At 66.8% G+C, this 56,794-nt stretch carries 49 protein-coding genes, 1 tRNA gene and 1 pseudogene (1 of these 51 cut by a window edge); 31 read left to right on the top strand and 20 right to left on the bottom strand.

All coding sequences use genetic code 11. The features are described 5' to 3' along the window. Together FEF27_RS06180 and FEF27_RS06175 are read left to right on the top strand one after the other, a co-directional pair. On the top strand, positions 1-739 hold the 3' portion of the coding sequence (locus tag FEF27_RS06180) for an SURF1 family protein (protein WP_166429929.1). It extends 98 nt beyond the left edge of the window; the window shows 739 of its 837 coding nt (coding positions 99-837); its start codon lies beyond the left edge, outside the window; the stop codon is at positions 737-739. After that, positions 736-1,263, top strand: coding sequence for a DUF3817 domain-containing protein (locus tag FEF27_RS06175; protein ID WP_138169977.1), 528 nt, complete (start codon positions 736-738; stop codon positions 1,261-1,263). The genes FEF27_RS06180 and FEF27_RS06175 overlap by 4 nt, the downstream gene beginning before the upstream one ends. A 25-nt stretch (positions 1,264-1,288) precedes the next feature. Here the strand turns inward: FEF27_RS06175 and FEF27_RS06170 are convergent, their stop codons facing one another. Together FEF27_RS06170 and FEF27_RS06165 are read right to left on the bottom strand one after the other, a co-directional pair. Further along, complete coding sequence (locus FEF27_RS06170; RefSeq protein WP_138169976.1) at positions 1,289-1,666, bottom strand: cytochrome b5 domain-containing protein; 378 nt, start codon at positions 1,664-1,666, stop codon at positions 1,289-1,291. Then, positions 1,663-2,049: a hypothetical protein gene (locus FEF27_RS06165; protein ID WP_138169975.1), complete on the bottom strand. Its 387-nt coding sequence runs from the start codon at positions 2,047-2,049 to the stop codon at positions 1,663-1,665. Before FEF27_RS06165 ends, FEF27_RS06170 begins: the two co-directional genes overlap by 4 nt. A 123-nt stretch (positions 2,050-2,172) precedes the next feature. On the opposite strand from FEF27_RS06165, the gene guaA reads away from it, so the two are divergent. The 4 genes from guaA to cpaB all read left to right on the top strand — a co-directional run bounded on the left by guaA (position 2,173) and on the right by cpaB (position 8,876). Then, positions 2,173-3,723 carry a glutamine-hydrolyzing GMP synthase gene (guaA, locus tag FEF27_RS06160; RefSeq protein WP_138170077.1) on the top strand — a complete coding sequence of 517 codons (1,551 nt, stop codon included), beginning with the start codon at positions 2,173-2,175 and terminating at the stop codon, positions 3,721-3,723. 44 nt (positions 3,724-3,767) lie between these two features. Next, positions 3,768-7,685, top strand: coding sequence for a DUF4011 domain-containing protein (locus tag FEF27_RS06155; protein ID WP_138169974.1), 3,918 nt, complete (start codon positions 3,768-3,770; stop codon positions 7,683-7,685). Beyond that, positions 7,682-7,894 carry a hypothetical protein gene (locus FEF27_RS06150; RefSeq protein ID WP_138169973.1) on the top strand — a complete coding sequence of 71 codons (213 nt, stop codon included), beginning with the start codon at positions 7,682-7,684 and terminating at the stop codon, positions 7,892-7,894. Before FEF27_RS06155 ends, FEF27_RS06150 begins: the two co-directional genes overlap by 4 nt. A gap of 154 nt (positions 7,895-8,048) precedes the next feature. Beyond that, on the top strand, positions 8,049-8,876 hold the full coding sequence (gene cpaB, locus FEF27_RS06145) for a Flp pilus assembly protein CpaB (protein ID WP_138169972.1): 828 nt from the start codon (positions 8,049-8,051) through the stop codon (positions 8,874-8,876). 17 nt (positions 8,877-8,893) lie between these two features. On the opposite strand, the gene FEF27_RS06140 is transcribed toward cpaB, so the two are convergent. The 3 genes from FEF27_RS06140 to FEF27_RS06130 are packed head-to-tail and all read right to left on the bottom strand — an operon-like array spanning position 8,894 to position 11,543. After that, complete coding sequence (locus FEF27_RS06140) at positions 8,894-9,223, bottom strand: FmdB family zinc ribbon protein (protein ID WP_341805694.1); 330 nt, start codon at positions 9,221-9,223, stop codon at positions 8,894-8,896. A gap of 39 nt (positions 9,224-9,262) precedes the next feature. Continuing rightward, complete coding sequence (locus FEF27_RS06135; RefSeq protein ID WP_166429928.1) at positions 9,263-9,895, bottom strand: 5-formyltetrahydrofolate cyclo-ligase; 633 nt, start codon at positions 9,893-9,895, stop codon at positions 9,263-9,265. A 1-nt stretch (position 9,896) separates the two neighbouring features. After that, positions 9,897-11,543 carry a dolichyl-phosphate-mannose--protein mannosyltransferase gene (locus FEF27_RS06130; RefSeq protein WP_243729117.1) on the bottom strand — a complete coding sequence of 549 codons (1,647 nt, stop codon included), beginning with the start codon at positions 11,541-11,543 and terminating at the stop codon, positions 9,897-9,899. A gap of 51 nt (positions 11,544-11,594) precedes the next feature. On the opposite strand from FEF27_RS06130, the gene rsmI reads away from it, so the two are divergent. Then, positions 11,595-12,485 carry a 16S rRNA (cytidine(1402)-2'-O)-methyltransferase gene (gene rsmI / locus FEF27_RS06125; protein WP_208009704.1) on the top strand — a complete coding sequence of 297 codons (891 nt, stop codon included), beginning with the start codon at positions 11,595-11,597 and terminating at the stop codon, positions 12,483-12,485. Positions 12,486-12,553: 68 nt separating this feature from the next. Beyond that, positions 12,554-14,410, top strand: coding sequence for an AMP-dependent synthetase/ligase (locus FEF27_RS06120; protein WP_243729116.1), 1,857 nt, complete (start codon positions 12,554-12,556; stop codon positions 14,408-14,410). On the opposite strand, the gene rsmA is transcribed toward FEF27_RS06120, so the two are convergent. Then, positions 14,398-15,255, bottom strand: coding sequence for a 16S rRNA (adenine(1518)-N(6)/adenine(1519)-N(6))-dimethyltransferase RsmA (gene rsmA, locus FEF27_RS06115; protein WP_138169970.1), 858 nt, complete (start codon positions 15,253-15,255; stop codon positions 14,398-14,400). The two genes, FEF27_RS06120 and rsmA, sit on opposite strands and share 13 nt — an antisense overlap. After that, complete coding sequence (locus tag FEF27_RS06110) at positions 15,252-16,208, bottom strand: TatD family hydrolase (protein WP_138170072.1); 957 nt, start codon at positions 16,206-16,208, stop codon at positions 15,252-15,254. Before FEF27_RS06110 ends, rsmA begins: the two co-directional genes overlap by 4 nt. A gap of 90 nt (positions 16,209-16,298) precedes the next feature. Here FEF27_RS06110 and FEF27_RS06105 point away from each other — a divergent pair, with 90 nt between their 5' ends. The 8 genes from FEF27_RS06105 (at position 16,299) to pth (ending at position 24,201) form a co-directional block, all read left to right on the top strand. Beyond that, positions 16,299-17,312: a 4-(cytidine 5'-diphospho)-2-C-methyl-D-erythritol kinase gene (locus FEF27_RS06105; protein WP_138169969.1), complete on the top strand. Its 1,014-nt coding sequence runs from the start codon at positions 16,299-16,301 to the stop codon at positions 17,310-17,312. 3 nt (positions 17,313-17,315) lie between these two features. Beyond that, a complete protein-coding gene (locus FEF27_RS06100) occupies positions 17,316-18,077 on the top strand; it encodes a TSUP family transporter (RefSeq protein WP_138169968.1) in 762 nt (253 codons plus the stop codon). Between the two features lie 47 nt (positions 18,078-18,124). Continuing rightward, the gene (locus FEF27_RS06095) at positions 18,125-19,921 is read left to right on the top strand and encodes an ABC-F family ATP-binding cassette domain-containing protein (RefSeq protein WP_138169967.1); all 1,797 of its coding nucleotides are present in this window, start codon (positions 18,125-18,127) and stop codon (positions 19,919-19,921) included. Positions 19,922-20,196: 275 nt separating this feature from the next. Next, positions 20,197-20,267 (top strand) — tRNA-Gln (locus FEF27_RS06090). Between the two features lie 30 nt (positions 20,268-20,297). Beyond that, complete coding sequence (gene glmU / locus FEF27_RS06085) at positions 20,298-21,791, top strand: bifunctional UDP-N-acetylglucosamine diphosphorylase/glucosamine-1-phosphate N-acetyltransferase GlmU (RefSeq protein WP_138169966.1); 1,494 nt, start codon at positions 20,298-20,300, stop codon at positions 21,789-21,791. A gap of 18 nt (positions 21,792-21,809) precedes the next feature. Next, positions 21,810-22,790 carry a ribose-phosphate diphosphokinase gene (locus FEF27_RS06080; protein ID WP_138169965.1) on the top strand — a complete coding sequence of 327 codons (981 nt, stop codon included), beginning with the start codon at positions 21,810-21,812 and terminating at the stop codon, positions 22,788-22,790. Positions 22,791-22,951: 161 nt separating this feature from the next. Beyond that, entirely contained in the window at positions 22,952-23,590 is a 639-nt protein-coding gene (locus tag FEF27_RS06075) for a 50S ribosomal protein L25/general stress protein Ctc (protein ID WP_138169964.1), read from the top strand. Between the two features lie 32 nt (positions 23,591-23,622). Further along, positions 23,623-24,201: an aminoacyl-tRNA hydrolase gene (gene pth / locus FEF27_RS06070; protein ID WP_138169963.1), complete on the top strand. Its 579-nt coding sequence runs from the start codon at positions 23,623-23,625 to the stop codon at positions 24,199-24,201. Positions 24,202-24,221: 20 nt separating this feature from the next. Here the strand turns inward: pth and FEF27_RS06065 are convergent, their stop codons facing one another. Continuing rightward, on the bottom strand, positions 24,222-24,725 hold the full coding sequence (locus FEF27_RS06065; protein ID WP_138169962.1) for a DUF2505 domain-containing protein: 504 nt from the start codon (positions 24,723-24,725) through the stop codon (positions 24,222-24,224). A 118-nt stretch (positions 24,726-24,843) separates the two neighbouring features. On the opposite strand from FEF27_RS06065, the gene FEF27_RS06060 reads away from it, so the two are divergent. Together FEF27_RS06060 and FEF27_RS06055 are read left to right on the top strand one after the other, a co-directional pair. Next, positions 24,844-26,001, top strand: a complete 1,158-nt coding sequence (locus FEF27_RS06060; protein WP_138169961.1) for a calcium/sodium antiporter — start codon at positions 24,844-24,846, stop codon at positions 25,999-26,001. After that, the gene (locus tag FEF27_RS06055) at positions 25,937-27,340 is read left to right on the top strand and encodes a serpin family protein (protein ID WP_138169960.1); all 1,404 of its coding nucleotides are present in this window, start codon (positions 25,937-25,939) and stop codon (positions 27,338-27,340) included. Before FEF27_RS06060 ends, FEF27_RS06055 begins: the two co-directional genes overlap by 65 nt. Positions 27,341-27,382: 42 nt before the next feature. Here FEF27_RS06055 and FEF27_RS06050 read toward each other — a convergent pair whose 3' ends face one another. Next, complete coding sequence (locus FEF27_RS06050; RefSeq protein ID WP_138169959.1) at positions 27,383-28,111, bottom strand: PIG-L deacetylase family protein; 729 nt, start codon at positions 28,109-28,111, stop codon at positions 27,383-27,385. Positions 28,112-28,190: 79 nt separating this feature from the next. Between FEF27_RS06050 and FEF27_RS06045 the strand changes: the two genes are divergently transcribed. After that, positions 28,191-28,499 (top strand): MTH1187 family thiamine-binding protein, encoded by a 309-nt coding sequence (locus FEF27_RS06045; protein ID WP_138169958.1) that lies wholly within the window; start codon positions 28,191-28,193, stop codon positions 28,497-28,499. Positions 28,500-28,546: 47 nt separating this feature from the next. On the opposite strand, the gene FEF27_RS06040 is transcribed toward FEF27_RS06045, so the two are convergent. Both FEF27_RS06040 and FEF27_RS06035 read right to left on the bottom strand, forming a co-directional pair. After that, a complete protein-coding gene (locus FEF27_RS06040) occupies positions 28,547-29,590 on the bottom strand; it encodes an NAD(P)H-dependent flavin oxidoreductase (protein WP_138169957.1) in 1,044 nt (347 codons plus the stop codon). Between the two features lie 41 nt (positions 29,591-29,631). Further along, a complete protein-coding gene (locus FEF27_RS06035; RefSeq protein ID WP_138169956.1) occupies positions 29,632-30,345 on the bottom strand; it encodes a maleylpyruvate isomerase family mycothiol-dependent enzyme in 714 nt (237 codons plus the stop codon). 89 nt (positions 30,346-30,434) lie between these two features. Here FEF27_RS06035 and mfd point away from each other — a divergent pair, with 89 nt between their 5' ends. Further along, positions 30,435-34,070: a transcription-repair coupling factor gene (mfd, locus tag FEF27_RS06030; protein WP_138169955.1), complete on the top strand. Its 3,636-nt coding sequence runs from the start codon at positions 30,435-30,437 to the stop codon at positions 34,068-34,070. Positions 34,071-34,120: 50 nt separating this feature from the next. On the opposite strand, the gene FEF27_RS06025 is transcribed toward mfd, so the two are convergent. From FEF27_RS06025 to FEF27_RS06005, 5 genes are all read right to left on the bottom strand, one after another. Next, positions 34,121-34,453: a hypothetical protein gene (locus FEF27_RS06025; protein WP_138169954.1), complete on the bottom strand. Its 333-nt coding sequence runs from the start codon at positions 34,451-34,453 to the stop codon at positions 34,121-34,123. Between the two features lie 61 nt (positions 34,454-34,514). After that, positions 34,515-35,210 (bottom strand): deoxyribose-phosphate aldolase, encoded by a 696-nt coding sequence (deoC, locus tag FEF27_RS06020; protein WP_138169953.1) that lies wholly within the window; start codon positions 35,208-35,210, stop codon positions 34,515-34,517. 4 nt (positions 35,211-35,214) lie between these two features. Further along, positions 35,215-37,035, bottom strand: a complete 1,821-nt coding sequence (locus tag FEF27_RS06015; protein WP_138169952.1) for a phospho-sugar mutase — start codon at positions 37,033-37,035, stop codon at positions 35,215-35,217. Continuing rightward, positions 37,035-37,970, bottom strand: coding sequence for a purine-nucleoside phosphorylase (locus FEF27_RS06010; protein ID WP_138169951.1), 936 nt, complete (start codon positions 37,968-37,970; stop codon positions 37,035-37,037). Before FEF27_RS06010 ends, FEF27_RS06015 begins: the two co-directional genes overlap by 1 nt. Positions 37,971-37,995: 25 nt before the next feature. Next, positions 37,996-39,444 (bottom strand): NAD(P)H-quinone dehydrogenase, encoded by a 1,449-nt coding sequence (locus FEF27_RS06005; RefSeq protein ID WP_138169950.1) that lies wholly within the window; start codon positions 39,442-39,444, stop codon positions 37,996-37,998. Positions 39,445-39,596: 152 nt separating this feature from the next. Between FEF27_RS06005 and FEF27_RS06000 the strand changes: the two genes are divergently transcribed. After that, positions 39,597-40,640 carry a hypothetical protein gene (locus FEF27_RS06000; protein ID WP_138169949.1) on the top strand — a complete coding sequence of 348 codons (1,044 nt, stop codon included), beginning with the start codon at positions 39,597-39,599 and terminating at the stop codon, positions 40,638-40,640. 24 nt (positions 40,641-40,664) lie between these two features. Then, positions 40,665-41,930, top strand: a complete 1,266-nt coding sequence (locus tag FEF27_RS05995) for a phosphotransferase (RefSeq protein WP_138169948.1) — start codon at positions 40,665-40,667, stop codon at positions 41,928-41,930. Here FEF27_RS05995 and FEF27_RS05990 read toward each other — a convergent pair. Further along, complete coding sequence (locus FEF27_RS05990) at positions 41,884-43,674, bottom strand: tetratricopeptide repeat protein (RefSeq protein ID WP_138169947.1); 1,791 nt, start codon at positions 43,672-43,674, stop codon at positions 41,884-41,886. The two genes, FEF27_RS05995 and FEF27_RS05990, sit on opposite strands and share 47 nt — an antisense overlap. Before the next feature lie 46 nt (positions 43,675-43,720). Here FEF27_RS05990 and FEF27_RS05985 point away from each other — a divergent pair, with 46 nt between their 5' ends. The 3 genes and pseudogenes from FEF27_RS05985 (at position 43,721) to FEF27_RS05975 (ending at position 47,284) form a co-directional block, all read left to right on the top strand. Then, complete coding sequence (locus FEF27_RS05985; RefSeq protein ID WP_166429927.1) at positions 43,721-44,779, top strand: glycine betaine ABC transporter substrate-binding protein; 1,059 nt, start codon at positions 43,721-43,723, stop codon at positions 44,777-44,779. Positions 44,780-44,832: 53 nt separating this feature from the next. Further along, entirely contained in the window at positions 44,833-46,095 is a 1,263-nt protein-coding gene (locus tag FEF27_RS05980) for a pyridoxal phosphate-dependent aminotransferase (RefSeq protein ID WP_138169945.1), read from the top strand. A 56-nt stretch (positions 46,096-46,151) separates the two neighbouring features. Then, a pseudogene (locus FEF27_RS05975) lies at positions 46,152-47,284 on the top strand (pyridoxal phosphate-dependent aminotransferase). 57 nt (positions 47,285-47,341) lie between these two features. Here FEF27_RS05975 and FEF27_RS05970 read toward each other — a convergent pair. Both FEF27_RS05970 and xseA read right to left on the bottom strand, forming a co-directional pair. Then, positions 47,342-47,599 carry an exodeoxyribonuclease VII small subunit gene (locus FEF27_RS05970; protein ID WP_138169944.1) on the bottom strand — a complete coding sequence of 86 codons (258 nt, stop codon included), beginning with the start codon at positions 47,597-47,599 and terminating at the stop codon, positions 47,342-47,344. Further along, positions 47,596-48,879: an exodeoxyribonuclease VII large subunit gene (gene xseA, locus FEF27_RS05965; RefSeq protein ID WP_138169943.1), complete on the bottom strand. Its 1,284-nt coding sequence runs from the start codon at positions 48,877-48,879 to the stop codon at positions 47,596-47,598. The genes FEF27_RS05970 and xseA overlap by 4 nt, the downstream gene beginning before the upstream one ends. A gap of 66 nt (positions 48,880-48,945) precedes the next feature. Here xseA and FEF27_RS05960 point away from each other — a divergent pair, with 66 nt between their 5' ends. Genes FEF27_RS05960 through FEF27_RS05940 form a run of 5 tightly spaced genes read left to right on the top strand, consistent with a single transcriptional unit; the run spans position 48,946 to position 54,705 of the window. Beyond that, positions 48,946-49,857: a hypothetical protein gene (locus FEF27_RS05960; RefSeq protein WP_138169942.1), complete on the top strand. Its 912-nt coding sequence runs from the start codon at positions 48,946-48,948 to the stop codon at positions 49,855-49,857. Positions 49,858-49,881: 24 nt separating this feature from the next. Next, entirely contained in the window at positions 49,882-51,006 is a 1,125-nt protein-coding gene (locus FEF27_RS05955; RefSeq protein ID WP_138169941.1) for a 4-hydroxy-3-methylbut-2-enyl diphosphate reductase, read from the top strand. A 12-nt stretch (positions 51,007-51,018) separates the two neighbouring features. Beyond that, on the top strand, positions 51,019-51,780 hold the full coding sequence (locus FEF27_RS05950) for a sulfite exporter TauE/SafE family protein (RefSeq protein ID WP_138169940.1): 762 nt from the start codon (positions 51,019-51,021) through the stop codon (positions 51,778-51,780). Further along, the gene (locus FEF27_RS05945) at positions 51,770-52,954 is read left to right on the top strand and encodes an MFS transporter (protein WP_138169939.1); all 1,185 of its coding nucleotides are present in this window, start codon (positions 51,770-51,772) and stop codon (positions 52,952-52,954) included. The genes FEF27_RS05950 and FEF27_RS05945 overlap by 11 nt, the downstream gene beginning before the upstream one ends. Positions 52,955-53,013: 59 nt before the next feature. Continuing rightward, on the top strand, positions 53,014-54,705 hold the full coding sequence (locus tag FEF27_RS05940; protein ID WP_138169938.1) for an SLC13 family permease: 1,692 nt from the start codon (positions 53,014-53,016) through the stop codon (positions 54,703-54,705). Here the strand turns inward: FEF27_RS05940 and FEF27_RS05935 are convergent. After that, positions 54,695-55,840 carry a DNA recombination protein RmuC gene (locus FEF27_RS05935; RefSeq protein ID WP_138169937.1) on the bottom strand — a complete coding sequence of 382 codons (1,146 nt, stop codon included), beginning with the start codon at positions 55,838-55,840 and terminating at the stop codon, positions 54,695-54,697. The two genes, FEF27_RS05940 and FEF27_RS05935, sit on opposite strands and share 11 nt — an antisense overlap. Before the next feature lie 121 nt (positions 55,841-55,961). Here FEF27_RS05935 and FEF27_RS05930 point away from each other — a divergent pair, with 121 nt between their 5' ends. Then, a complete protein-coding gene (locus tag FEF27_RS05930) occupies positions 55,962-56,633 on the top strand; it encodes a hypothetical protein (RefSeq protein ID WP_243729115.1) in 672 nt (223 codons plus the stop codon). Positions 56,634-56,794: the final 161 nt, after the last annotated feature.

The following is a 56,794-nucleotide window of genomic DNA, read 5'->3' as shown; positions in this document are numbered from 1 at the left end:
GGCGTGGCAGTTCGATCAGTCACGCACGGAGCGCAGCTACGCCCAGGACACGGAGATACCCGTGGAGCTGACAGACATCTACGCCCCGGAGCGCCCGATTGGGGTCGATGAAGCCGACAGGATTGTCAACCTCTCAGGTGAGTTCGTTCCGCAGACTGAGGTGTTGATCGCCAACCGGATGCGGGACGGCGAGGAAGGTTATTGGGCGGTGGCGGCCTTCGCGGTAGAAGGCGCCCCCGATGATCAGGTGATTCCCGTGGTGCGCGGATGGACCGCTGAGGCAGAGACCACCGTCGAGGCCGCACCCACCGGGGAGATCACTCTCCAAGGCCGGCTGCTGCCGACCGAGGCCCCCGGCCCCGGACCGCGCGAGCTGCCATATCCGGTGCTGCCGAGTCTCTCGGTGGCGGAACTGATCAATTTATGGGGCGAGGACTCTTACTCCGGGTTCGTGGTGGACTTCAGTGAGGAGGCTGCCGGGAGCGCGTCATCGCTTCAGCCGGTGTGGGTAGGGCCTCAGCCTGAAGGTCGGGATATCAATTGGCTCAATCTCTTCTATGCCGTGGAGTGGGTGGTCTTCGCCGGGTTCGCCTTCTACCTGTGGTGGCGCCTGGTCAAAGACGCCCACGAACGGCAGCTGGAAGAGGAACGGCTGGACCGTGAATGGGAGCAGCAGTGGCGCGCTGAGCAGGCGGCGAAGCAGAGACAGGATGAGAAGCACGTGGAGGAAAGCACATGACCGATCAGCAGACCACCGCAGACCCGACGGCCCTGGGTGACCCTCCGCCACGCCCAGCCAAGGGTGTCCGGCGCCTTTACGGAACGCATGCGCAGATCCGCAGCGGCCTGCGGTTCTACCGCGTGATGGCCATCATCACCGGCATCTTCCTGCTGATCATGGTGGCCAAGATCCTGATCAGCGGCTCGCTGTTCGGGTGGACATTCTGGGACGGCTACGAGCTCTACCTCGGCGGCACCACAGTAGGCGGAGCCTCCAACATCGTCGGATTCTACCCCGCCGATTCCCTGCAGGACGCCCGGTCTGCCTCAACACTGATCGCCCAAGCTCACGGGGTGGCCTACGTGGTGTACCTGGTGGCCGGTTTCCGGCTGTGGTACATGCTCCGGTGGGGGGCCGGCCGCCTGGCCCTGATCATCAGCGGAGGCCTGGTGCCGTTCTTCAGCTTCTTCGTGGAGCGCAAGGTCGTCGGCTTCGTCGCCCGCGACCTCAGCAGCACTGCCACCGCCGCGCCCCGGTACTGACCACAGCGGACACCGGGGCTGAGCCCTAGTCCTGGAGGGTGCCGATCTCCATCTCGGCGAGCTGGTCCTGCGGCCGGGACTGCCCACTGTGCTGGTCCGCGAAGGCCTCGGTGGCGTCCGTGCCGCACAACTGCTCAATCCGTTCCGGCCCGCCGGGGTGCTCAGCGATCCACCCAGTCAGGTCATAGACCGTCTCGTCCAGCACTGCCCAGCATGACTCCGGCGTGTTGTTCTCCTCGACGTCCTGGAACGTGAAAACTTCCGCCCCGGCGGTATCCGGGTCTGGCTGCCCGGTCTGCGGATCCTCACCACCGCCACAGCCGGCGGTGAGCACAAGCGAACCCAGTGCCGCGGGGGCGATCCATGCGCGCCGGCAGTGGTGCCGGACGGTGACCACGTTCATGGGGTGCTCCTGACCGGGCGGCGGAGCCCAAAAGTCCAGGCGGTCAGCCAGGCCGCCAGCAGCGTCAGCACCAGCGAACCGGAGATGTGCAGGGTCATGGTGGCATAGCTTCCTGCAGCGGCCTGGGGGAACGTGAGCACGAACAGCAGCCCGGCCAGGACCGCCGGGATCACCCCGGTCCTGGTCAGCCAGGTGCGGACCCCCAACGCCACCGCCAGAAGACCGGAAAAGACGTGGATCACGATGCCGGAGAAACCGTGGACCCCCAGCCAGCTGGCCCGCTCCACCACCACTCCTGCGGAGACGAACAGCACCGCAATATTGGCCAGGGTCAGCAGAGCCAGCACCCGGGCCGCGAGGAGAAGCTTCTGTGCAGAGGTCACACCGGCAGTATACGAAGCGCAGCCGCCGGCGAGCGATGCCGGAGCAGGATACGCACCGACTACGATAGTCAGGTGACTTCCGATACTCCTGCCGCAGAACGCCCTGACCACACCGCGCAGACCGTGCTGGTGGTGGACTACGGGGCGCAGTACGCCCAACTCATCGCCCGGCGGGTCCGTGAGGCGCGAGTGTACTCCGAGGTCGTGCCCCACACCCTGCCAGCCGCCGAGATCATCGGCCGCCGTCCGGCTGCGGTGATCCTCTCCGGCGGTCCCTCCAGCGTCTATGCCGAAGGTGCCCCGGCGGTGGAGCGAGAGCTGTTCGAAGCCGGGATACCGGTGCTGGGCATCTGTTACGGGTTCCAGGCGATGGCGCACACCCTTGGCGGTGAAGTGACCCGCACCGGTCAGCGCGAATACGGCAAGACGGAAGTCCGCTCCACCACCGCCCCGCACGGACTGCTGGACGGAACGGATCCGGTCCAGACCACCTGGATGAGCCACGGCGATGCGGTCACCGCCGCGCCAGAAGGGTTCGAGGTCCTCGCCTCTTCGGAGGCCGCCCCTGTGGCCTGCTTCGCCGATGAGGAGCGCAAACTCTACGGCGTGCAGTGGCACCCGGAGGTGAAACATTCCCCCCAGGGTCAGCGGGTGATCGAGAACTTCCTGTACAGCGGTGCCGGGCTCACTCCGGAATGGACCACCGGCAGCATCGTCGAGGAGCAGGTCGCGGCCATCCGTGCGCAGGTGGGCGACGCTCAGGCCATCTGCGGCCTCTCCGGGGGCGTGGACTCCGCCGTGGCTGCGGCATTGGTGCAGAAAGCCATCGGCGACCAGCTGACCTGTGTCTTCGTGGACCACGGTCTGATGCGCGAAGGGGAAGCCGAGCAGGTCGAGCGCGACTTCGTCGCCGCCACCGGGGCCAAGCTGTACGTCGCGGATGAGAAGAAACGGTTCCTCTCCGCCCTGGCCGGGGTCACGGATCCCGAGGAGAAGCGGAAGATCATCGGCCGTGAGTTCATCCGCGCGTTCGAAGAAGCCGAGCGCAACATCTTGGAGGAGGCGCAGGCCGAGGGGGCCACCGTGGAATTCCTCGTCCAGGGCACGCTCTACCCCGACGTCGTCGAATCCGGCGGTGGTGAAGGTGCGGCAAACATCAAGTCCCACCACAATGTGGGTGGACTCCCCGAAGACCTGGATTTCAAACTGGTGGAGCCGCTGCGCGCCCTGTTCAAGGACGAAGTCCGCGCAGTCGGAGCGGAACTGGGGCTGCCGGCCGAGATCGTCCAGCGCCACCCGTTCCCGGGCCCGGGACTGGGCATCCGCATCATCGGTGAGGTCACCGAACGCAATCTGGACATTCTCCGTGCAGCCGATGCCATTGCCCGCGAGGAACTGACCCGCTCCGGCCGGGACGCCGAAGTCTGGCAGATGCCGGTGGTGCTGCTGGCCGATGTGCGCAGCGTGGGGGTCCAGGGTGACGGCCGCACCTACGGGCACCCGGTGGTGCTGCGGCCGGTGAGCTCCGAGGATGCCATGACAGCGGACTGGTCGCGGCTGCCCTATGAGCTGCTCGCCACCATCTCCAACCGGATCACCAATGAAGTCGAAGAGATCAACCGGGTAACCCTCGATGTGACCTCGAAACCACCGGGGACGATCGAGTGGGAGTAGCGGTAACCTGCCTTCCAGACCTGTAAGTGTTGTGGAGGGAACCGGTGCCAGAGAATACGTCAGCCTCTTCCGCTGAGACCCACACCCATCAGACTGCCCCGATACTCAGCTGGATCGAGTCCCAGGGGACAGGTGCGGAGAATGACACGATGCTGCGCTTCACGCCCAGCCAGCACAATGCCATCGACCTCACCGAAGCCAACGCCTCCGGCCTGATGCAGCTGTTCGGAGGCCGGCGCACCCGGCTGTCCACCCTGCTCAACGATCCCAGCATTCTGGAACCTGGCCTGAAAGCTGCCACGAACATCCGCAGCAAGATCCGGGAGCTCTCCGAAGAGCGCGGCATCGAGGTCGGGTACCTCGCCGCCGGCATCGCCTCCTGGACCGAGACCACCCCCGCCGGGGTCGAATCGTTCACCGCACCGGTGATGCTGGTGCCGATCAGCCTGCGCAGCAGGGCGGAGACGCACACCGGGGCCACCGACTATGAGGTGCAGTTCACCGCGCCCGCGAGCCTGAACCCGGCGCTGCGCCGCCACTTTGCGGAAGTTCACGGGCTCGCACTTGAACCGGAAGCCTTCCAGCAGGCCGGTTACGTCACCGCACGTTTCGACCCCTCGCGCACTGCCGACCTGCTGACGAAAGTGGCTGCCGCCGCGGCGGAGAACTCTCCGGAGGCACTGGAGAGCTTCCAGGTGTGGAAGCAGCTCTACGTCTCCACCTTCGCCGACCTCGCCGACCTCGGCAATCCCTCGGCGCTGAACCTGGAGCACCCGCTGCTGAAGCACCTGGCTGAGGGTCAGGCGCTGCCCCAAGAGGCCGCACTGGCCGCAGCGGCCGAACTTGACCCGATCGACGAGCGGGAACCGGATGCCGAACGGCTGATCTGCGATGCTGATCAGGATCAGCAGCACGCACTTGACGCGGTGCTCTCCGGGGTCTCGACGGTGATCTCCGCCCCTCCCGGCACGGGCCAGACGCAGACTGCGATCAACGCCGTCGCCGGCCTGGCGTGGTCCGGCAAGCGTGTGCTGGTGATCGCGGAGCGTTCCGACACCCTCAGTGAGTTCACCGAACGGCTCTCCGCTGCCAAGGCGGGTACGCTGGCAGTCAATGTGACCGCGGCGTCGTCTGGGGAGGGTATCCGCCCCCAGATCATCCGCGCGATCAAGCGTGCCGAACGGGCAGAACCGCCTCGCCTGGGGGAGCTGCACCGGCGGCTTGCCCAGCGGCGGCACGAACTGCGCGACCATGTGACCAGTCTGCACAAAGTCCGTAAGCGGTGGAGCTGCTCGCCCTACCAGGCCATGCAGGCGCTGGCCGCGCTGATCTGCCTCAACCCCGCTCCGAGCACTGCGGTGCGGCTCAAACGCTCAGTGTTGGACAACACTGTGGATCGTTCGGGCGTCGCGGTGAAGCTCAAACGGATCGCGGAGCTGGGCGAGTTCTCCGCCGAGCTGCGCAACAGCCCCTGGTTCGGTGCCAAACTCTCCAACCGGCAGGAGACCCGCGACGCCCAGGTGCTGGTGAGTCAGCTCCACGCTGAGCTGCCGGACCTCTGGGAGAAGATCGAAGCGGCGTGCCGGTCTGCGCAGGTCACCCCGGGGCAGAACTTCGCGCAGTGGCACTCCCAGGTCCTGCTCTTCCAACGCGTCCAGGAGTCCCTGGGCCGTTTCAGCAGCGATATCTACGCCCGCGACGTCGACGATCTGATCGCTGCCACCGCACCGGGCTGGTGGCGACGGCAGAACAATGTGGAAATGAGCTCGATGGCGCGGTCCCGGCTGCGCCGCGTCGCCAAGGAGTACATCAGGCCCGGGGTCTCCATCAATGACCTGCACGGTTCCCTGGTCGACGTCCAGTCCGAGCGGGAGGAGTGGGCCACCTGGGCCTCTGCCGACTCGCGCAGCGACGCCTCCCTGCCCCAAGTGCCGAAAAACCTGGACGCACTGGTGGACCGCGTGGGCCAGGTGCAGACCAGGCTGGAGAAGCTGGTCTCAGTGCTGGTCCCGGTGGACGATGACGGCACCACCCTGTTCGATGTGCCGGTGGAGACGCTCTTCTCCACCGCGAAAGCATTGGCCGAGGATGAACGTTCCCTGCAGACGCTGCCGGAACGCACCCTTCTGGCCGAGCAGCTGCGGGAGCAGGGGTTCGATGAGCTGCTGCAGGACCTGGCGGAGCGTGAGGTTCCCCCCGCCCGAGTCGCTGACGAGCTGGAGCTGGCATGGTGGCAGTCGGCACTGGAGGCGATGATCTCCGGGGACGAATACCTGGCGATGACCTCCGGTGAGAACCTGCGCACCATCGAGTCCGAGTTCCGCTCCGCGGACTCAGCGCATATCGCGTCCGGAGCGCAGCGGCTGAACCACGCCTTGGCGGTGCAGTGGAAATCCGCAGTCGAGGCTCACCCTGAGGCGGCGGCGCACCTGCGCAGTCTGCTGCGCGAGGCAGGACCCACTGTGGCGGATATGGAGTCTGTGGCAGCCGACCTCACACAGCCCCTGGTGCCGGTCTGGGTCAGCTCGCCGCTGGGATTGGCCGCCCATTTCCCGCCTGCGGGAACGGAGCCAAGTTTTGACACCGTCGTGCTGCTCGACGCCGAGACCCTGTCGGTTCCCGCTGCGCTGGGTGCGATCTGCCGCGCCCGGCAAGTGGTGGCCTTCGGCGATCCGGCCAGTGGAGCGCCGAAGCCGATGATCGTCTCGGCAGACCCGATCGCTCGTGAGGCGGAGTCTCAGGTCCCCGATTCCAGCTACGCAGAGCTGGCGCGGATCCTGCCGGAGCACTCGCTGCGGCATGTGCACCGCGGTGTGGACCAGGAGCTGACGCAGCTGCTCTCGGAGAAGCTCTACGACGGCAGGCTGGTGCGGCTGCCGGACGCCTCGCAGCTGACCGGACAGGACGAACGGCTGCGGATGGAACAGGTCCAAGCCACCGGTGCACGGGAGCCGGTGGAGTCCCCCACTGCAGAGGTCAACCGCGTGGTGGACCTGGTCTTCGAACATGTGCGTGCTCACCGAAACCGGTCGCTGGCGGTGGTGACCGGGTCAGAGTGGCACGCGAAGCGCGTCGCAGACGCCATCCGGCTGCACCTGGCCAACCACCCCTGGGCTGCGCCCTTCTTCGAACACGGTGCAGCCGGGGTGCCAGGCGGCTCCGGTGCCGGTGCCGCCGGAGCGGGTACCGGAGAGAAGTTCGTGGTCGCACCGGTGGAACGAGCCCACGGCATTGTCCGCGACGATGTCATCTTCTCCCTCGGCTTCGGCCGCAGCACCAAGGGTGACCCTGCCCATGAGTTCGGTGAGCTCTCCGGCCCCCGCGGCCTGGAGTACTTCACTCAGGCGGTCACGCGGGCCCGGGGCCGGATGACGGTGGTCAGCTCCATCGCAGCGGAGGACTTGGACCGCGGCCGGCTCAGCCAGGCCGGGGTGCTGGTCCAGGACCTGCTGCGGCTGGGTGCCGCCGAGGGGTCCAACCCTTCCAGTTCGGCGGAGCTGGAGGACCCGCTGGTGCTGGACCTGGTGGATCGGATCAGGGCGCGCGGAGGACGTGTGGAAGACGGTTTCCGCGGCACCCTGGACCTTGCTGCCTGCCCCCGCCGCATCGCATCCGAAACCCCCGTGACCCCAGTGGCCATGGTCTCCGACGGCACCCAGCGTTACGCCGAGCTCTCGGTGCGGGAGCGCTCGCGGCTGCGTCCCGAACGGTTCGCCGATCTGGGGTGGCACTATATGGTGCTGTGGACGATCGAAGTCTTCAGCGACCCAGGAGCCACCACTGAGATGGTGGCCCAGAAGGTGGGACTGGGCTCCGGACCGGAGTTTGCCCAGCACGGGCGGGGGGTGCTCTCCCACACCACGGGCCCGGTGCGGTTCGGAGGCGCCGCCGATGCCGAGGACGAAGAGTCGCACCGGCGCATTAAGCTCTGGCCGGCCCCTCAGGACCGCAGGCGATCGTGACAAGCAGATCCGAGGGCCCCTCAGGGGCGCAGCGGCCGGCCCGACGCGGACACCGGCGAGTGACGGCGCCCGGCACCTCCGGGCAGCCGGAGGAGACCGAAGCGCAGGCATATGACCCCCTGCACCACCAGCGGGCTGAGGGGGAGAACAGCAGTGAGCAGCGTGCGGAATGGCTGAAATCTCAAAAACCCCCGCACTGGGACCACTGACCGTCGCAGACGCTGCGGTGCCGGGTGGGGCACAGCGCGTCCTCGGTGCAGCATTGTCCACACCATTGCGGTCAGGGTCTGCGCCGCGCCGATTTCTCCACACGTAGCCCAGCGGGAGGCCAGCTGAGCCACCGTGGGGGTCAGGCTGGGTCTCATGAGCCGCGATGAGCCCCTGCCCGCCCCACGCCGGGCGCGCCGCGGATCCCCGGCGACGTCGTCCCCGCCGGCAGGGCCCGGGGAGAGTTCAGTGCAATTCCTGCCGGTGAGACCCCCCAGCGGCCGGGCACAGCGGCGCCTCCCGAAGCCCAAGCAGCACAAACTCCCCAAGGTCCGCCGGAGGCTGTACCGCGGGGGAGTATTGCGCCTGATGCGCCGGTTCCGTGTGGTGGTGGCCCTGCTGCTGGGCCTTGGCGCAGCCGCCGGGGCACTGTTGGCAGGGGAGCGGTCAGCCACGGAGACGGTGACGGTGGTGCGGGTCACCCAGGATGTGGTGGCCGGCGACGTTCTGCACGCCGGGGTGCTGGAACAAGTGCAGGTGGATGCGGCTGCCGTTCCGCCGGAGCACGAGGCCCGGTGGCAGCAGACGCTGGGGCAGACCGCCGCAGTGGCGCTGCCGGCCGGAGCGGTGGTCCACGCCACCCAGCTGGTGGGCCCTGGCCTGCTCTCAGGGCAACCTCCGGGGACGGTCGCTGTTCCAGTGCGCCCGGCTGACACTGCCATCATCGGGCTGCTGTCTCCGGGCCAGCGCGTAGACGTCCTGGCCTCTGCAGAGGCTCCGGAAGTCGCAGGAGGATCTCATCGCATCGCAGAGGCAGTCCCGGTGATATGGATTCCGCAGGATGAGACGGAGAACTGGCTCGGTGCCACCAGCGACTCGAAGAACGTGGTCATACTGGCCGTAGACACCGCGACCGCATCAGAGCTCGCCGAGGCCACCAGTACCGGGCGGCTGCACCTGACGATGGTCGGGGCAGCTGACTGACCTCAGCGTCAGTTGACTCAACTGGAGGCGGCCGCCGGAGTCTTGGCTGCGGAGCTGCCCGAGTCAGCGGAGCTGGAGCTGCTCGACGATGCGGACTTCTCCGCCCCGGCACCCGTGCTCCCGCTGGAGGAGCCACCGTCTCCGGCGGAGCTGGAGCTGCGTGAATCTGTCCGGTAGAAGCCTGATCCTTTGAACGTGACGCCGATATTGCCGAACTTCTTGCGGAGCCGCCCGGCGCATTGCGGGCACTCCGTCAGGGAGCTCTCGGAAAAGGACTGCACGGTGTCGAAGGCGTAGTGGCAATCTTTGCACGCGTAGGCGTAGGTGGGCATGACAGCGTCCTTCACGTTCTTGGCACTCTACCGGTTCGAGTGCCAATTATAGGGCTAAAAGTCAATTATGCGGCATTCGGTCACCGCCCGGGTTGCGCGCAGGTCGTGCGGCTCGACCGGAAAGGCCCCGGCGGTCATGAGCTCCTCGGAATGCACCACGGCAATGAGTTCGCAGGTCAGCTGAGGATGTTGTGGCAGGATCACGTTCAGCTGCGCGGTGGTGGTGTCGTAGTACCCGCCTCCTTGACCCAGCCGCGCGCCAGTGGCGTCCAAGGCCAGTGTGGGGACCAGCACCACAAGGGGGATGGGGCAGGTCAGGGTCGATGCACGTGCCACCAGCTCCTGCGGGGTGAGGGGGCAGCTGTGCTCAGGCTCACTGATCGGCATTCTGTGGTGGCGTCGCATGGGGGTCTGCGGGTACCACGGCGCCCACCCCAGAATGCGCCCGGCTGCCGGAATGATCGGCAGATACACTGACCCCCCGCGTGCGGTATGGCGCTCCAGAAAGGGCATCACGTCAGGCTCTCCGGGCATCGGGACATAGCCGGCCACCACAGCCTCCGGGTGAATGTGACGCTGCAACGCCGCGGCCATCGCCTCCCCCCGCTCCGCGGTGGTCTCAGCAGGCAGCTGCACCCGGGCGGTGCGGACCCTGCGCCGCATCTCAGCTTTAGTCTGGGTGCTCATATCAGATCCATGATTGCACCCACATCCGCATCTGCCACTGTTCATACGGAATCAGCTCCGCCGTCCAGACCGGCCAGAAGAACACTGAGACGGCCACCGCCAGGAGCGTGAAGCACAGGACGAAGACCGTATTGCGCTGCTGCGCGGAAACAATGGCGGCCCGTGGCCGCGGGGTGCCCTGCCTATCCACCGGACCGGTCCCCGCTCGCAGGAGCAGGGCAGCGACCACCGTGATGGCCAGAATGAGGAACGGGTGGTAGCTGATGGTGTAGAAGAAGAACATGGTGCGGCCGGGGAACAGCAGCCACACCGCCCCTCCGGCGAGGACACCGGAGAGGATGGCACCGTAGCGCCAGTCCCGGCGACCCAACCACAGCCCCAGCACCACCACCAGTGCCACGGCCCCAGTCCACCAGATCAGCGGATTGGCCAAGTCCACAATGGCTGAGGAGCAGGCCTCGGCCTGGCAGACCTGCCCAGTGTGCTCATACTCCTCGCCCTGGCTCAGGCTCTGGTAATGCATGGACACCGGCCGGCCCATGAACAGCCAGGTCAGCGGGTGTGAGGCGTATTCGTGTCCGGACTCCAGGCCGGTGTGGAACTCTGTGGCGGAGGCGTGATAGTTCCACAGAGCCCGCAGCGCCCCGGGAACCAGACCAGCCAGGCCTTCCGGAGCGGGGTCAAAGGCTGAGCGGCCCCAACCCTCGGCGCTGAGCAGCCACCCGATCCAGGAACCCAGATAGGTCAGGGCGGCCAGCGGCAGCACAGTCACCACCGCAGGGAGCGCGTCATGGCGCAGCCCCGCGCGCACCCACCGGCGCACACCCAGGGCTCGTCGGGCCTGCAGATCCCACAGCACCGCCAGGATCCCGAACACCGCCACGAAGGACAGGGCCGAGAGCTTCACCGCGACGGCACAGCCCAGCAGCACGCCGGCGGCGAGGCGCCAGGGACGGAACATCAGTCCAGGTCCATACTCCCATCCGGTGGACTCTCCAGGTGTCTGGGCAGCCCACTGAGCCAGACGACGTCGTGCGCTGTACCGGTCAGCCAGCAGCGCACCGAACGCGGCGAGCACAAACAGCGTCAGAAAAATGTCCAGCAGCGCCACCCGGGACATCACCAGGTGGTGGCCCTCCACCGCGGTTAGTGTTCCAGCGAAACCGCCGAGGAACACCGAACGGAACATCCGCTGGGCGATGAACGCGATCAGCAGTGCCCCCAGTGCTCCGGCGACGGCGGAGGAGAACCTCCAGCCCAGCGGCTCCGCCATTCCGAACGGGAGGATCCCCAGCGCGATCAGCCACTTGCCCAGCGGCGGGTGCACCACGTAGGAGCCTTGGCCGGTCGGCTGGGGGTCCCCGGCGAGCCAGTCGGCATCGGCACCGCTGGGCCATTCCAACTCGTAACCGGTCTGCAGCAGTGCGTAGGCATCCTTGGCGTAATAGGTCTCGTCGAAAATCAGGGTGTGCGGGTTGTTGAGTCCGTCAAGCCGCAGTGCCAGAGCGAAGACGAAGATGATGACCGGCACCAGCCAGCCCCAGAGCCCGGGGACGAACCGCTCGGCGCCCAGGCGCGCCGCGTATCGCTGCGCAGCAGCGGACCCGGCGGCGGATCCGCGCTCAGTGGGGGAGGCGGCGCGGTTCACCCTGGATATGCTACTTGGCAGAAGTCCCGACCCGGTGGACCGAAGGAGACGATGTTGGAACCCTCCGAAGAGTGGCTGTGGGAGGCCCCGGTGGTCCTCGCGGCCACTCCGATCGGCAATCTCGCTGACGCCACTGAGCGGCTTCGGCTGCTGATTCGCAGCGCGGACGTCATTGCCTGCGAGGACACCCGCAGCACCCGCCATCTGATCAGCGCGCTGGGGGAGCGGACCGATGCCCGGCTGGTGAGCCTGCATGAGCACAATGAGGCGGCCCGCTCGGCCGAACTGGTCGGGCAGGCACGGGAAGGCACCCGGGTGCTGGTGGTCTCCGACGCCGGCATGCCTGCGGTCTCTGACCCCGGACGGCGACTGGTCAGCGCCGCCATCGCCGCTGATCTCCCAGTGACTGCTGCGCCCGGTGCCTCGGCGGTACCCACCGCGCTGGCGCTGTCGGGCCTGGCCACAGACCGGTTCACGTTCGCCGGCTTTGTCCCCCGGAAGCAGGCCGAGCGCCGGGCGCTGCTGAAGCGGCTGCAGCGGGAGGAGTGGACCACCGTTCTGTTCGAATCTCCTCACCGGATCGCCTCCACGGTGACGGAGTTCTCCGAAGCGTTGGGACCGACGCGGCGGGCCGCGGTGGCCCGGGAGCTGACCAAGAAGTATGAGGAGGTGCTGCGCGGGGAACTGGGCGAACTGGCGGAGCTGCTCACCGAGCGGCACCGGGAGAGAGGGATCCGAGGGGAAATCGTGCTGGTGATCGACCACGCAGCCGACGACGCCGAGCCCAGTCTCACCCTGGAGCAGGCCGCCAGTGCCGTGGTCCAGTCAGCAGCAGGTGGTGAGCGGCTCAAAGATGCCTCGAAGCGGGTCGCCCGGGAGAACAGGCTCCATGCCAGTGACCTCTACGACGCCGCAAATCGGCTCCGGGGTGGCAGCGGTTGAGTCCTGATGCCCCTGATCAGCCGCAGATTCTCCGGATTCGCCCAGGCTGGGATGGTTAGACTGGCGGGGTGACTACTGCTGAGCCCATACGTGAAGCCACCACAGAGCCGATCGCCCGGGTCGAAGACCACGTCAATGTCACCCACGGCCTCGTGGCATTGGCGGAGGCGGAGCCGGGTCGCCCGGTCTATGCGGTCCGCAACGGGTCCGGCGGGTGGCTCGATGTCACCGTCGCCAGTTTCCTCACCCAAGTCCGGAAAGTGGCCAAGGGCCTGATGGGCCTGGGTCTGCGGCCCGGTGACACGGTGGCCGTCATGGCGGGCACCAGCTACTCGTGGGCAGTGGTGGACCAAGCCATCTGGTTCGCCGGCGGCGTCTCAGTGCCGATCTACGAGACCAGCTCAGCCCACCAGATCGCTCACCTGCTGGCGAGCTCTGAGGCCCGGCTGGTGCTCATCGGCAGCGAGGAGCTGCGCAGCACCGTGCAGTCCGGGGCGAATATGGTCGGTGGGAAGAACTCCGGGGTCGAAATCTACTCCATCGAGTCACACGCGGACCTGGAGGAGATCGCGGCGAACTCGACCACTGTCACCTCCACCCAGCTGGAGACTGCCCGGAAGACCGCTGGAGCCGACGACGTCGCCACCATCGTGTACACCTCAGGAACCACGGGCAAGCCCAAAGGGGTGAGAATCACTCACCGCAATCTGGTGGAGGGTGCGGCCAATATTGTGCCGTTTGCCTCCGAGATCTTAGGTGGGGCCGAATCCCGCACCCTGCTGTTCCTGCCGTTGGCGCACGTACTGGCCCGGGCCGTGCAGCTGATCTGCCTGCACCGCGGAGTCCAAGTCGCGCACGCTGCAGATACGTCCACGCTGCTCGAAGACCTCGGAAGCTTCCGACCCACGTGGCTGCTGGTGGTCCCGCGGGTGCTGGAGAAGGTCTACCACTCGGCTGCGGCGCAGGCTGGGCAGGGCCGCAAGGGCGACATCTTCGAACAGGCCCGCCAGGCGGCGATCAGTTACTCCCAGGCGCAGCAGGCAGCCGCAGACGGCACCGGTCCGGGTCCGTCATGGGCACTGCGAGGCAGACACAAGCTGTTCTCCCCTCTGGTGTACTCCACCCTGCGCGCCAAGCTCGGCGGCGAAGTTCAGCACCTGGTCTCCGGAGCGTCACCGTTGAACCCGGAGATTGCGCACTTCTTCTGCGGTGCGGGTCTGCCCGTCCAAGAGGGGTACGGGCTGACTGAATCGACCGCACCCGTCACGCTCAACATCCCCGGGGCGACGCGCATCGGTACAGTGGGCCTGCCAGTGCCGGGAAACACCGTCAAAATCGCTGAAGACGGTGAGATCCTGCTCAAGGGCCCGGTCATCTTCGACGGGTACCACGGCAGAGCCGAGGACACCCAGGAAGCCTTCGACGAACAGGGCTACTTCCGCACCGGTGACCTGGGGTCCCTCGACGCCGACGGGTTCCTGACGGTGACCGGGCGCAAGAAGGAGCTCATTGTGACAGCGGGGGGCAAGAACGTCAGCCCCACCCCGCTGGAAGAGGCGGTGCGGGCCCACCCCTTGGTGGCACAGGCGGTGGCGGTAGGTGAAGGCCGAGCGTTCGTGGCCGCCCTGGTGTTCTGCGAACCCGACCAGGTGCGCACCTGGGCCAGCCAGGAAGGCCTCGGGGAGCTGACCGTGACTGAGGTCTTGGCCGACCAGGCTGCCTCCGCGGCACTCCACGCGGCAGTGCAGCAGGCGGTGGATAAGGCGAACGAGCGGGTCTCCCAGGCCGAGTCCATCCGACAGTTCCGGATTGTGGATGCTGAGCTCACCGAGAACTCAGGCCACCTCACGCCCTCGCAGAAGCTCATTCGCACCGCGGTCACTGAGGACTTCTCCGAGGTGGTCGAAGATATCTACTCGGCGTAGCGCCGAGCCTCCGCGATCCGGGCGAAGGCGTGAATGTCCAACGTCTCTCCCCGGGCCTGCGGGTCCACCCCAGCCGCGCGCAACACCTGCTCGGCGCGGTCACCGGATCCGATCAGGCCGCTTAAGGCAGCGCGCAGGGTCTTGCGCCGTTGCGCGAATGCGGCCTCGACCACCGAGAAGACCTCCCGACGGCTGAGCTCGGAAGATACCGGCGCGCCCCGGTCCAGACGCACCAGCCCGGAGGAGATCCGGGGTTCGGGCCAGAAGACCTTCTTCCCGACCACGCCGACTTTCCGGGCCTGCGTATCCCAGGCGATCTTGACACTGGGCACACCATAGATCTTCGAACCGGGGGCGGCGGCGAGCCGGTCAGCCACTTCTTCCTGAACCATCACCAGGCCGGTGCTCAGGCTCGGCAGGACCTCCAGCAGGTGAAGCACCACCGGCACAGCCACGTTGTACGGCAGGTTGGCCACCACCACACTGGGGTCACCCAGCTCTTCCGGGTCCGCTCGCAGGGCGTCATCGCAGACCACGGTGAGGCGCGAGGCTCGCTGGGGGCGCATCCGCGCCGCGGTGACCGGAAGCTCAGCGGCGAGGGCGGGGTCAATCTCCACTGCGGTGACCTTCTCGGCCCGGTCCAGCAGCCCCAGCGTCAGCGAACCCAGGCCGGGGCCCACCTCCAGGACATGCTCGGTACCGCTGAGTCCAGCTAAGTCAACGATCCGGCGGATCGTATTGGGGTCGATGACGAAGTTCTGGCCCCACCGCTTGGTGGGCCGGATATTCAGCTGCTGGGCCAAGCGGCGGATGTCCGCGGCGGAGAGCAGGCTCGTGCCGGTCATCCTGCTGCAGTCCACTGCCCGTAGGCCTGGTGGGTGTTCAGCATGACCTGCTGACACAGTTGGCTGAGCCGCGCCCCACGCACCTGGGCCATCACGCGCATAGTCTGCGGCACCATATACGGCGCGTTCGGCTGCCCCCGGTACGGATGGGGAGTCAGGAACGGTGAATCGGTCTCCACCAGGATCAGGTGCGGGTCTGCCACTTCCAGAGCCTGCCGCAGATCGTGGGAGTTCTTGAACGTCACGCTGCCGGAGAAGCTCATGTACCACCCGTGACGGTTACATATCGCCGCCAACTCCGCATCGCCGGAGAAGCAGTGGAAGACCACCGAACCGGGCAGCGCCGGAGCGTCATCGAGCACAGCGACCACATCCCCGTGGGCATCTCGATCATGGACCTGCACCGCAAGGTCGCGTTCCACCGCCAGCGCCACGTGGTCGAAGAAGCTCCGCTGCTGCGCGCTGCGCCCGTCTTCGCCGGTGCGGAAGTAATCCAGTCCTGTCTCACCCACGGCCACCACCGAGGGCTGCTCGGCGAGGCGGACAATCTCGGCGAAGGCATCATCGTAGGAACCGTTTGCCGTCAACTGCGGGGCTTCATTGGGATGCAGGGCCACCGCGGCCCGCGCGCGCTGATCAGCCTGCGCGGCGCGCACGCCGAACTGACTGCTGGCGACGTCGTAGCCCACCAGCACCGCCCCGCTGACACCCACACTCTCGGCAGCATCCAGGTGCTCGGCCACGCTCACCTGCACCATGCCGTCCCTGAAGTCCAGGTGCGCGTGGTTGTCCACCACCGGCACCGGAAGCGGCTCAGGGGCCGGGGGATAGTGCAGCCGACGCTTCTTCTGAGACTTCTCCTCGCGCTGGCTGCGGACCGGGCCGGCAGCCCCATCCGCGGCGGGGCTGACCTCCGGCCGGTACGCCGCAGGAGTCTCACCGGGGTTCGCCATCGCCTTGCTCACAGCAGTCCAGTGTATCCGCCGCTGCGCCGGGGCCTGCGGTCCCCGGGGAGATCCGTGGTCACGGCTAGAGTTGAGGCAATGAGAGACAGCGAACTGTTCGGCCACGTCACAGCGGTGGCCCCGGGCAAGGTGAATCTGAGCCTGCGGGTCGGGCCGCTGCGCCCCGACGGGTACCACGAGGTCGCCACCCTGTACTACGCGGTCTCCCTCTACGAGGAGGTGATCGCCAGTCCGCGCTCCGACGAGGTGATTACGGTCTCACTCTCGGAGCGATCCTCCTTCACCGGCGTGGAGCACCGGGATCCGCTCTCCGGCGGTACGGTGCCGGCTCAGATCCCGCTTGATGAGCAGAACCTCGCCTATCAGGCAGCGGCACTGCTGCGGGAGCATCTGAGGTCCCGCGATGCGGCCACGCTGAGCTTTCCCGGCACTGAGCGGCCCAGCTATGGGGTGGATCTGACCATCATCAAGAACGTCCCGATCGCCGGAGGGATGGGCGGAGGCTCCGCCGACGCGGCAGCTACCTTGGTGGCGTGCTCCGCGCTGTGGGAGGCCGGTCTCACCAAGGAGCAGCTGGCAGACCTGGGTGCCCGGCTGGGAGCGGATGTACCGTTCGCGATCGTCGGCGGCGCCGCCGTCGGGCAGGGCCTGGGGGAGACGCTCTCGCCACTGCTGACGCGGGGAGAGCTGCACCTGGTGATGGTCCCCTCCAGCACCGGGCTCTCCACGCCGGAGGTGTATCAGAAGCTCGACTCCATGCGCGCATCCGTGAGCCTCACGGTGGATCCCCCAGAGCTCGACCATGACCTGATCCGCGCCGCCTGCGCCGCAGACGCCGAAATGATCACCACGCTGATGACCAATGATCTGCAGGCCCCGGCAGTGGCAATGCTGCCTGCACTCGATGACATGATGGACGCCGGCATGGCGGAGGGCGCGATGCAGGGCATGGTCTCCGGCTCCGGCCCCACCGTGATGTTCCTCGCCAGGGACGCCGCAGCGGCCCATCAGCTCGCCACTAGCCTGCAGGAGCGGCTCGACGTCTGGGCCATCCCCGTCTCCGGACCCGCTGCCGGTGCGCGGCTGCTGTAGCGCATGGGTGACGAAGCCGTACTCCTGACGGCCGTGTTCGGTCTGATCTTGGTCGCAGCAGTGCTGCAGCGGATGACTGGGCTGGGCTTCGCCATGATGCTGGCACCGTTTCTGGTGGTCATCCTGGGGCCGCACACCGGGGTGATGCTGACCAATATGCTCGCCTTCGTGGCGCCGCTGCTGATGCTCGGGATGGTCTGGCGGCAGATCGAATGGCGCCGGCTGGTGATCATCGCACCGGTGGCGCTGCTGGTGATGCCGGTCTTCGGCTGGATCGCAGCGGTCTCCCCACCAGGGCCGCTCTACATTGTGGTCGCTTCCCTGGTGCTGCTGGGCCTGACGCTGTCACTGGTGGTCAGCAGAATCCATGCCCGCGCCGACGGACCCGTCACCAGAATCCTTACCGGCATCGGGGCCGGCGGTGGTGTGGTCCTCGCCGGAGTGGGCGGACCCGCGCTGACTGTCTACGCGGTGGTCTCGCGCTGGAATGTGCGAGCATTCGCCGCCACCCTTCAACCACTGTGGATTGTCTTCTCCGCTGCCGGGTTCCTCACCAAATGGACTTTCAGCGGTGATGAGATTCCCGTATTCCCCTGGTGGTTCTGGGCAGGCAGTCTGGCTGTCATCGTGGTGGGTCTCGGTGTGGGCACGCTGCTGAGTCGTAAGGTGCGCGACTCCGCGGTCCGCAGACTCGTCATCGCCCTGGCCTTCGTGGGAGCGCTGCTGTCGTTGGCCACCGGCATCCGGGAAACCCTGGGCCTCTGAAGTCTGAGGCAATTGGCCGCAGCGGGCAGGGTCACTACCCTAGACAGGTGGCACATCTACTGGGCGCTGAGGCGCTGCACATCGAGTACCCCACGCACACTGTCTTCGAATCCGTCACTCTCGGGGTGAACGAGGGTGACCGGATCGGCATCGTGGGCAGCAACGGTGGGGGCAAATCCACGCTGCTGGGCATGCTCTCCGGCAGGGTGGCGCCGGATTCCGGCCGAGTGACCCGGCGCAGCGGCGTGCGCTTCGGAGTCTTGGACCAGTCTGATGACCTGCGCTCGGACCAGACGGTGGGGTACTCGATCGTCGGAGACCAGGCCGACCACGAGTGGGCCTCGGATCCCAAGATCAGGGAAGTCATCGCTGGGCTGGTCTCTGACCTCGCCTGGGACACCACCGTGGCCTCGCTCAGCGGTGGCCAGCGGCGGCGCGTGGCACTGGCCAAACTTCTGGTCGGGGACTGGGACCTGATGGCCTTGGACGAGCCCACCAACCATCTGGACCTCGAAGGCATTGCCTGGCTGGCAGGTCACCTGAAACGCCGGTGGAGCGTCACCGCAGGCGGGCTGCTGGTCATCACTCACGACCGGTGGTTCCTCGACGAGGTCTGCACCACCACCTGGGAAGTCCATGACGGCATCGTGGAACCGTTCGACGGCGGGTACGCCGCCTATATTCTGCAGCGGGTGGAGCGTGACCGTCAGCAGGCCGCGGTAGAGGCCAAACGGCAGAACCTGATGCGCAAGGAACTCGCGTGGCTGCGCCGCGGCGCGCCCGCGCGCACCTCCAAGCCGAAATTCCGGATCGACGCAGCGAACCAGCTCATCAGCGACGTCCCCCCGCCGCGGGACAGCATCGAGCTGAAGAAGATGGCCACAGCTCGGCTCGGCAAGGATGTGGTGGACCTGCTGGGGGTCTCAGTCTCCTACGGACAGAAGCCGGTGCTGGAAGACGTCACCTGGCGGATCGGTCCTGGGGAGCGAACCGGGATCCTCGGCCCCAACGGCGCCGGAAAATCCACTCTGCTGGGGCTCGTCGCCGGCACCGTTGAGCCCAGCGCAGGGCGCGTCAAACGGGGCAAGACGGTGGAAATCGGCATCCTCGACCAGCAGTTCTCCCAGCTGGCCGAGATTGAGGGCGACCGGGTGCGGGAGGTACTGGCCAGAGAGAAGACGGAAGTCACTGTCGAGGGCAAGAACCTCACTCCCGCCCAACTTCTGGAGCGGCTGGGGTTCTCCCGTGCGCACCTGTCCTCCCGTGTCGGTGATCTCTCCGGCGGGCAGCGGCGTCGTCTGCAGCTGCTGCTGGTGCTGCTGAGCGAGCCGAACGTGATGATTCTTGATGAGCCCACCAATGATGTGGACTTGGACATGCTCGCCGCGATCGAAGACCTGCTGGACTCCTGGCCCGCCACCCTGCTGGTGGTCTCTCACGACCGGTACCTGCTCGAGCGCGTCACCGACCAGCAGTACGCCATTCTCGGAGGCACCTTCCGGCACGTGCCCGGCGGGGTGGACGAATACCTCAGGCTCAGGCAGCAGCTGGAGTCCACCGCTGAAGCCCGGCAGGCTCCCGTCGCAGCGCCCGCAGGTCAGAACCGGGAGGCTCCGGAGGTCTCCGGAGCGCAGCGCCGGGCCGCCCAGAAGGAAGCCTCCTCCATCGAACGGAAGGTGGAAAAACTCACCGCGCAGCTGCGCGAGCTGGACTCGGACTTAGCTGCCCACGACCAGAGCGACTTCGAAGGCCTCAGCGAGCTCACCAGCCAGCGCCAGGGCCTTGCCGCGGAGGTGGAAGAGCTCGAGGAGCGCTGGCTGGAGCTTGTCGAGGTCACCGGCTGATAGGGTGCACGCGGGACCCCCCAAAGGACGTAGAGGAGATGACGCCGATGAAGGTCACGCCTGCCACACGCTTTGTGGCCCTGATGATGGTGGCCCTGCTGATCCTCAGCATCGGAGCTGGCGCGTTCTCCGCCCTGCTCTAGGTTCCCTGGCGTGGGAGGAGAACAGCCAAGGGCGCACAGTGCCGTTCTGATCCCGAGCTGTTCTGAGATTCCGAGCTGTTCTGAAATTCCGGCGCAGACCGGTACCATGTAAGCCGCGCCGCGAGCGCTCCATCCGCCATGGTGTAAAGGCAGCACACCGGTTTTTGGTACCGATAGTCTAGGTTCGAGTCCTAGTGGCGGAGCTCGTCGAGAATGATTGCAGGAGATTTCACGTGCCAGACACCGCCGCCCGTCCCACCGCAGTCATTGTGCTGGCCGCCGGCGCCGGCACCCGGATGAAGTCACGGACTCCCAAGATTCTGCACCCGCTGGGTGGGCGGTCCATGATCGGGCACGCCCTCGCCGCGGCCCGGGCCCTGGAACCGGAGCACCTGGTCGCTGTGGTCCGCCACCAGCGGGAAAAGGTCGCTGAGCACATCACGGAGATGGACCCGGACGTAGTCTTGGCCGACCAGGATGAGATCCCGGGCACCGGACGCGCGGTCGAGTGCGGACTGCAGGCGCTCACCGCCCGGGGAATCGGCGCCGACTCCGGCACAGTCGTGGTCACCTACGGCGACGTGCCGCTGCTGACACCGGAGCTGCTGCGCGAGCTGGTCGCCGAGCATCAGTCCACCGCCAGTGCCGTCACGGTGCTCACCACAGAGCTGGAGGACCCCACCGGATACGGCCGGGTGCTGCGCTCCGGGGAGGAGGTGATCGGCATCGTCGAGCAGAAGGACGCTGACGAGGCGCAGCGGCAGGTGCGCGAGATCAACTCCGGCATCTACGCTTTCGACGCCGCAGCACTGACCCAGGCCCTGCGCGAAGTGTCCACCGACAACGCCCAGGGCGAGAAGTACCTCACCGACGTGCTCTCCATAGCCCGCGCCTCCGGCCGCCGCGTCTCCGCCCTGGTGACCCAGGACCGCTGGCAGGTGGAAGGGGCCAATGACCGGGTGCAGCTCCAAGCTCTGGGAGCCGAGCTCAACCGGCGCACCGTGGTTGCGGCCATGCGGGCCGGCACCACGGTCATCGACCCCGCCACCACCTGGATTGACGCCACCGTCACCCTCGAGGAGGACACCACCGTCCTGCCCGGCACCCAGCTGCACGGCAGCACACATATCGCCCGGGATGCCGTGGTCGGCCCAGACTCCACGCTGCGCGATGTCACGGTCGGAGAAGCAGCCGAAGTCACCCGCACCCACGCCACCGGGGCAGCTATCGGTGCTGGAAGCGCAGTAGGTCCCTTCAGCTACCTGCGTCCGGGCACCGTGCTCGGCGAGGACGGCAAAATCGGTGCGTTCTACGAGACCAAGAACGTCACCGTGGGCCGCGGCTCCAAACTCTCCCATCTGGGATACGCCGGTGACACCACCATCGGGGAGTACACCAACATCGGCTGCGGCAACATCACCGCCAATTATGACGGGGAGCAGAAGCACCGCACAGTGATCGGCTCCCATGTGCGCACCAGTTCCAACACGGTGTTCATCGCCCCGGTGGAGATCGGCGACGGCGCCTACACCGCAGCCGGAGCCGTGGTGCGCAAGCCGGTGCCACCTGGTGCGCTCGCAGTGTCGGTGGCGCCTCAGCGCAACGCTGAGGGCTGGGTGAAGGCCAAACGCCCCGGGTCTGCCGCCGCCCGAGCTGCCGACGCCGCGCAGGCAGCTGAGACTCCGCACCACACCACCAACGACGACGCCCCCACCGCCACGGACTGAAAGTAGGAACACCCGAGCATGGACGAGATCAGGCAGAGCACTGAGAAGACGATGGTCATTGCTTCGGGCAGGGCGCATCCGGAGCTGGCGCAGGAGATCGTCCAGGAGCTGGGCACCGAGCTGCTGCCGATGAGCGCCTACGACTTCGCCAACGGAGAGATCTACGTGCGCTCCTCCGACTCGGTTCGCGGCAAGGACGTCTTCCTGCTTCAGTCCCACCCGGCGCCGCTGAACAACTGGCTCATGGAGCAGCTCCTGATGATCGACTCCATGAAGCGGGCCTCCGCGAAGCGGATCACAGTGGTCTCCCCGTTCTACCCATACTCCCGCCAGGACAAGAAGGGCCGCGGGCGGGAACCCATCTCCGCTCGCCTGGTCGCGGACCTGTACAAAGCCTCCGGCGCTGACCGGATCATGAGCGTGGACCTGCACACCGACCAGATCCAAGGGTTCTTCGACGGCCCCGTGGACCACCTGTTCGGCATTCCGCTGCTGGCAGACCATATCCGGGAGCAGGTCGCCGGCGAGGAGGTGACGGTCGTCTCCCCGGACACCGGGCGCGTCCGAGTCGCCGAGCGGTGGGCCGACCGGCTCGGCGGGGTGCCGCTGGCGTTCGTGCACAAGACGCGTGATCTCACCCAGCCCAACCGTGCGGTCTCCAAACAGGTCGTGGGTGAGATCGAGGGCCGGACCTGCGTACTGATCGATGACATGATCGACACCGGCGGCACTATTGCGGGGGCAGTGTCCATCCTCAAAGAAGCCGGCGCCAAGAGTGTGATCATCGCCGCGACCCACGCCATCCTCACCGACCCGGCCGCGGAGCGGCTGGCCACCTGCGGAGCCCGCGAGGTGGTGGTGACCAACACGCTGCCGATCCCGGCGGAAAAGCGCTTCGAGCAGCTGACAGTGCTCTCCATCGCGCCGATCCTCGCCCGGGCGATCAAGGAAGTCTTCACCGACGGATCCGTCACCACGCTCTTCGACGGCAAAGCCTAGGGTGTATACTAGGCAGCTGTGCCCAGGCGAGGGTGCTGACCGATACGAGGCAGCGCCGTGATCGACGGGGTGAGTGACCACTGACGGCCTCTGGCGCCGTCGATCTCTCTCCTTTCAGTTCAGCCTGGCGAAACGCTCCCGAACTGTAGAAGGAATTTCTGATGGCTGACAAGATTCTCATCTCCGCCGAAGTGCGCACCGAATTTGGCAAAGGTGCGGCCCGCCGCGCTCGCCGCGCCGACCAGATCCCTGCTGTGATCTACGGCCACGGGGATGACCCGCGGCACGTGGTGCTGCCCGGCCATGAGACCGCGCTGGCTGTGCGCAACCCCAACGCGCTGATCACCCTGGACATTGAGGGTGACGAGGCCATGGTGGTCCCGAAGGACATCCAGCGCGACCCCATCAAGCCGTTCATTGTGCATATGGACCTCCTGGCTGTGCGCAAGGGCGAGAAGATCGTCGTGGACGTGCCCGTCGAGGTGATCGGCGAGCCCGCCGAAGGCTTCGAGTTCATCCTCGACCAGCCCACCGTTCCGGTGGAGGCCGATGCGCTGAACCTCCCCGAGTCGGTCAGCATCGACATCACCGGCCGTGATGAAAACGCGCTGCCGGAGTCCCTGATCCTGCCTGAGGGTGCAGAGCTGGCCCTGGCCGACCTCGAGTCCCCCATTGTCTCCATCCATGAGCCGCAGGAGCAGCCGCTGGAGGACGAGGACGCTGAGACCGAAGCCGGCGAAGAGGACGCTGAGGGCGAGGCCGGCGAGACCGAGGAAGCCGCAGGCGACGACTCCGAGTGACCCTCCGGAGTCTGGTGCTTTAGGCTGTGACCATGGCAGAGAACACGTGGCTGGTAGCGGGCCTGGGAAATCCCGGGACCCGCTACCAGGGCACCCGGCACAATATTGGCCAGGTGGTGCTGGATGACCTCCTCGAAAGGATGGGGGCGCAGTATCAGCGCACCAAAGTAGGGGCGAAGGCGGTCGGCGCCCGGCTTGGTGACGGCGGCCCCAGAGTGGTCTTCGCCGTTTCTGAGGGCTACATGAACGTCTCCGGCAAACCCCTGCGCAAAGTCATGGACTATTTCTCTGTCCCTGCCCATCAACTGGTCGTCGTTCACGACGAGCTTGACCTGGACTTCGGCCGGCTCAAACTCAAGCGCGGGGGCTCCGAAGGTGGGCACAACGGTCTGAAGTCCATCACTGAGCACCTCGGCGGTGACCGTGACTACATCCGGGTACGGGTGGGAATCGGCCGGCCCCCGGGGCGGATGGACACCGCCGCCTACGTGCTGCAGAACTACTCCGCGCAGGAGATGAAGGAGCTCCCTGAGGTGGTCGGCCGCGCCGCCGACGCCGTGGAGTCAGTGCTGCTGGAGGATCTGACCACCGCCCAGAACAAATTCCACTGACCCCACAGGCGCATCGCAGCTCAGCGTTGGGCGTCGATGAACTTGCTCACCTCGGTGGCCTGCAGCTGGATGAACTTCGCCATATGCGGTTCGGCCTGAGCTTTCAGCTTCTTCCCCAGCAGCGGAATCTTGATGTCCACGTCGCCGCGGACAGTGGCCAACGTCTCGCTGCTGCTGCGTGCATGCAGGTTCTGGGACGCCACAGCCTTCACCGGCACATTGTTGACATTCACCACGGTGTCGGACCGGCGTGACCCGCCAGCGTCCGGGGCGCCCCACGTGTCGGTGATATTCACAGTGACTGTGCCCTTGACCACTTTGCGCGCCAAATCGGGCAGCTTCTCAGCTCCCATGGCCTGCACCGACGTGATCACGACGCTGCCGTCGGCGGCTCGGTTCACCTCGAAGCTCTTCAGCTCTGAGCCGACTTTGGCGGCCAAATGCGAATGAAACGCCTCGGTGGCGTACGCCTCGACAATGTTCTCCACAGAGTGGGGGATCACTCGTTCAGCTTCGATGGCCACAGTTCCTCCTGGGCTTTGGGGATGCCAGCATTGCTGTAGTCATCCTAGCGGCACACCGGCACTGCCGGCGGGAGGACCAGCACTTCCCACCTCGCGGGCACTGAGTAATATGTTCCTGGTGACCCTCCTGAGTATCATCCTGCTGATCAGTGGTTTTGTCCTCCTCGTGCTGGGGGGCGAAGCGCTGGTGCGCGGCGCCGCCTCTCTGGGCAAGACCGTCGGCCTCTCCTCACTGATCATCGGCCTGACGGTGGTCGCGTTTGCTACCTCCGCGCCCGAGCTGGCGGTGAGCATGGGCGCCGTGCTGAGCGGTTCCCCGGGCCTGGCTGTGGGCAATGTGGTCGGGTCCAATATCGCCAACATCCTCTTCGTCATGGGTCTCACGGCCGTATTCGGTGCACTGCTGGTGAAAGTGCAGCTGATCAAAGCTGATATCCCCATCATGATCGGCTTCTCCCTGCTGGCGCTGCTGCTGGCGTTCGACGGCGGCTTCTCCCTGGTGGACGGGGTGATCCTGCTGGGTCTGCTCGTGGTCTACTTGGTGGGCACTGTCTGGTACGCCCGGCGTCGGGCAAGGCAAGGGGATGATCCCCAGCTGGGGGTGGAGGGAATCCTGGACCAGGGTGCCGGAAGACTGACCGCCACCCTGCGGGCGACCACACTGCGCGCCACCACAGTGGACCTGATCCTGATCGGCCTCGGGGTCGTCATGCTGGTGATCGGCGCACAGTTCTTGGTCCGCTCAGCCACCGCGATTGCCTCCGCCCTGGGCGTCAGCGACCTCATCATCGGACTGACAGTGGTCGCAGTGGGCACCTCGCTTCCGGAATTGGCGACGTCGGTGATCGCCGCAGTCCGGGGCGAACGCGATATGGCTGTGGGCAACCTGGTGGGCTCCAACATCTTCAACATCGGTGCGGTGTTGGGTCTGACCAGCATTGTCTCGCCCACCGGAGTAGGAGTGGATTCAGCAGCGGTGAACTTCGACCTTCCCGTCATGGTCGCCGTCGCCCTCGTCCTGCTGCCACTGGCGTTCACCGGGCAGGCCATCGCCCGCTGGGAAGGATTCGTGCTCACCGGTATGTACATGGCCTACGTCGCTTACCTGATCCTGGACGCCGCCGGTCACGACGCCCTGGGGCCCTTCAGCGCTGCCATGCTCTGGTTCGTGGTCCCTGTGACCGCCCTGTGGGTGTTCACACTGGCGGCGTATGAGCTCAGTCTCCACCTTCGCAAGAGGGCTGACCCCGAGCCCTCCGGAACACCGGCAGCCTGAGCAGACCACCGCGTACCATCAGTACATGCACCCCCATCGCATCTTGGCAGGCGGGGCCGGCCTTGCCGCGCTGCTGGCGCTGACCGCCTGCGCCGCAGAACCTACACAGCAGCTGCGCTCAGGCCAGGAGTATGAGCCGGCCTCGCTCAGTGAGGCCGCCGCGCTCCAGGAGGTGGTCAGCGCCACCACCGAGTTCGGTGCCGAGTCTCTCGCGGAGGTGGCGCAGCAGCAGAACGTGGTGCTTTCCCCGGCGTCGATCCTGGTGGCGCTGGCCATGCTCGCCGAAGGAGCTGCCGGTCCGGCCGCTGACGAGCTCGCTGACCTGCTCGGCGCGTCCGGAACGGAGCGGACAGAGGCGTTCAGCGCGCTCCAGGCCGCAGTGCTGACCTACGACGGTGACCCCGCTCTAGTGCAGGAAGAGGACCTCCCGGACACCCCGCTGCTGCATCTGGCCAACCAGTTGGTGCTCAGCGACGCTGCGGCACCGGAGGAGGAGTTCCTGGATGTGCTGGCCTCCGCCTACGACGCCGGGATGGTCACGACCGATTTCACCTCCGCAGAGTCCAAGCAGGTGCTCGATGAGTGGGTGAACGAGCACACCGGCGGCCTGGTGGAGGAGTCCGCAGTGGAGACACCCGACCCGGAGCTGGTCTTCGTGCTGCAGAACGCCATCCTGATGGCCGCACAGTGGCAGATGCAGTTTGACCCCTCGCAGACCACAGACCGGGACTTCACCACCGCAGCGGGTGAAACCGTCGAAGCTGAGATGATGCAGCAGACGCTGGAGGCCGCCTACACCGAGCACGACGACGCCCAGGTCATCCGGCTGCCCTACACCGAGGCATTCGCCATGGACATCGTCCTACCCAGCGGAAACGGCACTGGCACCGAAGCTCCGATGCAGGACTGGACCGCGCAGGACTGGACCCTGCAGGACTGGACCGCGCAGGACTGGGAGGCGGTGGACACCGCCTTCGCCGGCGAGGCTGAGACTGCTGTGGACCTCACGCTGCCGCGTGTTGACATAGAAACCAGTGAGGTCCTGGTGTCGCTGCTTCAAGGTATGGGGGCAGTCGAGACCGTGGCGGGCAACGACCTCTCCCGGATCGACCCGGCCGTCGAAATCAGCCAGGTCGCCCACCAAGCGGTGCTGACCATTGATGAGCAGGGCACGGTGGCAGCGGCAGTGACCGAGGTCGCGGGGGTGACCTCAGCGCCGGTGGAACCGCCGGAGGCCGTGGAGATGACGGTGGACCGCCCGTACCTGGTGAGGATCGTGCACAAGGAGACCAACTGGCCGCTGTTCATGGCGTTCATTGCGGATCCCACCGCAGGGTAGACCAGGCTGCTGCCGGGGGTCTGCCCCAGCAGCAGCGCCGGCTCACATGCGGTAAGCGGCCACCGCAAGTGCGCGGGTCACAGACGGGTCCTCGCTGCGTTGCGCGGCCGCAGCTGTCATGCCCTCAATCATCTCCCGCGGTTCCGGGTGATCGCCCAGCGCCTCCAGATACGCGCGGTGGGCCTCCAGGGAGCGCACGGCCTGCTCCACCGGCTCCCCGGAGACGTCAATCAGGAAGTCCGGCTCCGAATTGGGCACCAGCAGCCACTGTGCGCCCCAGGGCTCCAGCCCCTCCTGCTCCACCAGGTCGCGGAAGACCCAAGGGTTGTCTGCGTCGCGGATCGCATCCACGGTGGCCAGGCCGGTGGCCCGATGATCAGCGTGGTTCAGACCCCACGCCACCTGCAGTTCCCAGGGCTGGGTGAACACCACGTCAGGCTGGAATCTGCGGATATGCCGGGCGAACTGCCGCCTGGTCTCCAGATCCGGCTGCAGCATCCCGTCCGGCAGGCTCAGCACTGTCAGGTCCTCCATGCCGACCTCGCCGCAGGCCTGGCGCTGCTCCTGAATCCGCAGCTGGGCGGCACTGGCGGGCTCGACGTTGCGCATCCCCGCCTCTCCGGCTGTGAGCAGCAAGTAGGAGACCTCCACTCCCATCGCTGTCCAGCGCGCCACCGCAGCGGAACCGCCGTACTCCATATCGTCAGGGTGGGCCACCACGCACAGGACCCGGCGCACCCCGCTGTCGTCAAAGACTGGCAAAGCTCCCATGGGCTCAGGATAGAGCCCGTGCAGGGCTGTTGTCCCGGGTGGGTTCACAACACAGAGCCGGGGCCCTAGCCTGGAAGGCATGTTAGTCGCATTCTCCGTCGCCCCCACCACCACTGAGAACGACGACGCCTCACTGACCGCAGCCGTCGCTGCAGCAGTCCGAGTGGTCGAAGAATCCGGTCTGCCCTACGAGCTGAACTCCATGTTCACCCTCATCGAGGGGGAGTGGGAGGAGGTCTTCGAGGTCATCCGGAGAGCCACTGACGTGGTCGTCGCCACCAGCCCCCGCGTCAGTCTCGTGGTGAAAGCAGATATCCGCCCCGGGCACACTGACCAGCTCACGGCTAAAGTGCAGCACGTCCAGGAGTATCTCGGCCACCAGCGCTGAGCTGTTGAGGGCTCCCGGTGAGTACGCAGCACCGGCGGCGGCAGACCTCACCTGGCTGCGAGACGACGCAGCACCTCGCCGGTAGGCTCAGTGGTCGCCGCTCGCCAACCGGTCCCGGCCCACAGGTTCAGCCCCGCCGGGTCCCCCGCAGCGGCGGAGGCTCGGCGCAGCGGGCTGGTCAGATGGTGCAGCGCCGGAAAGCCCAGCGGCGCGGCTGCGGAAAACTCATCGGTGAACGCATTGCGCAGACCGCGCGCCGGACGCCCGGAGAACGCTCGGGTCATGACTGTCTCTCCACCGTGGGCGTCGGCCAGCGCCTGCTGATGCACCGGGTGGGCGCCGCTCTCCGGGGTCCGGAGCAGTGCCGTACCGATAATTGCGGCCTCGGCGCCGGCGGTGAGAACCTGCTGCACATCAGAGGCGCTGACAATGCCCCCGGCAGCCCAGATCGGACGCGAGGACACCGCGCGGATGCGCCGCACGAGGGCGACCGTGGTGGTCTCGTCGCTGTGCCGGCGCGGGGTCCAGGAACCTGAGTGCCCGCCCGCTTGACTCGACTGCACAATGAGCCCATCCACCCCCACGGCCTCCGCCCGCAGCGCCTCAGCCGCGCTCGTCACGGTCTGCAGGACCCGGGACCCGGCTCTCTGGAGCGAGGCAATCGATTCCCTTTCGGGCAGTCCGAACGTCAGGCTGACCACCGGCACCGGATTGTCCACCAGGAGCTGGTGCTTTTCCCGCCAGGCGTCGTCGTCTTCTAGCGGACGCTCGGGCAGCTCGACGCCGAACCGGTCCGCCCATGGCCGCAGCAGGTCCAGGTAGTCGCGGTAGGCAGCTGGGTCCACCGGCACCGGGTTCGGCACGAAGAGGTTGACTCCGAACCGCGGAGTGCTGGCCCGGACCTGGGTGATCTGCTCGGCGAGCTGGTGGGCTGACTTGTACCCGGCGGCCAGGAAACCGATTCCCCCGGCTGCGGCGGCGGCGACCACCAGCTCCGGGGTTCCCGGACCACCTGCCATTGGGGCTGCGACCGTGGGGATCTCCAGCCCCAGTGCGCCGGCGAGACCACCGAGCGGCGTCGATCTGCTCATACCTGAATCCTACTGAGCTCGGCTCCACGCTGCCCGGGCGGTTACGGCACCAAGGACTGTGTCACCAGTCCCTCTGCGGCTGCGTCTCCGTAGCTGGGACGCCAGGGAATCCGCTGCCATACCAGCAGCATCAGTGTCACCGCTGGGGCGCGCACCTCGAGGCTGGTCTGCGCGTGGCCGATCACCACCGGCGGGCTCGCCACATCCTCGGCGCAGAAGACCAGAGCATGAGTCAACGGCTTCACCCGCTCGGCCTTGCGCATGCGTGGATACATCACATCCCGGACCTCGGCGACACCGTCGAAGGCCAATACGGGGTCAAGGTCGATCCGCTGGTCCAGTGCCCGGTGGGCATCCCAAAGGTGAACGACCGTTTCATGCACCTGCCTGCGCTGCCAGAACACAGCTGTGCGCTGTTCACCCGCCATCGTCCAGCACCGGGCATCCGGTCCGGCTGCGGCCAGGGCCCGGCGCAGCGCTTCAGACTCGGCGCAGTACCACTCGGACAGCAGCTGCCCGGCAGCTGGCTTGATGTTGGGTCGCTGCCGGGGATCGGCGCCCTGCAGGATCCCCGCCGTCCACCGGTGGACCCGGCCCAGATGCACGCCCAGGTCCTGCAGAGTCCACCCTGGGCAGGCGGGGACTGGTGAGGACAAGTCCGCGGGTGCCTGCTCAGCGGCGGCCAGGGCAGCGGTAAACTGCTCTGCGGCTGAGGCCAGCTCATCCAGCCAGGGCCGTCCGGTGGGAGAGATCACATCTTGAGGATACCGCTCCGCGGCCGACGCATTCCCGGTAGTCTAAGCCAGGTCGTTTTCTCCGTGACTGCAATGGATGAGGTGTTTCGGTGTCGCTGAAAGGTCTGCGAGACGCCCTGGCGGCGTCGTCGTCCTACGCCCGTGTGGTCTCAGCGGCATCCCGACCGGCGGGTCAGCGGACCCCGGAGCTGCAGATCGCCTCCACCTCGGGGCTACGGCCGGCACTGCTCGCCGAGGTGGCCCACGGGGTGCGCCAGCACCATCCCGACGCCGTGGTGCTGGCTGTCACCGCCACCGACCGTGAGGCCGATGAGCTGCAGTCCGCGCTGACCTGCTTCGCCCCCGAGGCGCAGGTTGGTCACTTCCCCTCCTGGGAGACCCTGCCGCATGAGCGGCTCTCTCCCCGGTCGGACACCGTGGGCCGCAGACTGGGGATCCTACGGCAGCTGGCACACCCCCAGCAGGCCGGGCGCCTGGATGTGGTGGTGACGCCGATCCGGGCGGCCATCCAACCGATTGTCGCCGGACTGGGGGACCTGGAACCCGTCACACTGAAGGTGGGGGAGTTCTACGCCTTCGATGAGGTCGTCTCCGGGCTCTCCGCGGCCGCGTACAGCCGGGTCGATATGGTCACCCGGCGCGGGGAGTTCGCCGTCCGGGGCGGGATCCTCGATGTCTTCCCGCCCAATGAAACCCACCCGGTCCGGGTGGAGTTCTTCGGCGACGAGGTCGAGCAGCTCAGGCACTTCTCGGTTGCTGACCAGCTCTCGATCGACGCGGAGGACCCCCCGCAGGCGGTGCATGCTGTGCCGTGCCGGGAGCTGCTGATCACTGACCGGATCGCTGAACGGGCCAAGAGCCTGATGAGCTCCATGCCGCATGCGGTGGACCTGCTGGAGAAGATCAGCCAGCACCAGGCAGTGGAAGGCATGGAGTCGCTGACCCCGGTGCTGGCCGAGTCCATGGTCCCGCTCACCGGTGAGCTGCCGGAGGGGTCGCTGGTGGTCGTGATTGAGCCGGAGAAGGTCCGCACCCGCGCCCACGACCTTGCCGCCACCAATGAGGAGTTCATGGCCGCGGCCTGGCAGGCCAGCTCCGACGGCGCCGCAGCGCCCATCGACCTCTCCGCCCAAGAACAGACTGCGCAGGAACAAACCGCGCTGGAATCCGGCGCGTTCGCCACTCTGACCCAGACCCGCGAAACCTCACTGGACTCCGGGGCCGGCTGGTGGTCGATCACCTCCCTGGGGTTGGATACCGATCTGGAGCAGGACGCTGACCTGGTCTCTCTGGACTCCCGGCCGCCCATCGGGTACCGCGGCTCGGTGGAGCAGGTCATGGAGTTTCTCGCAGGCCGCGCCCAGGACCGCTGGTCAGTGGTGGTCACCACCGCCGGAACTGGTTCGGCACAACGGGTGGCGGAGCTGCTGGGCGAACACCAGGTGCCTCATCAGCTGGCCGGAACGCTCGACGCCGCGCCCTCCCCGGGGCAGGTCACGGTCACCACCGCGAACCTCGCCGAAGGTTTCGCTCTGGACTCGCTGCAGCTGGCGCTGCTCACCGAGTCAGAGATGCTCGGGCGGGCCATCCGTCAGGACGCGGGGGCGGGCAAGCGCCGGGCGACCCGCCGAAAGAAGAACCCGGTGGACCCGCTGTCGCTGGCCGCAGGGGACTATGTGGTTCACGAGCAGCACGGAATCGGCCAGTTCGTGGAACTGATTCAGCGTCCGGTGGGTTCACCACAGGCGATCCGTGCCGGAACCGCGGGCATCCGGGAGTACATGGTGCTGGAGTACGCCTCCTCCAAACGTGGCGCACCCAAAGATCGGCTGATGGTGCCCACCGATCAGCTCGACCAGGTCTCCCAATACGTCGGCGGCGACGAGCCCCGCCTGTCCAAAATGGGCGGCTCCGACTGGGCGTCCACCAAGCGCAAGGCGCGCAAGGCGGTCAAGGAGATCGCCGCCGAGCTCATCCGGCTCTATGCCGCCCGGATGGCCTCCCGCGGACACGCCTACGCCGCCGACACCCCCTGGCAGGCTGAGCTGGAGGACGCGTTCCCCTACGTGGAGACGCCGGACCAGCTCTCCGCCATGGACCAGGTGAAGGCGGATATGGAGGCAGAAGTTCCCATGGACCGCCTGATCTCCGGGGATGTCGGATTCGGCAAGACCGAGATCGCCATCCGTGCAGCGTTCAAGGCCGTTCAGGACGGCAAGCAGGTGGCGGTGCTGGTGCCGACCACCCTGCTGGTCACCCAGCACTATGAGACGTTCACCGAACGCTACGCGGGATTCCCGGTGCGGGTGCGTGCGCTCTCCCGGTTCCAGACGGCCAAGGAGTCCAAGGAAGTGATGGCCGGGCTGCAGGAGGGCACCATTGATGTGGTGATCGGCACCCACCGTCTGCTGAGCAAGGACGTCCAGTTCAAGGACCTCGGCCTGGTGGTGGTCGATGAGGAGCAGCGTTTCGGGGTCGAGCACAAAGAGCAGCTGAAGAAGATGCGCACCAATGTGGACGTCCTCGCCATGACGGCCACCCCCATCCCGCGCACCTTGGAGATGTCCCTGGCCGGGATCCGGGAAACGTCTGAGCTGAACACCCCGCCGGAGGAACGCCACCCGGTCCTGACCTATGTGGGGCCGTACACGGATAAGCAGATCTCGGCCGCCATCCGGCGTGAGCTGATGCGTGAAGGTCAGGTCTTCTATGTGCACAACCGGGTCGCGGACATCGACCGGGTGGCCGCCCGTGTGCGCGAACTGGTCCCGGAGGCTCGGGTCGAGGTCGCCCACGGCCAGATGGGGGAGAGCCAGCTGGAACAGATCGTCCAGGACTTCTGGGAACGGCGCTTCGATGTGTTGGTCTCCACCACCATCATCGAGACGGGACTCGACATCTCCAACGCCAACACGCTGATCGTTGACCGGGCCAGCGCTTTCGGGCTCAGTCAGCTCCACCAGCTGCGCGGCAGGGTCGGACGGTCCCGGGAACGGGCCTACGCATACTTCCTTTACCCGGCGGAGAAGCCATTGGGCGAGGAGGCCTTGGAACGGCTCAAGGCTGTGGCGGCGCACAACGAGCTCGGCGCCGGGTTCCAGCTGGCGAAGAAGGATCTGCAGCTTCGCGGTGCCGGCAACCTGCTCGGCGGAGAGCAGTCGGGGCACATTGAAGGCGTCGGCTTTGACCTATACCTGCGCATGGTGGGAGAGGCGGTGGCAGACTACCGCGGTGAGGAGGACACCCACCCGGAGGAGGTCAAGATCGAACTGCCGATCAACGCTCACCTGCCGGAGAGCTACGTGCCTTCTGAGCCGCTGCGGCTGGAGGGTTACCGCAAGCTCGCCGCCGCCGACTCCGAGGAGAAGATCGGCCAGGTGGTCGCTGAGTGGGCCGACCGCTACGGCGAGCTGCCCGGTGCCGCGCAGAACCTGGTGGATGTGGCACGGTTCCGCAATCGTGTCCGGGCGGCCGGAATCACCGATGTCGGCACCCAGGGTAAGTTCATCCGCTTCGCTCCCGTGGAGGAGCTGCCCGAATCCCGCCAGCTGCGCATGGAGCGCATGTTCAACGGCCAGCACAAGGCCTCCATGAAGCAGGTGCTGTTGGCCAAACCGACCACCAAACGCATCGGCGGAGAGGACCTCACCGACGGGCCGCTGCTGACGTGGCTCAATGAGGTCTGCGACGCGCTGTTCACGCCGGCGGAGTCACCGAAGGCGTAACCCCGGCGCCCGACGCCTCAGTTCGGCCGCATCAACGTGGCCGCATCAGCTCAGGGCTGGGCGGAGGGCTTGCGCTCCCCGGCCGGGGCCACTGACTCTGCCTGGCGGGAGGCCATGGCGTCCAGCGGTTCGCCGTGGGCACCGTGAAGATCCTGATGGTCCAAGGTGTCGGAGCGGCCGATCACCTCTTTGGCGACCAGGAACGCCCCGGTGTACAGAGCCAGAAACGCCAGCCCGGGGCCCCATGCCGCATCCAAGTCCCAGAAGTTCAGTGCCACTATCGAACCGAGTAACAGCCCGAACACGAAGAGGAAGGCAACGATGTTGCCCAGGAAGTGTCCCTGTCCGGAAAAGGCCTTGACCTGGCCGCGTGCGTCAATCATGCGTTCCCTCTATGTCCCGTGGTGATAAGTCCCGTGCTGGTAAGTCCCGTGGACGCAACCGTCAGTAGCTGTCCTCGGTGCTTGAACTCTCTGCTCCCACAATATCAAGTGAGGAGCTGGCTCCGATCCGTGTTGCTCCGGCCTGGACCAGCGCGGCGGCGTCGTCGTAGGTCCGCACCCCACCTGAAGCCTTGATTCCCAACCGGCCGCCGACTTCACGGTGCATCAGTGAGATGTCGGCCACAGTCGCGCCTCCGCCGGCGAAGCCCGTGGAGGTCTTCACGAAGTCAGCCCCGGCCTCCGCTGCGGCCCGGCACACCAGCACCTTCGCCTCCTCCGAGAGCAGCGCCGTCTCCAGGATGACCTTCAGCAGGGCGCCACCGGCATGCGCGGCCGCGGCAATCGCCGCAATCTGGGACCGGACCGCCTCCTGGTCGCCAGCGTTGGCGTCGGCAATGTCGACCACCATGTCGATTTCGGCAGCACCGGCAGCCACCGACTCCTGGGTTTCGCAGACTTTCTGCGCCGTCGTCGTGGCCCCGAGCGGGAATCCCACGACTGTGCATGTCTTGACTTCGGTGCCAGCCAACGCCTGAGCCGTGAGCGGGACCCATTTGGGGTTGATGCACACCGCAGCGAAGCGGTGTGTCACCGCTTCATCGATGACCCGGCGCACGGTCGCCTCATCGGTGTCCGGCTTCAGCGCGGTGTGATCGATGAGCCCGGCCAAACTCTCTGGTGTGGGGGTGGTGGTCACAGGGTCAGTCCTTTCCAAGAATCTCGTGCATGGCCCGGCGCATCCGTTCCAGGTGCTGCTGCGCGTCGCCGCGGGCGGCGGCCACCGCCTCCGGCTGCTGTGTCTCTGGGGCAGCCACCGCCTCCAAGTAGCATTTGACCTTCGGCTCGGTGCCCGAAGGCCGCACAATCACACGGTGGCCGGCGGAGGTGAGGTAGATCAGCGCGTCGGTGGACTTCGCGGGGGTGAAGTCCTTGCCGGGCAGCGGTTCTGATTGCAGGTCCAGCGCCTCCACTACCGGATCGCCGGCGATCTCGGTGGGGGGCTCCTGGCGCAGTGCGGCGGTGATCTGTCCCAGATCCGCGAGGTTCTCGACACGGATCGTGACCTGCCCGGTGACGTGGACGCCGGCCTCGGCGGCGATCTCGTCCAAGACGCTCAGCGCCGTGGCGCCCTTGGCTTTGAGGTCGGAGATGAGCTCACAGAAGATCAGTGCCGCAGAGATCCCGTCCTTGTCCCTGACATGGACCGGGTCGACGTCGAACCCGATCGCCTCCTCATACCCGAAGACGATGTTCGGCACCCGCGCCAACCATTTGAAACCGGTCAGCGTCTCTTCGTGACCCATCCCGCGGGACTGGGCCAGATTTCCCAGCAGCCGGGAGGAGACCACTGAGCTCCCGATCACTGGGCGTGTCTCACCGTGTCCGTTCTGCCACCCCTCCCGCAGGGGGCCGCGCTCCAGGATGTGCCGGCCCAGAAGCGCACCGATCTCGTCCCCGGAGAGCTGCCTCCAGGATTCACCGGCGGAGTCGTAGACCGCTGCGGAGAGCCTGTCCGCATCCGGGTCGTTGGCCAGCACCAGGTCTGCGCCATGGTCCTGCGCGGCGCGCAGCGCGAGGTCCAGCGCCCCGGCCTCCTCGGGGTTGGGGAAGTCGGCGGTGGGGAAGGCCGGGTCGGGCGAGAACTGCTCAGGAACAGCGACAACGTCTGCGAACCCGGCCGCCTTCAGCAGCTCGGTCACCGCCTGTCCACCCACGCCGTGCATGGCCGTGTACACCACCCGCAGATCCCGGTGCGGGTATTTCTGCGGGTCCAGCAGCTCAAGCGCCTCCTGCTGGTACTGCCGCCGCGCCTGATCCCCGATGGTGCTGACCCCGGTGGGGCGGGGGACCTCGGCGGTGGGCTGCACCGCCGGGGCGGGAGAGTCGGTGGAGAAATCTTCCTGGACCACGGCCTCGATGGTGCGGGCGATCTCCAGGTCCACCGGTGAGACGATCTGTGCGCCCACCCCGAGACCGTCGGGCTCCAGGTGTACTGACAGTTCGCCGCCCAGGTAGACCTTGTACCCGTTGTCCTGTGGGGGATTGTGACTGGCGGTGACCATCACGCCGACGTCGGCGTTCTGGACCAGCATCTGCCGCGCCAGCAGGGGAGTGGGCCCGGGGTGATCGAACAGGTGGACCTGCCAGCCGGCATCCCGGAAGATGGCAGCAGTGTCGAAGGCGAACTCATCGGACTGATAGCGGGCGTCGTAGCCGATGACGATCCGCTGCGCGGAGGCGAGCTTCGCGGAGGCGTACTTCAACAGGCCCACGGCGGTCTGCCGTACCACCAGCCGGTTCATGCGCAGCGGCCCGGGGCCCAGCTCCGCACGCAGTCCGGCGGTGCCGAACGCGAGCCGGCCGGCGAACAGCCGCTCGAGGGAGTCGTAGGCCACCTGTCCGCCCTGGCGGGCGTCGTCGAGCAGCTCGGTCAGCTCGGTGCGGGTGCGGGGATCCGGGTCCAGCTCGATCCACCGCGCCACGGTGGTCAGCAGCTTGTCACTGTGCAGCGGGGTCGCCATCAGCTGGCCTCCAAGGTGCTGTGAATAATTCCGGCCAGCAGGGTGGCGATGCGGGGCGCGGCCTCCTGGCCGGCATCGATGACTTCCTGGTGGCTCAGCGGCTGGTCCGAGATGCCAGCGGCGAGATTGGTGACCAGGGAGATGCCGAAGACCTCCATGCCCGCAGCCCGGGCGGCGATGGCTTCCAATGCGGTGGACATTCCCACCAGGTCGGCTCCGATGGTCTGCAGGTACCCGATCTCTGCCGGTGTCTCGTAGTGCGGACCCGGCAGCTGGGCGTACACGCCCTCGTCCAGGGAGGCGTCGAGCTCCTGGGCCAGGCCGCGGATTCGCGGGGAGTACAGGTCGGTCAGGTCCACAAAGTGTGCCCCGCGCAGGGGGGAGGTCCCGGTGAGGTTGAGGTGGTCGCCGATCAGCACCGGAGTCCCGGGTGTCCATTTCGGGTTCAGTCCGCCGCACCCGTTGGTGAGCACCACCACCCCGGCCCCGGCCGCTGCGGCGGTGCGCACCCCGTGGGCCACGGCGTCGACCCCGCGGCCCTCGTAGTAATGGGTGCGGGCACCGATGACCAGCACATGCTTATTCGCCGGGGTGCGGATGATCTTCAGCGACCCGGAGTGTCCCGGGACCCCGGAGGTGTGGAAGCCGGGGACGTCCTCGGCGTCGATCTCGCTGACCAGCTCGCCGAGGTGATCGGCGGCCTCGCCCCACCCCGACCCCAGTGTGCAGGCGAGGTCGATCCGATCGATGCCGGCGGCCTGCAGCAGCGTCTTGGCCGCGTGCTCGGCCTGCTGGTTGGGCAGGCTGGTCGGGTCGCTGGTGGGAATGCTGGCCGGAACGCTGGCCGCATCCGGGTCCTGCAGCTGGCCACCCTGAGTCTCCGCCTCTGCGGTGACGTGACCGAAGCCGGGTGTGGTGTCGTGGTCGGTGCTCATGGGCACAAGCCTAACCCCGGTGCGCTCACTCCTCGGCGGGGTCGAGCACATGCAGGTGCAGCCGGCGCGCCGCCTCAGCAATCGAGCCGGTCAGTGAGGGGTAGACCGTGAAGGTGGTGGCCACGTCATCCACATGCAGCTTATGGGTCACCGCCAGCGCCAGGGGGTAGATCAGTTCGGAGGCCCGCGGCGCTACGACCACCGCGCCGATGACCGTGCCGGAGCCGCGGCGGGCGAAAATCTTGACGAACCCGTCCCGAACATTCATCATCTTCGCCCGCGGATTGGTGGCCAGGTCCAGCTTCACCACATCGGACTGGTACTTTCCGGCGTCCACCTGGGACTGGGTGACCCCGACGGTGGCGATCTCCGGGGAGGTGAACACATTGGAGGCCACCCGGTGTAGCTGCAGCGGCTTCACCGCCCCGCCCTGCATATGGGCCACCGCGATCCGGCCCTGCATCGCCGCCACGGAGGCCAGCGGGAGCATGCCGGTGCAGTCCCCGGCGGCGTAGATATTGGTTGCGGTGGTGCGGGAGACGGTGTCGACCCGGATATGCCCGGACTGGGTGACCTCCACCCCGCACTCCTCGAGACCGAGCCCGGCAGTGTTGGGGATCCCGCCCACCGCCATCAGGCAGTGGGAGCCCTCCAGCACCTGGCCGGTGTTGAGGGTGACCCGGACACCCTCAGCGGTCCGCTCGGCCGAATTCGCTCGGGCCCGGGCGGCGACCCGCACCCCCACCCGAGTGAAGGCGTCCTCCAGCACCGCAGCGGCATCGGAGTCCTCGCCGGGGAGCACCTGATCGCGGGAGGACACCAGGGTGACCTCCGCGCCGAGCCGGCGGTAGGCGGAGGCGAACTCCGCGCCGGTGACTCCGGAGCCGACCACAATCATGTGTTCGGGGACCTCGGTGAGGCTGTAGGCCTGCGTCCAGTTCAGGATCCGCTCCCCGTCCGGCGTCGCGGTGGGAAGCTCCCGCGGATGCGCACCCGTGGCTACGATCACCGCATCGGCCTCCACCAGCTGGGTCCCACCGTCGGCAGCGGTGACCTCCACACTGTGCGGCGGGACCAGCCGGCCGTGGCCTGCAATGATCCTGACCCCCGCCGCCTCCAGGGAACGGTGAATGTCACGGGACTGCGTCTTGGCCAGTTTCAGCAGCCGCTCATTGACCTTGGAGAAGTCAGCCCAGGCGGAGGTCTCGTACTTGTCCTCCCCCGTCTCACCGAAGCGCACTCCGAAGTCGGTTGAGGCGTTGACCCGGCGCATCGCATCTGCGGTGGCGATCAGCGTCTTTGACGGCACGACGTCGGTCAGCACCGCTGAACCGCCCATGCCCTGGTCCTCGATGATCGTCACCTCGGCTCCGGCGTCGGCGGCCACCATGGCCGCCTCGTATCCACCGGGTCCGCCACCGATGATGGCCACCCGATCAGGGGCGAAGTGCTTCGCGGGGTTCGCTACAGTCATGGGGCCATTCTTGCCCACGCACCGGGGCGATGTCACAGCGGTTCGTGTATATGTCGTGGCGCGGGCCATCCCTTCGATACGCTTGGAGGATCAGCGGCACCCCGTCGCTGCAGAGTTGCACTGTTGAGACCCCAGGGCAGGTGGTGATCTCCATGACGCTGAGCCTGCCTCCGCAGCTGACCGGGTTCATAGAGCTGATCCCGAGCCTGCCGATCCACTCCTCAGTTCTCATTCCTCTGGTCGCGGGGCTCTTCCTGGCGGCGCTGATACTGAGAGCTCAACGGCTGCCCGCCCAGGCCGGCCCCAAGGGCCAGGGGCTGACCACGCGTCAGGCTCGGGCCGGGCGCAGATTCGTATACCGCAGCCGAGGGCTGCCAGGCGCTGAACGCGAGAACAAGGGGAAGACAATGAGCAGGAGACATACCCACGACGACGCCGCCGCTGACACCCCGGCGGCAGCTGCACCGAGTGCGCCGGGCTTCCGGATCCACTGGGGCCGCAGCATCCTGGCGGCCACGGCGCTGCTGGCGCTGCTCGGCGGCATCGGGACCGCCGTCGCGGCTCCGTTCCTCGCGGGGCTGAGCTGGGCGGTCCCCGCTATCTGTGCGCTGGTGCTGGTGGCCGCGCTGGCCAGCCTGCGGGTCTCCGCAGTGGTGCGGCGGCGCACCCAGCGCAGACAGCGGGTGGAACAGGCCATGCGCGAGGCGATGGGCCCCCCACCGCAGCAGTCACCGGAGGCAGTGGCTCAGACTGACGCAGCTTCAGCGGATGTGCGCGCCGGCGCTGCGGAACAGCGGCGCACCGGGCCCTTCGACGCGCTCAGCGGTGATCGGACCGGCAGAGGCGGACCAGATTCGCTGGTGAGCATCGACGCCGACGGGCTTCCGGAGAGCCCTGAGCGGCTGTTCGGAGCGCACAGCTCCGCCCAGAAGTCAGCACAGCAGCAGCTGGAGTCCCTCCGTCCCAGTGCGGCCCCGGCCGAGCCGTGGGAGGTGCGCAGCGTCCCGGCGGCACACTACATGGTGGCCGCCAAGGCCGAGCGCCCGGAGCCGGAGCCATTGGAGGAACCTGCCCCGGCACCCTCGAGCGAGGTCAAGCTCAAACAATCCGCAGCCAGCCCGGAGAAACCCGAGGTCCGGCCTGCCGAGGAGGAATCCATTAATTTGGACCAGGTGTTGCGGCGCCGGCGCGCTTAGCTCCTCCTCCGATACTCTCACTCCATGTCCTCGCCGATCCTTCCCTCCGCAGCCTCGCGAGGGGGCGTGCACCAGAGCCGGGATCAGGTGGAGATCCACCAGCTGGCGTTTCTGCAGTCTGAGGCGGTGCATCCGCTGATCGCCGAGGCATTCCTGGGCAAAGGAGTGCCCCCTCCCCAGGTCACCATGGAAGCCGTGCAGCATCGGCCCGGGGCCGGAGCCACCGGAATCTACCGTGTGAGCTCTCAGGAGGAGATGTACGTCGGAGTGACCACCGAGCACGTCACCGACCGCGCCGAAGGGGTCCTGCGCAGCCAGTCCGAGCGCGGCCAGCTGGTGCTGTGGCAGCATCCCATGGACCCTCTGCTGCCGGGCCTGCAGCTGGCCACCGACCCCGGGTCGGTGACAGCCACCTGGGGTGCAGGATCCCAACTGACCGCGCTGCAGACAGTGAGCTACCGGCCGCTTCGGCGGGCGGTGATCTCCGCGGACTTCTCCGACGGCCGGCGCATCTACCTCAAGGTGCTGCGGGAGGGGCACGCACCTGAGCTGGCTGCCCGCCACCGCATGCTTGTGGAGGCAGACGTGCCCGCACCGGTGCCGGTCGGCGACCCGATCTGCGATGTGCTCGCCCTGGAGCAGGGGCGGGGGATCTCCCTGGCGGAACACTTCATGGCAGATGGCGCCGCTGCGGTGCGCCCGGCCGATTTCGTGCAGCTGTTGGATGCCCTTCCGGTGGGTGTGATGGGGCTTCCGGCCCGCGATGCATGGACCGACAGGCTGCCGGCCTACGCCTCGGCGGCGATCTCAGCCCTGCCGCAGTGTGAGCGGCGGATCAGGCGGCTGGAGGAGGAGGTCCTGGAAGGGGTGGGCGTGACCGACCGGGGGCCTATGGTGCCCACCCATGGAGATTACTATGAGGCCAACCTGCTCATGCAGGGCCCCAGTATTTCCGCGCTGCTGGATGTGGACTCCCTGGGGCCGGGCTATCGGGTCGATGACCTCGCCTGCTTCCTGGGACACCTGGCAGTGCTGCCAGCGGTGGATGCGCGCTACATCCACGCACCCGCGGCCTTCGACCGCTTCGCCCGGGTCTTCGCCGCGGGGGTGGACCCGGAGAGTCTGCGGATCCGCACCGCGGCGGTCGGGCTGTCTCTGGTGGCCGGGGCGCGTGATGTCCGCGGCGGAGGGTGGCAGGAGCAGGCCGATCACCGGCTGCGCTGCGCGGAGGTCCTACTGGGGCTCACTCCGAGTGCGGGAGATCTTCCTCATTGGCCAGCTGTGCTTTGAGGGTCTCGGCCTCAGCGGTGAGAGTAGCGGCAGCGTCGGGCTGTCCCAAGGCGGTCAGCGCCTCAGCTCGGCCCTCCAGCGAGTTCACCACCAGCGCCTCGGAGATCTCCCGGGTCTCAGCGGCCATGCGGAACAGCGTCTCCGCCTCCTGCGGCTGCCTCATCTGCAGCAGCACGGTCGCGGCAAAAATCTCCGCGTCCGCGGCAGCCTCCTCGTCATCGGAGTCGGCGAACATGTCCGCAGCCTCCAGGGCGGCCGCTACAGCGTCGGTGCCGCGTCCCAGCGCCGTCAGCGACCTCGCACGCGTATCGGTGATATCCGCGCGCTGCCAGTCCGTGCCATGTTCGGTGACAATCTCCATCGCACGGTCCAGGTACACCAGCCCGGATTCCTCCTCATGCCGGCACAGCAGATGTCCCAGCGAGTGCAGGGCCTGCAGCAACATCAGCGGATCGGTGTCCTCACCCTGATCGGCAAGGCTGAGACCGCGTTCGTAGTGATGGCGCGCTGACTCGACCCGGTCCAAGGAGGCGGCGAGTGCACCGGCGGCCAGATGCGCCCGGGCCGCCTCATCCGACTCCTGCGCGGAGAGGAACTGCGCGGCGGCCTCCTCCCAGTGCGACATCGCCTCCAGGGGCCGCTTCTGCTGGGTCACCGCGTGGCCCAAACCCATCAGAGCCCGTCCCCGGGTGGAGAAGTCGCTGTCGCCGCCGGCCAAGCGCAGCGACAGTGCTTCGAGCACCTTCTCTGCCTCGGTGTAGTCCTCCATGTCCAGTAGCTGCTGACCCAGCGCCAGCGAGAGCATGCCGGATTCGGAGAATTCGCCGAGTTCTGCCTGCTGCACTGCCACCCGCCAGGCCAGCACGGAGGTGTCAGTGTCGCTGAGGCTGGCTGCGATCCCGGCCAGCAGCGCCGCAGCCGAGGCGGCACCCTTGCGCACCCCGCATGCGGAGTAGAGCTCCACGGAGGTCATCGCATCGGCGACGGCCTCATCGGTGCGCTCGGCTTGGTGGTGCACCGTGGCCCGCAGCATCGCCATCGCCCCGCGCACCGCGCGGTTGGCCGGGGCGGAGAGGACCTGGTCCGCGGTGGCCAGGGCGGCTTCGGCGTCATCGGAGAGCAGCTGGGCGTGCGCGAGGAACATGCGGGCCCCTGCCAGCGCCTGCGGCCTGTTCAGCGCCTCAAGAATCTCGCAGGCCTCGGTGATCAGCGGCAGCGCGGCGTCGGGCCCCTCATCATGGAGGCTGCGCACCGCCAGCGAAGACAAGACATCCGCCCGGTGCACGCTGGGGCCCGAGCCGTCATCGAGCTCCTCCGCCATGCGGCGCAGAATTTCGGCCTCAACCCGGTCCGGTTCGCGCAGCAGCATCGATCCCAGCTGGGCCTCCACCTCTGCCTGCTCGGTGCGTCCCAGCTGACGCAGCAGCGCCACCCGCTCCTTCAGATAGGGGGCGGCCAGGTCGGAGGCCCCGCGCATTTCGTGGACCCCGGCGAGGATGCGCAGCAGCATCAGTCGTATCTCCGCCTCATCGGCACCCGGGGCCTGAAGGCCCCTCTCTGCGGCTTCGGCGGCGGCGGCGTAGCGCTCCCCATAGGCAGCCTCATAGGCGAGATCCACCCAGCCGCGGGCGGTCTGCGCCTCCACCTGTGCTGCAGCTGGCTGCTGCAGCAGTGACTGCAGGCGCACGGTCAGCGGCGCCGAGCCGGGAATCTCGACGGGCAGGTCAACAGATTCGCCTCTCATCTCTTCCAGGATAAACCCGCTGGCTGGGCCCCGTAGAATGGCGCTCATGGTTTTTCAGCGCAGGGGACACTGCTCGCCTGCGCGCCACTCCAGGTCAGCGCCGGTGCTTGGCGCTGCGGCACTGACCCTGGCGATGCTGGCCTCCGGCTGCTCCGAGCCCCCGCCGCCGGCCCCCGAACCCACGGGTCAGCAGATGGAGCGCGCCTGGCGGGTGGCGGTGGGCAGCGACCGTCTGGACCGCACAGTCGCCGAGATCTACGCCCAAGCACTGAACTCCCATGAGGCGCCCACAGTAGTGGTGCGGCAGGAGGACACCGCTGCGGAGCTGGCCGCAGCCCTGGCCCGCGGTGAGCGCCCTGCCAATGCTGAGACGGACGGCGACGACGCCGATGACCGGTATGAGCTGGTGGTGTCCCGAACCGTGGGGCTGGCCGAAGAGCTGGACCCGGAAGGCTACGCCGAGCTCACCGTCCCCGAAGGCGAGACCGGGGTGGGCCCAGCGGCTGAGCCGGAGGAGCTCACTGAGCTGATAGAAGCGCAGCTGGAGCAGGCGGAACTGTTCGACCCCACCGCAGCGGTGCTGCGCAGCAGCCTGCACCTGACCAGCGTGACCGCGGAGCGCGCCGGGATTGAAGACGATGACGAGGAGGACCTCAGTGCCCTCAGCGACGAGTGCGCCGACCTGGTAGTGGGAGTCTCCTCTGCTGTGCCCGGTGCCGGCAGCGCACTGGAGGAGACCTACGACTGCACACCCGAGGAGCTGCGCAGCGAGAATGAGTCCACCTTGGTGGAACTGCTGATCACCGCGGAGATTGACGCTGCCGTGTTCTCCGCTTCCCACCCCTCGGCGCTGGAGCATGCGCTGGTCAGCCTGCCGGATGCCCGCTCGGCATTTCCCCAGGAGCAGTACGCACCGGTGGTCTCGCTGCGGATCGCCGACGACGTTCCCGGGGTTGTGGAGGAAGTTTCCCAGGCCCTGGACGACGAGGCCCTAGTCACGCTGCGCCGTCTGATCGACGGTGACGACGGTCTCCAGCCGGAAGATGCGGCCACCTATTGGTTGGTGGAAGAGGGGCTGCTGGCGGAGCCGGATAACTGGGGTTGAGTCACGCCGTGTGAAATTCGCGGATTGTTGACAATGTGAGGCAGAATCTCTCTATGGAGGAGTTCCAGGATTTCACCCAGGCCACCAAGCTTCGCAACGTCCGCTACGACGTTCGTGGTCCCATTGCTGTGGAGGCCGCCCGTCTGGAGCAGGCCGGGCACCGCATCACCAAGCTGAACATCGGCAATATGGCGCCTTTCGGCTTCGAGGCGCCGGACTCGATCATGATGGATATGATCCGGCACCTGCCCACGGCGCAGGGATATTCCGACTCCGCAGGCATCTATTCGGCCCGCACTGCGGTGGCTCAGTACTACCAGACCAAGGGTCTGCGCGAGGCGAAGGTGGAGGACGTCTACCTGGGCAATGGGGTCTCTGAGCTGATCACGATCACCCTGCAGGCGCTGATCAACCCCGGTGATGAGATCCTCATCCCCACACCGGACTACCCGCTGTGGACCGGCCTGACCGCGCTCTACCAAGGCATCCCGGTGCACTACATCTGTGACGAGAACAATCACTGGTGGCCGGACCCGGAGGAGATCGAGGCGAAGGTCACCGACCGGACCAAGGCACTGGTGCTGATCAACCCCAATAATCCCACCGGTGCGGTCTACCCCCGGGAGATCTTGGAGGCGATGGTGGACATCTGCCGCCGGCACAACCTGCTGCTGCTGGCTGATGAGATCTACGAGAAGATCACCTACGACGGCGCGGAAATGATCAACGCCGCCACCCTCAGTGACGACGTGCTCACCATCACCTACTCGGGGCTGTCCAAGACCTGGCGGGTGGCGGGCTACCGGTCCGGGTGGATGTACATCTCGGGACCGAAGCACCGGGCCACCGATTACTTAGAGGGCGTGCAGCTGATGTCGAATCTGCGCATGTGCCCCAATGTGCCGGGTCAGCACGCCGTACAGACCGCCCTGGGCGGTTACCAGTCCATTCAGGAGTTCATCACTCCCGGCGGTCGGCTCTATGAGCAGCGCAATGTCGCCTACCAGCGGCTGTGCGAGATCGAGGGGATCCAAGTTTCGCAAATGGACGGGGCCATGTACCTCTTCCCCCGGCTCGACCCCGAGATCTACCCCATTGAGAACGATGAGGCCTTCGTGATTGAGCTGCTGCGCCAGCAGAAGATCCTGGTCTCCCACGGCAGGGCGTTCAACTGGATTGACGATCAGCACTTCAGGCTGGTGACCCTTCCCGCGGTGGAGGAGCTGGAGGAAGCCATCGACGGCATTGCGGCGTTCCTGGCCCAATACCGTGATGCGTTCGCCCGGCCGGCTCCGGTGAGCTCAGTCACTGGGTAAAACCCGCAAGGCGGCCGCTACCACAGACTGCCGCATTTGTGGGGCATGATATTCAGATGCAGACATTCGCCGAGGAGTTCCTACAGTCCCCCAAATTGGCCGATGTGCGTTACGACGTGCGGGGGCCGATCGCACAGGAGGCAGCCCGGCTGGAACGCGCCGGCCACCGCATCACCCGGCTGAACATCGGCAACCCCGCACCGTTCGGTTTTGAAGCGCCGGAGCAGATCCTGCGGCATATGATCAAGACCCTGCCCACCGCCCAGGGATACTCCGACTCGCAGGGGATCTATTCCGCGCGGGTGGCGGTGGCCCAGTACTACCAGGCCCGGGGGCTCCGGCAGGCTTCCCCGGAGGATGTGTGGCTGGGCAACGGGGTCTCCGAACTGATCTCCATGGTGCTCACCGCGCTGATCGCACCCCAGGATGAGATCCTCATCCCTGCCCCCGACTATCCACTCTGGACCGGGGCGACCAAACTCGCCGGCGGCAACCCCGTCCATTACATCTGCAATGAGGACAATCACTGGTGGCCGGACCCGGAGGAGANCGGCACAACCTGCTGCTGCTGGCTGATGAGATCTACGAGAAGATCACCTTCGACGGCGCGGAGATGATCAACGTCGCCACCCTCAGTGACGATGTCCTCACCGTCACCTTCTCGGGGCTGTCCAAGACCTGGCGTGTCGCAGGGTTCAGATCCGGGTGGATCTACGTCTCCGGCCCCAAGCACCGGGCCACGAACTATCTGGAGGGCCTGAACCTCCTGATGAACATGCGCATGTGCGCCAATGTCCCTGCCCAGCACGCCATACAAGCCGCGCTCGGGGGGTACCAGTCGATTGAGGAGCTGATCCTGCCCCACGGCAGGCTCTACGAACAGTCCCGGACAGCACACCGGCTGCTCTCCGAGATTGAAGGGGTCAGCGTGGAGAAATCCGACGGTGCGCTGTACCTGTTCCCCCGATTGGACCCGGAGCTGTATCCCATTGAGGATGACCAGGCCTTCGTCATCGACCTGCTGCGGCAGAAGAAGATCTTGCTCTCCCACGGCCGGGCGTTCAACTGGGAGGACACCCAGCATCTTCGGGTGGTCACCCTCCCGCACGTCGAAGACTTGGAGGTGGCCATCGCTGAGCTGGCGGACTTCCTTGCCGACTATCGCGATGCCGCCGCGCGCAAAGACTGAGGCTTGCCCCGCGCGGGCCCCGGTAGGCGCCCGGGGTCCGCTTATCCAGCGCTCGGATTATTCGGCGCTCGGAGTGCCCTCTGCCGTGTGCAGCGCGGCGCGCACTTCCTGCAGCCGCGCTGAGGCGCCGTCGAGCCAGCGTTCGCACCGGTCAGCCAACGCTTCGCCGCGCTGCCACAGCGCCAGCGACTCCTCCAACGGAGCCCCGCCGGTCTCCAGTTTGGTGACCACCTCAGCAAGCTCGTCACGCGCCTGCTCATAGGACATCTGGTCGATATCGTCGGTGCGTGCGGTGCTGAACTGACTCTCGCTCATCTGCTCTTCTCCTCGGTGGTAGTGGTGACCTCAGCGGTGAACTCCCCGGAGGATACCTTCACGTGGACTTCCGCGCCTGCGCTGAGCTCGGCGACATTCCGGACAATTCGCCTGCGGTGCTGGACCACGGCGTAACCGCGGTCCAGCGTGGACTGTGGGGAGAGTGCGGTCACCTGGGATCTGGTGGCGGCAACCCAGTCCCGGGCACGGTCCACCGTGGTCTGGGCCGCCAGCAGCGCCCGGTGCCGCAGCCGCAGCAGATCCTCACTGCGCACCTGGATCATCGCCTCCGGATGCGCCAGCGCCGGCCGGGACCGCACCGCATGCAGCCACTCGGACTCGTTGGCGAGCATGCGTTCCAGCCCCTGCGACATCCGTGCACGCGCCAGGCTGATGTTCTCCCGCTCCAGCGCCTCCTCGGGCACCAGGAGCTTGGCGGATCCCGTGGGGGTTGAGGCGCGCACATCCGCCACCTCGTCCAGCAGTGGGCGGTCAGCTTCATGGCCGATTGCCGAGACCACCGGTGTCTGGGCGGCAGCCACCGCGCGGATCAGCCGCTCATCGGAGAACGGCAGGACGACCTCCTCCATGGCGCCACCTCCGCGGGCGATCACAATCACGTCCACCTCGGCCAGCGCGTCGAGCTGCTCCAATGCAGCGGCGACCTCGATCGGCGCCATCGGCCCCTGGGTGGACACCTCACGGATCTCGAACTGGGCCGCGGCCCAACGGGCGGTGACATTGCGGAGAATGTCCTTCTTCGCGTCCGACTCCCGCCCGGTGATCAGCCCGATGCGCCGGGGGAGCACCGGCAGCATTTTCTTCCGTGCCGGGCTGAACAGCCCCTCGGCAGCGAGCTGCTGCCGCATCCGTTCGATCCGGGCCAGCAGGTCTCCCAGTCCCACCGGCTCCATGCGCTGGGTCACCAGGGACAGTCGCCCGGACTTCTCCCACAGGGAGGGCTTGACCAGTGCGACCACCCGCGCCCCGGGCTCCAGGCCCTTGCCGGCCAGGCCGCTGGCCACATTGCGCCAGGCCACGGCTTGAAAGGAGATCTCCTGCTCCAGGTCCCGCAGCGTCATCCACGCGGTGCCGTTGCGCAGATTGAACTCCACCAGCTGACCCTCCACCCAGGTGGGTGTCACCCGGTCAATATGCGCCCGCAGCTTCCCTGAGAAGTGGCTTAGCGGCCAGGGCATTTCTTCGCTGGTGTCCTGGGAGCTGGCTGGCAGCGCGGCCAGCGGGGGGCGGTCTTTGGCGGTGGGCTCCTGATAATTCATACTGCTTACAGACTAGCCCGACTCACTGCGGCCTTCTTCCCGGTCCCCCCACCGCTCAGGAGCTTCATGCGACACCTGCTCAGCGTCATTTGCCTGCTGTTGGCGGGGGTGTTGTCGGTCGGCTCTCTGGCCGGCTATCAGCTGGATCAGTTACTGCGCAGTGAGGAGCCGGTCCGGAACATCGCCGGGGGGCTGCCGCAGGAGGAAGCGTTCGCGCAGGCGGTGACCGAGATCATCGTGGAGGATCTCACCGGCCGGCTGCCCGACCAACTGCAGTGGGCAGTTCCCGGGGCGGCGGATGAGCTATTGGCGCCGCTGGTGTCCTCGGCCTTCGACACCGAACGCACCCGCTCCGCCTGGGATGAGGTGCTGCAGCAGACCCGCACCGGGTACACCGCCCAGCTGGAGGACATCTTCGCCGACGGCACCTCAGGTCAGGTCCGCGAACTCGATATTGAGCTGGACCTCACACCCATCTCAGAGGCGATGACCCACCCGCTGCGTCAGGGTTTGGACGAGGCCCTGGGATGGATCCCCGGGGTGAATGCAGGAAGTTTCGACGTCATCGCCCCAGAGATCTCGCTGGACGTCCAGGCGGCCACTGACAGCACCGCCGACCCGTATTCGTGGGCGACGGTCGCCACGCTCAGCCAGTACTGGGCGATCTTCGCCGGAGTCGCTGCCGGCTTGGCGGCGTTGGGTCTGCTGATCGGGGTGGGGCCGGTGCGCTGGTTCGCCCTGGCGGCCGGGGCCCTGGCGGCGGCGGTCCTGGGTGCCTGGATCGCCACCACGGTGGCCTCCCCGCAGTTCCACCACCCGGCGGGAGTGCCGGAGGCAGCCGCTGCCGTGCTGGACCACATTGAGGTGCAGTTCACCCAGTGGGCCCAGCCGGACTGGTGGGTCTTCAGCGCCGTGAGCGCAGTGGTGGGGCTGACCGGATTCGTCGGCGGACTGCTGGCCGCCGCGCGCCGCCGTTAACCTCACGCCGGTACACTTTCCACCATGACAACGACGACGCCGGACGCTCCGACGACGCCCCGCAAGCACATCTCGGTGCCCACCCCCACGGTGCCGCGCAGACGCCGCAGCCCTGCCGAGATCGCCGCCGAGCAGACCTTCGAGGGGGAGAAGCGGGTCCTGCTGGCGGCTCCGCGCGGATACTGCGCGGGAGTGGATCGGGCTGTGGTGGCGGTGGAGAAGGCGTTGGAGCAGTACGGAGCTCCGGTCTATGTGCGCAAGGAGATCGTGCACAATCGTCACGTGGTGGACACCCTGACCGAGAAGGGCGTGATCTTCGTCGAAGAGACCGAGGAGGTCCCGGAGGGTGAGCTGCTGGTCTTCTCCGCACACGGGGTCTCTCCGGCGGTCAAAGAGGCAGCCTCTGAGCGCGGCCTGCAGACCATTGACGCGACCTGCCCCTTGGTGACCAAGGTCCACCGCGAGGCAGTGCGGTTCACCACCAAGGACAACTTCCACATCCTGCTCATCGGCCATGACGGCCACGAAGAGGTTGAAGGGACTTTCGGTCATGCCCCGGAAAGCACCACCATCGTCAACGGCCCGTGGGAGGTCGACCAGATCGAGGTCCCGGATCCGGATAACCTCATCTGGCTTTCGCAGACCACGCTTTCGGTGGACGAAACAATGGAGACGGTCCAGAAGCTCCGGGAGAGGTTCCCGAACCTCCAGGATCCTCCTTCGGATGACATCTGCTACGCCACGTCCAACCGTCAGGCGGCGATCAAGAAGATCGCCCCGGAGTCGGATCTGGTGATCGTGGTCGGCTCGGCCAACTCCTCCAACTCGGTGCGGCTGAAGGAAGTGGCCCTCGAACACGGGGCCCGGCGTTCTGAGCGCGTGGACTTCGCCAATCAGATCGACGAGTCCTGGTTCACCGAGGCCCAGACCGTGGGGGTGACCTCGGGTGCCTCGGTGCCGGAGGTCCTGGTGGATGAGGTGCTGCGCCTGCTGGCCGAATACGGCTACGGGGCCCCGGAAGAAGTGGTCACCGCGGAGGAGGACATCGTGTTCTCACTGCCGAAGGAGATCAGGAAGGCGCTGCAGCAGGCCGGCCACGACGACGTCGGGCGCGGCGGCCGCAAACGCAGCGCCTGCTCCACCAGCTGAGCACCGTCAGGGGTGACCATCCTCAGCACAGTGGCGGTGATCGTCGCCGCGGTCCTGATCGGCACTGTGCTGCAGCGGCTCTCCGGCACCGGGGTCGGCCTCGTCGTCGCGCCTGTGCTGTCACTGCTGCTGGGGCCGGCATTCGGGGTGCTGGTGACGAACATGACCACAGTGGTCTCTGGCTTTCTGATCATGCTCAGTGTCTGGGCTTCCATTGACTGGCGAAAATTCTGGCTGATCATCCCTGCCGCAGTGATCGGCGCCTGGCCCGGTGCCTGGCTGGTGGGGGTGCTGTCGGCAGGGTGGCTGTCCATCATCCTGGGTTCGATCGTGGTGGCCGCACTGCTGGTGACTGTCACGCTGCGCAGCCTGCCGGCGGTCACCGGTCCTTTCCCGGCTCTGACTGCGGGGCTGATCGGCGGGTTCTTCAACACCACCAGTGGGGTCGCAGCCCCGGTGATGGTCATTCACTCCCGGCTGACCCGGTGGGATCAGGTGAGTTTCGCAGCGACGCTGCAGCCGATCTTCATGACTATGGGTGCAGCCTCCGTGGTGTCCAAACTGGCGCTGGGCTCGGTCAGCACTGATGGTGATGTGGGCGTCCCCTTCGGGGTGCTCTTGGCCGGCATCGTCATCACCGTGCTGGTGGGCATCCTGATCGCCTCCAGGCTGGCCAGGGTGGTCTCGGTGGTCCTCGCCCGGCGCCTGGCGCTGACCCTGGCCGCACTGGGCGGGGTCGGGGCGATCGTGCGTGGGGTGATTGATGTCCTCTGAGGGATTCCAGCCGGGGTCACGGTCCTACCGCAGGCTGCTGGTGGCGCTGTTCTTCGTCGGCGTGGCGACGTTCGCCCAGCTGTACTCTCCCCAGGGGTTGCTGCCGGTGATCGCCGCGGACCAGGGGGTCAGTGCGGATCAGGCTGCGCTGATGGTCTCAGCGGCCACTCTGGGTCTGGCACTGGGCGTGATCCCGTGGTCCTACATCGGCGATGCTTACGGCAGGAAAAACGCCATGGTCTGGGCTGTCGTTCTGGCCTGTGTCTTCGCGGTGCTGACCGTGATGATGCCCGCGTTCCCCTTAGCGCTGACCATGCGCTTCCTGGAAGGACTGATGCTCGGTGGTGTGCCGGCACTGGCGGTGGCCTACCTCAGCGAGGAGGTCAGCCCAAAGGTGGCGGCGGTGGCGGCCGGAACATACATTTCGGGCACCACCCTCGGCGGGCTGAGCGGACGGATCATCGCCGCACCGGTGGGGGAGCAGCTCGGCTGGAAGCTCGGTCTGCTGGTGGTCACCGGAGCAGCGGTGGCCTGTGTGCTGATCTTTGTGCTCGCCGCACCGCGGGCGCGTCATTTCACCCCGGGCCGCAGCAGCGTGCGGCAGGCCGCGGCGCAGCTGGTGGGGAACCTGCGCTCGCCGGGGCTGCGGGTGATCTATCTCCAGGGTTTTCTGACCATGGGCGGTTTCGTCGCGATGTACAACTTCCTGGCTTTCCATCTGGCCGAACCGCCGTTCAGTCTGGCTGTGGGGCTGGTCAGCCTGATCTTCCTCGCCTACCTGGCAGGGACGCTCTCCGCACCTCGGGCCGGTGCGCTGGCCGCCAGGTTCGGCCGCAAACCGGTGCTCATCGGGGGCAACCTGGTGATGCTCAGCGGCGTCGTGCTCACGCTGGTGCCTCAGCTGACAGTGATCATTCTCGGCATGGTGGTGATGACCGGCGGTTTTTTCGCCTCTCATGCCGTGGCCTCCGGGTGGTCCGGCGCGCTGGCAGTGGCGGGCCGGGCGCAGTCCGCCTCGCTGTACAACGTGGGCTATTACGGAGGTTCCTCCCTCTTCGGCTTCCTCGGTGGTACCTTCTTGGCTGCCAGCGGGTGGGGCGGCACCGTCGCGATGGTCGTGGTGCTCACGGTGACCGCCACAGTGCTGGTGAGTGCCGTCCTGCCCAGGCAATGATCAGGAGTGGCTGAGTAATATCTGCGTGAGATACGACACCTGAGAAGGAGCCGAACATCATGACGTCTTCCCGTTCCCGGGTCACCGGGGCGCATCTGAAGCAGTACGACCCCCAAGAACAGTCAGGCCGGGAACAGGCGGACCTCTCGGCTGGACATCAGGCGGAGGGTTTCGCCAAGCCGACACTCATTCGCAGGCTGAGCGGTCTGTTCGGCGGCGTGCTGGGAGCGGTGCTGATCTACTTCATCATGCCCGGTGACATTGAGATCTGGCCTCGTCTCACGGCGGCTACGGCGGTTCTGATGGCCGTGTGGTGGATGACCGAGGCGATCCCCATTCCAGCAACGGCGCTGATTCCGCTCATCGTCTTCCCGGTGCTGGTGCCCGAAGGGGACGCTGGAGCCGGCGATGAACCGGCCGGCGGGGTCGCCTTTGATGATGTGGGGGCTAACTACGGGAACAACATCATCTTCATCTTCATGGGTGGGTTCATGCTGGCGCTGGCCATGCAGCGCTGGAACCTGCACCGGCGCATCGCCCTGGTGACCCTGCGCATGATGGGTTCAAACCCTGCAGCGCTGATCGCCGGGTTCATGATTGCCACCGGGTTCCTCTCGATGTGGGTCTCCAACACGGCCACTGCGGTGATGATGCTACCGATCGGCATCTCCGTGCTGATGCTGGTCCGCAAGATCTTGGCGGGGGACGACCCCGATTCCGCAGATACAGCAGAGCAGGCGGACGAAGAGACCAAGAAGACCGTCATCAAGTCCAAGTTCGGCACTGCCTTGATGCTGGGTATCGCTTACGCCGCCTCGGTGGGTTCGCTGGGAACCATCATCGGCACGCCTCCGAACACGCTGCTTGCCGGCCATATGAGCGAAAATCACGACGTTTCCATCACCTTCGGCCACTGGATGCTGGTCGGCGTGCCGATCTCGGTGGTGATGATGCTCCTCACCTGGTTCGTGCTGACCAAGGTGGTCTTCCGCCCGGAGATGGACACTATCCCCGGTGGGGCTGAGCTGATCCGGGGTGAGCTGAAGAAACTGGGCCCCATGAGCCAAGGAGAGATCCGCGTATTGCTGATCTTCGTTCTGGCCGCAGCCTCCTGGGTCTCCATCCCGCTGGGCACCGATGGCCTGATTGGCCTGGGTGTGCTGGGCGAGGATGCGGAGCCCTTCATCGACGACGCCGGCATTGCGATCACTATAGGACTGCTGCTGTTTCTGCTGCCCGCCGGCGGGGACGCGAACAGGGGAGTGCGCCTGCTGGATTGGGATTATGCGGTGAAGCTGCCGTGGGGTGTGCTGCTGCTCTTCGGAGGCGGCTTGGCGCTCTCCGGTCAGTTCGGCGAGTCAGGCCTTTCCGACTGGCTCGGTACACAGGTCGAGGGGCTAGCTGGCGTGCCGCTGTGGGTGCTGGTCGGTGTGACCGCCCTGGGAGTCCTGATCCTGACAGAGATGACCTCGAATACCGCCACGGCCGCCACGTTCCTGCCGGTCGCCTCCGGTGTGGCGATGGGCACCGGGGTGGAGCCGCTGGTGCTGGCCGCGCCGGTGGCTCTGGCCGCGACCTGCGCATTCATGCTCCCGGTGGCCACCCCGCCCAACGCCATTGCTTACGGCTCGGGCTATGTGACGATCGGGCAGATGATTAAGGGTGGTCTGCTGCTCAACGCCGCCGGAGTGGTGATCATCACCCTCGCGTCGATGACGCTGCTGGTCTGGGTCTTCGGACTCACGGGGTAGCGGCGCCGCCTGCGGAGAGCCGGGGGCCGAGCGGATTCACCTCAGCGGTGAGCGGCTCGGCCCTCAGCGTTTCTCCCAGGTCTTCCAGACTGCCGTCGGTGGGTTCGCCGACCTCCACCCGGCCCAGGGCCTGAGCTTGGGGCAGCACGCGGCGTTCAATATTGCCGATGAGCTTGTTGTACGCCGTCACGGCCTGGGCGAGCCGAGACCCTGTGTCATTGAGGTGGCTGCTCATGGTCGCCAGTCGCCGGTAGAGCTCCCGGGAGTTATCGACCACCTCTTTGATGTTGGCCGCCAGCCGCTCCTGTCGCCAGGCTGTCTCCACTGCTTTCATCGCCGCCAGCAGGGAGGAGGGCGAGACCAAAGTGACACCTTTGGCCAGCGAACGGTCCAGCAGCCCGGGGTCGGCCTCAAGCGATGCGGAGAACAGGGACTCGGCAGGGAGGAAGCAGAAGACCACCTCCGGGGAAAGCTCCACCGCCTCCCAGTAGCGCTTGCGGGACAGTTCGTCGACGCGGGCACGCAACGCTTTGGCCTGCAACTCGGCGTCCTCAGCATGCAGTGGTGCTTTGGCATCGATCACCAGATGCCGTCCGCCGGGGAGCTGGACCACCATGTCGGGGCGGAGCACTTCCCCCTCAGGGCCGGCGCCGGTGTGCTGTTCGGTGAAGTCCACGTGGGGGAGCATGCCGGCTGCTTCCACCACACGACGCAGCTGCACCTCACCCCAGTATCCGCGCGCTGAGGTGGAGTGCAGGGAGCCCAGCAGAGCCTGGGTGGATTCCAGGAGGGAGGCATCAGCCTGGGCGGCGTTTTTCAGCTGGTGGCTCAGCTGCGAGTGCTGGGCGGAGCGCTCGCGTTCCAGCTCTTGGATGCGCCGGTGCATCTCGGTCACCCCTTGCCGGACCGGATGCAGGATCTCTAACAGGGACTCACGTTCCTGGGCAGCGTGCTGATCATCGGCTCGCCGGCGTTGAATCTCGTCCAGGCGTGCTTCAGCCGCTGCCAGGGCGCGTTGGGTCTCGGACAGGGCTGTGGCGGAGTTGTGGTGCTTCCGGCGGGTAGCGACCCAGCACAGTGCCGCGCCCAGCACGAGTCCGATAAGCAGTCCGAGCAGCATCATTGACCAATCCATGTCTCTACTCTGTCACCTGGTACGGACGTGGTCTGGCTCCGGCACTAAGACGGGGGAACGCACGTTTGTAGAGTGGGGCATCAACCATCCGTTTGGCTCGCTTCCTGGAGGTCCTCCGACTGTGACTAGCCCACCCCGTGCAGATCGGGTCGAGGCCGCCGAGGACCTCGCCGCCCGATTAGATCGACCGATGGGCTTCCTCGGCGTCCTGTTCCTGTTCGTCATCCTGGGACAGTTGCTGGTAACTGAGCCTGGTTGGACGCGCATCCTCAGCGTGGCTGGCTGGGGGTTTTGGGCGGTGTTTGTGGCGGAATTCCTCCTGCGCGCTTCTCTCGCCGGATTCGGCGCGCACTTCTGGCGCCGCAATTGGTGGCAGGTCATCTTCCTGCTGGTTCCGTTCCTCCGATTCATACGAGCGTTGCAGGCGGTGCGGGCGCTGCGCGTGGCCCGGGTAGCCCGTGTCGGCGGCATCGTCTCTGCCGGAGTGCGGGGATCCCGTTCTGCGGGCCGGTTGCTCTCCAGCAGAATCGGTTGGCTGGCTGCGGTGACCGTGGTGGTGATCATCGCCTCCAGCCAACTGCTGTACGCCTTCGAGTCCCAGACCGACTACACCACTGCTCTGTTTGAGGCGGCCCTGACTACCGTCACTGGCACGGGGATCACCACTGACGACCTCGTCTCCCGAGTGCTGCGACTCATCCTCGCGGTGTACTCCGTCGCCGTCTTCGCGACTCTCGCCGGCTCTCTGGGCGCGTTCTTCCTCCGCGGCGACAACGCCGCCGGGTCCGAATAGCACCCCGGTCCGCAGACCCCTGCGGTGGAGGTGGTCAGTAGCGGATGGTGATAGGAATGGCGTTCCAGGCCATGGTAGGAGCCAGCGACCCTGGTGGGGATTTGCCGTGCGATCCCGGTGGTGGTTCCGGTCCTGGTGGTGGGTGGAAGTATCCGTGGGAT

The organism is Nesterenkonia sphaerica (assembly GCF_005771565.1).
GTDB lineage: Bacteria > Actinomycetota > Actinomycetes > Actinomycetales > Micrococcaceae > Nesterenkonia > Nesterenkonia sphaerica.
Note: the sequence above shows the minus strand (reverse complement) of the source record. Positions and strands in the feature narration are given on the sequence as shown.

What these genes read in the sequence shown, in the direction of transcription:
- FEF27_RS06055 (WP_138169960.1), top strand. Translation starts at nt 25,937, where the DNA reads ATGAGCTCAGTCTCCACCTTCGCAAGAGGGCTGACCCCGAGCCCTCCG.
- FEF27_RS06010 (WP_138169951.1), bottom strand. Translation starts at nt 37,970, where the DNA reads ATGAGCACCGACCACGACACCACACCCGGCTTCGGTCACGTCACCGCA.
- FEF27_RS06040 (WP_138169957.1), bottom strand. Translation starts at nt 29,590, where the DNA reads ATGAGCAGATCGACGCCGCTCGGTGGTCTCGCCGGCGCACTGGGGCTG.
- FEF27_RS06050 (WP_138169959.1), bottom strand. Translation starts at nt 28,111, where the DNA reads ATGGGAGCTTTGCCAGTCTTTGACGACAGCGGGGTGCGCCGGGTCCTG.
- FEF27_RS06015 (WP_138169952.1), bottom strand. Translation starts at nt 37,035, where the DNA reads ATGGCGACCCCGCTGCACAGTGACAAGCTGCTGACCACCGTGGCGCGG.
- FEF27_RS06005 (WP_138169950.1), bottom strand. Translation starts at nt 39,444, where the DNA reads ATGACTGTAGCGAACCCCGCGAAGCACTTCGCCCCTGATCGGGTGGCC.
- FEF27_RS05970 (WP_138169944.1), bottom strand. Translation starts at nt 47,599, where the DNA reads ATGAGCGAGAGTCAGTTCAGCACCGCACGCACCGACGATATCGACCAG.
- FEF27_RS06075 (WP_138169964.1), top strand. Translation starts at nt 22,952, where the DNA reads ATGGCTGACAAGATTCTCATCTCCGCCGAAGTGCGCACCGAATTTGGC.
- FEF27_RS05955 (WP_138169941.1), top strand. Translation starts at nt 49,882, where the DNA reads ATGACAACGACGACGCCGGACGCTCCGACGACGCCCCGCAAGCACATC.
- FEF27_RS06100 (WP_138169968.1), top strand. Translation starts at nt 17,316, where the DNA reads ATGGGTGACGAAGCCGTACTCCTGACGGCCGTGTTCGGTCTGATCTTG.
- FEF27_RS05980 (WP_138169945.1), top strand. Translation starts at nt 44,833, where the DNA reads ATGGAGGAGTTCCAGGATTTCACCCAGGCCACCAAGCTTCGCAACGTC.
- FEF27_RS05990 (WP_138169947.1), bottom strand. Translation starts at nt 43,674, where the DNA reads ATGAGAGGCGAATCTGTTGACCTGCCCGTCGAGATTCCCGGCTCGGCG.
- FEF27_RS06170 (WP_138169976.1), bottom strand. Translation starts at nt 1,666, where the DNA reads ATGAACGTGGTCACCGTCCGGCACCACTGCCGGCGCGCATGGATCGCC.
- FEF27_RS05945 (WP_138169939.1), top strand. Translation starts at nt 51,770, where the DNA reads ATGTCCTCTGAGGGATTCCAGCCGGGGTCACGGTCCTACCGCAGGCTG.
- FEF27_RS06105 (WP_138169969.1), top strand. Translation starts at nt 16,299, where the DNA reads ATGAGAGACAGCGAACTGTTCGGCCACGTCACAGCGGTGGCCCCGGGC.
- FEF27_RS05995 (WP_138169948.1), top strand. Translation starts at nt 40,665, where the DNA reads ATGTCCTCGCCGATCCTTCCCTCCGCAGCCTCGCGAGGGGGCGTGCAC.
- FEF27_RS06175 (WP_138169977.1), top strand. Translation starts at nt 736, where the DNA reads ATGACCGATCAGCAGACCACCGCAGACCCGACGGCCCTGGGTGACCCT.
- rsmI (WP_208009704.1), top strand. Translation starts at nt 11,595, where the DNA reads ATGTTGGAACCCTCCGAAGAGTGGCTGTGGGAGGCCCCGGTGGTCCTC.
- FEF27_RS06025 (WP_138169954.1), bottom strand. Translation starts at nt 34,453, where the DNA reads ATGATTGACGCACGCGGCCAGGTCAAGGCCTTTTCCGGACAGGGACAC.
- FEF27_RS06000 (WP_138169949.1), top strand. Translation starts at nt 39,597, where the DNA reads ATGACGCTGAGCCTGCCTCCGCAGCTGACCGGGTTCATAGAGCTGATC.
- rsmA (WP_138169970.1), bottom strand. Translation starts at nt 15,255, where the DNA reads ATGACCGGCACGAGCCTGCTCTCCGCCGCGGACATCCGCCGCTTGGCC.
- FEF27_RS06080 (WP_138169965.1), top strand. Translation starts at nt 21,810, where the DNA reads ATGGACGAGATCAGGCAGAGCACTGAGAAGACGATGGTCATTGCTTCG.
- xseA (WP_138169943.1), bottom strand. Translation starts at nt 48,879, where the DNA reads ATGAATTATCAGGAGCCCACCGCCAAAGACCGCCCCCCGCTGGCCGCG.
- FEF27_RS06110 (WP_138170072.1), bottom strand. Translation starts at nt 16,208, where the DNA reads ATGGCGAACCCCGGTGAGACTCCTGCGGCGTACCGGCCGGAGGTCAGC.
- FEF27_RS05985 (WP_166429927.1), top strand. Translation starts at nt 43,721, where the DNA reads ATGGTTTTTCAGCGCAGGGGACACTGCTCGCCTGCGCGCCACTCCAGG.
- FEF27_RS06135 (WP_166429928.1), bottom strand. Translation starts at nt 9,895, where the DNA reads ATGAGCACCCAGACTAAAGCTGAGATGCGGCGCAGGGTCCGCACCGCC.
- pth (WP_138169963.1), top strand. Translation starts at nt 23,623, where the DNA reads ATGGCAGAGAACACGTGGCTGGTAGCGGGCCTGGGAAATCCCGGGACC.
- cpaB (WP_138169972.1), top strand. Translation starts at nt 8,049, where the DNA reads ATGAGCCGCGATGAGCCCCTGCCCGCCCCACGCCGGGCGCGCCGCGGA.
- FEF27_RS05960 (WP_138169942.1), top strand. Translation starts at nt 48,946, where the DNA reads ATGCGACACCTGCTCAGCGTCATTTGCCTGCTGTTGGCGGGGGTGTTG.
- FEF27_RS06045 (WP_138169958.1), top strand. Translation starts at nt 28,191, where the DNA reads ATGTTAGTCGCATTCTCCGTCGCCCCCACCACCACTGAGAACGACGAC.
- FEF27_RS05935 (WP_138169937.1), bottom strand. Translation starts at nt 55,840, where the DNA reads ATGGATTGGTCAATGATGCTGCTCGGACTGCTTATCGGACTCGTGCTG.
- FEF27_RS05940 (WP_138169938.1), top strand. Translation starts at nt 53,014, where the DNA reads ATGACGTCTTCCCGTTCCCGGGTCACCGGGGCGCATCTGAAGCAGTAC.